Origin of the sequence: Corynebacterium sp. Marseille-Q2823, from assembly GCF_903645345.1 — a bacterium.
Lineage (GTDB): Bacteria > Actinomycetota > Actinomycetes > Mycobacteriales > Mycobacteriaceae > Corynebacterium > Corynebacterium hiratae.
This window is the reverse complement of record NZ_CAHJXS010000002.1, coordinates 230687-287534: the sequence shown is the minus strand read 5'-3', so window position 1 is coordinate 287534 and position 56848 is coordinate 230687. Positions and strand designations below refer to the sequence as shown.

General features: G+C 59.3%; 52 protein-coding genes and 3 pseudogenes (2 of these 55 cut by a window edge). 37 read left to right on the top strand and 18 right to left on the bottom strand.

Features of this window, described 5'->3' with window-relative positions; genetic code table 11:
- The 3 genes from ispG to map all read left to right on the top strand — a co-directional run.
- On the top strand, positions 1-94 hold the final stretch of the coding sequence (ispG, locus tag HWX44_RS03290; protein ID WP_070445607.1) for a flavodoxin-dependent (E)-4-hydroxy-3-methylbut-2-enyl-diphosphate synthase. 1070 nt of this gene lie to the left of the window's left edge; only the last 94 of its 1164 coding nucleotides appear in the window; its start codon lies beyond the left edge, outside the window; it ends in the stop codon at positions 92-94.
- Positions 95-151: 57 nt separating this feature from the next.
- A complete protein-coding gene (locus HWX44_RS03285) occupies positions 152-2002 on the top strand; it encodes a penicillin-binding transpeptidase domain-containing protein (protein WP_175973163.1) in 1851 nt (616 codons plus the stop codon).
- Between the two features lie 69 nt (positions 2003-2071).
- Positions 2072-2944 (top strand): type I methionyl aminopeptidase, encoded by an 873-nt coding sequence (map, locus tag HWX44_RS13545; RefSeq protein ID WP_254868091.1) that lies wholly within the window; start codon positions 2072-2074, stop codon positions 2942-2944.
- Between the two features lie 232 nt (positions 2945-3176).
- Here the strand turns inward: map and HWX44_RS03275 are convergent, their stop codons facing one another.
- The 4 genes from HWX44_RS03275 to HWX44_RS03260 form a co-directional block, all read right to left on the bottom strand.
- Complete coding sequence (locus HWX44_RS03275; protein ID WP_070515645.1) at positions 3177-3578, bottom strand: hypothetical protein; 402 nt, start codon at positions 3576-3578, stop codon at positions 3177-3179.
- Between the two features lie 35 nt (positions 3579-3613).
- Positions 3614-4030, bottom strand: coding sequence for a hypothetical protein (locus HWX44_RS03270; protein ID WP_049155406.1), 417 nt, complete (start codon positions 4028-4030; stop codon positions 3614-3616).
- A 341-nt stretch (positions 4031-4371) separates the two neighbouring features.
- On the bottom strand, positions 4372-5757 hold the full coding sequence (gene mtr, locus HWX44_RS03265) for a mycothione reductase (protein ID WP_049155408.1): 1386 nt from the start codon (positions 5755-5757) through the stop codon (positions 4372-4374).
- Positions 5758-5813: 56 nt separating this feature from the next.
- Positions 5814-6827: an alpha/beta hydrolase gene (locus tag HWX44_RS03260; RefSeq protein WP_175973161.1), complete on the bottom strand. Its 1014-nt coding sequence runs from the start codon at positions 6825-6827 to the stop codon at positions 5814-5816.
- 300 nt (positions 6828-7127) lie between these two features.
- On the opposite strand from HWX44_RS03260, the gene mqo reads away from it, so the two are divergent.
- Complete coding sequence (gene mqo / locus HWX44_RS03255) at positions 7128-8630, top strand: malate dehydrogenase (quinone) (RefSeq protein WP_175973159.1); 1503 nt, start codon at positions 7128-7130, stop codon at positions 8628-8630.
- A gap of 274 nt (positions 8631-8904) precedes the next feature.
- On the opposite strand, the gene HWX44_RS03250 is transcribed toward mqo, so the two are convergent.
- Together HWX44_RS03250 and HWX44_RS03245 are read right to left on the bottom strand one after the other, a co-directional pair.
- Positions 8905-10293, bottom strand: a complete 1389-nt coding sequence (locus tag HWX44_RS03250; protein WP_175973157.1) for a protein adenylyltransferase SelO family protein — start codon at positions 10291-10293, stop codon at positions 8905-8907.
- On the bottom strand, positions 10286-11101 hold the full coding sequence (locus HWX44_RS03245) for a PhzF family phenazine biosynthesis protein (protein WP_175973155.1): 816 nt from the start codon (positions 11099-11101) through the stop codon (positions 10286-10288). The genes HWX44_RS03250 and HWX44_RS03245 overlap by 8 nt, the downstream gene beginning before the upstream one ends.
- Positions 11102-11152: 51 nt before the next feature.
- On the opposite strand from HWX44_RS03245, the gene HWX44_RS03240 reads away from it, so the two are divergent.
- A complete protein-coding gene (locus HWX44_RS03240; RefSeq protein ID WP_175973153.1) occupies positions 11153-12466 on the top strand; it encodes a DUF4921 family protein in 1314 nt (437 codons plus the stop codon).
- 10 nt (positions 12467-12476) lie between these two features.
- On the opposite strand, the gene HWX44_RS13445 is transcribed toward HWX44_RS03240, so the two are convergent.
- The 4 genes and pseudogenes from HWX44_RS13445 to yaaA all read right to left on the bottom strand — a co-directional run bounded on the left by HWX44_RS13445 (position 12477) and on the right by yaaA (position 16743).
- Positions 12477-12599 (bottom strand): hypothetical protein, encoded by a 123-nt coding sequence (locus HWX44_RS13445; RefSeq protein ID WP_303049245.1) that lies wholly within the window; start codon positions 12597-12599, stop codon positions 12477-12479.
- Positions 12600-12688: 89 nt separating this feature from the next.
- Entirely contained in the window at positions 12689-14002 is a 1314-nt protein-coding gene (locus HWX44_RS03235) for an ISL3 family transposase (protein ID WP_175973151.1), read from the bottom strand.
- Positions 14003-14201: 199 nt separating this feature from the next.
- Positions 14202-15414: pseudogene (locus tag HWX44_RS03230) on the bottom strand (IS1249 family transposase).
- Positions 15415-16020: 606 nt separating this feature from the next.
- Positions 16021-16743 carry a peroxide stress protein YaaA gene (yaaA, locus tag HWX44_RS03225; RefSeq protein ID WP_175973149.1) on the bottom strand — a complete coding sequence of 241 codons (723 nt, stop codon included), beginning with the start codon at positions 16741-16743 and terminating at the stop codon, positions 16021-16023.
- A 32-nt stretch (positions 16744-16775) separates the two neighbouring features.
- Between yaaA and HWX44_RS03220 the strand changes: the two genes are divergently transcribed.
- Together HWX44_RS03220 and HWX44_RS03215 are read left to right on the top strand one after the other, a co-directional pair.
- The gene (locus tag HWX44_RS03220; RefSeq protein WP_070754141.1) at positions 16776-18545 is read left to right on the top strand and encodes a proline--tRNA ligase; all 1770 of its coding nucleotides are present in this window, start codon (positions 16776-16778) and stop codon (positions 18543-18545) included.
- 27 nt (positions 18546-18572) lie between these two features.
- Entirely contained in the window at positions 18573-18968 is a 396-nt protein-coding gene (locus tag HWX44_RS03215; protein WP_070754140.1) for a DoxX family protein, read from the top strand.
- 30 nt (positions 18969-18998) lie between these two features.
- Here the strand turns inward: HWX44_RS03215 and HWX44_RS03210 are convergent, their stop codons facing one another.
- The gene (locus HWX44_RS03210; RefSeq protein WP_175973147.1) at positions 18999-19853 is read right to left on the bottom strand and encodes a hypothetical protein; all 855 of its coding nucleotides are present in this window, start codon (positions 19851-19853) and stop codon (positions 18999-19001) included.
- A gap of 37 nt (positions 19854-19890) precedes the next feature.
- Between HWX44_RS03210 and rimP the strand changes: the two genes are divergently transcribed.
- The 9 genes from rimP to HWX44_RS03165 all read left to right on the top strand — a co-directional run bounded on the left by rimP (position 19891) and on the right by HWX44_RS03165 (position 29149).
- Positions 19891-20457, top strand: coding sequence for a ribosome maturation factor RimP (gene rimP / locus HWX44_RS03205; RefSeq protein ID WP_070754139.1), 567 nt, complete (start codon positions 19891-19893; stop codon positions 20455-20457).
- A 3-nt stretch (positions 20458-20460) separates the two neighbouring features.
- On the top strand, positions 20461-21477 hold the full coding sequence (nusA, locus tag HWX44_RS03200; protein ID WP_175973144.1) for a transcription termination factor NusA: 1017 nt from the start codon (positions 20461-20463) through the stop codon (positions 21475-21477).
- A 120-nt stretch (positions 21478-21597) separates the two neighbouring features.
- Positions 21598-21933 carry a YlxR family protein gene (locus HWX44_RS03195; protein ID WP_070821723.1) on the top strand — a complete coding sequence of 112 codons (336 nt, stop codon included), beginning with the start codon at positions 21598-21600 and terminating at the stop codon, positions 21931-21933.
- 109 nt (positions 21934-22042) lie between these two features.
- Positions 22043-24760: a translation initiation factor IF-2 gene (gene infB, locus HWX44_RS03190; protein ID WP_175973142.1), complete on the top strand. Its 2718-nt coding sequence runs from the start codon at positions 22043-22045 to the stop codon at positions 24758-24760.
- Positions 24761-24910: 150 nt separating this feature from the next.
- Positions 24911-25354, top strand: coding sequence for a 30S ribosome-binding factor RbfA (rbfA, locus tag HWX44_RS03185; RefSeq protein WP_175973141.1), 444 nt, complete (start codon positions 24911-24913; stop codon positions 25352-25354).
- The gene (locus tag HWX44_RS03180; RefSeq protein WP_070700531.1) at positions 25355-26317 is read left to right on the top strand and encodes a DHH family phosphoesterase; all 963 of its coding nucleotides are present in this window, start codon (positions 25355-25357) and stop codon (positions 26315-26317) included.
- Positions 26318-27616, top strand: a complete 1299-nt coding sequence (locus tag HWX44_RS03175) for an MATE family efflux transporter (RefSeq protein ID WP_175973139.1) — start codon at positions 26318-26320, stop codon at positions 27614-27616.
- A gap of 44 nt (positions 27617-27660) precedes the next feature.
- A complete protein-coding gene (locus HWX44_RS03170) occupies positions 27661-28482 on the top strand; it encodes a metallophosphoesterase family protein (RefSeq protein WP_071409996.1) in 822 nt (273 codons plus the stop codon).
- Entirely contained in the window at positions 28475-29149 is a 675-nt protein-coding gene (locus HWX44_RS03165) for a 4'-phosphopantetheinyl transferase family protein (RefSeq protein WP_046648085.1), read from the top strand. The genes HWX44_RS03170 and HWX44_RS03165 overlap by 8 nt, the downstream gene beginning before the upstream one ends.
- 9 nt (positions 29150-29158) lie before the next feature.
- Here the strand turns inward: HWX44_RS03165 and truB are convergent, their stop codons facing one another.
- On the bottom strand, positions 29159-30052 hold the full coding sequence (truB, locus tag HWX44_RS03160) for a tRNA pseudouridine(55) synthase TruB (protein WP_175973137.1): 894 nt from the start codon (positions 30050-30052) through the stop codon (positions 29159-29161).
- 37 nt (positions 30053-30089) lie between these two features.
- Between truB and HWX44_RS03155 the strand changes: the two are divergent.
- The 4 genes and pseudogenes from HWX44_RS03155 to HWX44_RS03140 all read left to right on the top strand — a co-directional run bounded on the left by HWX44_RS03155 (position 30090) and on the right by HWX44_RS03140 (position 34746).
- A pseudogene (locus HWX44_RS03155) lies at positions 30090-31069 on the top strand (bifunctional riboflavin kinase/FAD synthetase).
- A complete protein-coding gene (locus tag HWX44_RS03150) occupies positions 31070-31987 on the top strand; it encodes a nucleoside hydrolase (RefSeq protein ID WP_175973135.1) in 918 nt (305 codons plus the stop codon).
- Positions 31988-32065: 78 nt separating this feature from the next.
- The gene (gene rpsO / locus HWX44_RS03145) at positions 32066-32335 is read left to right on the top strand and encodes a 30S ribosomal protein S15 (protein WP_046648089.1); all 270 of its coding nucleotides are present in this window, start codon (positions 32066-32068) and stop codon (positions 32333-32335) included.
- A 140-nt stretch (positions 32336-32475) separates the two neighbouring features.
- Entirely contained in the window at positions 32476-34746 is a 2271-nt protein-coding gene (locus HWX44_RS03140; RefSeq protein ID WP_175973133.1) for a polyribonucleotide nucleotidyltransferase, read from the top strand.
- Positions 34747-34833: 87 nt separating this feature from the next.
- On the opposite strand, the gene HWX44_RS03135 is transcribed toward HWX44_RS03140, so the two are convergent.
- A complete protein-coding gene (locus tag HWX44_RS03135) occupies positions 34834-35502 on the bottom strand; it encodes an AMIN-like domain-containing (lipo)protein (RefSeq protein WP_158396518.1) in 669 nt (222 codons plus the stop codon).
- A 421-nt stretch (positions 35503-35923) separates the two neighbouring features.
- Here HWX44_RS03135 and HWX44_RS03130 point away from each other — a divergent pair, with 421 nt between their 5' ends.
- The 3 genes from HWX44_RS03130 to HWX44_RS03120 are packed head-to-tail and all read left to right on the top strand — an operon-like array spanning position 35924 to position 37109.
- Complete coding sequence (locus HWX44_RS03130; protein ID WP_070672192.1) at positions 35924-36400, top strand: hypothetical protein; 477 nt, start codon at positions 35924-35926, stop codon at positions 36398-36400.
- Positions 36400-36717 (top strand): hypothetical protein, encoded by a 318-nt coding sequence (locus HWX44_RS03125; protein WP_141754606.1) that lies wholly within the window; start codon positions 36400-36402, stop codon positions 36715-36717. Before HWX44_RS03130 ends, HWX44_RS03125 begins: the two co-directional genes overlap by 1 nt.
- A complete protein-coding gene (locus HWX44_RS03120; RefSeq protein ID WP_042531285.1) occupies positions 36714-37109 on the top strand; it encodes a hypothetical protein in 396 nt (131 codons plus the stop codon). Before HWX44_RS03125 ends, HWX44_RS03120 begins: the two co-directional genes overlap by 4 nt.
- An 862-nt stretch (positions 37110-37971) precedes the next feature.
- On the opposite strand, the pseudogene HWX44_RS03115 reads toward HWX44_RS03120, so the two are convergent.
- Positions 37972-39285, bottom strand: a pseudogene (locus HWX44_RS03115) (ISL3 family transposase).
- A gap of 862 nt (positions 39286-40147) precedes the next feature.
- On the opposite strand from HWX44_RS03115, the gene dapB reads away from it, so the two are divergent.
- The 7 genes from dapB to HWX44_RS03080 all read left to right on the top strand — a co-directional run bounded on the left by dapB (position 40148) and on the right by HWX44_RS03080 (position 49985).
- Positions 40148-40894: a 4-hydroxy-tetrahydrodipicolinate reductase gene (gene dapB, locus HWX44_RS03110; RefSeq protein WP_049157587.1), complete on the top strand. Its 747-nt coding sequence runs from the start codon at positions 40148-40150 to the stop codon at positions 40892-40894.
- Positions 40894-41643, top strand: a complete 750-nt coding sequence (gene thyX, locus HWX44_RS03105) for an FAD-dependent thymidylate synthase (RefSeq protein ID WP_070754114.1) — start codon at positions 40894-40896, stop codon at positions 41641-41643. The genes dapB and thyX overlap by 1 nt, the downstream gene beginning before the upstream one ends.
- Positions 41644-41713: 70 nt before the next feature.
- Positions 41714-42622, top strand: a complete 909-nt coding sequence (gene dapA, locus HWX44_RS03100) for a 4-hydroxy-tetrahydrodipicolinate synthase (RefSeq protein ID WP_175973131.1) — start codon at positions 41714-41716, stop codon at positions 42620-42622.
- 2 nt (positions 42623-42624) lie between these two features.
- On the top strand, positions 42625-44697 hold the full coding sequence (locus HWX44_RS03095) for a ribonuclease J (protein WP_175973129.1): 2073 nt from the start codon (positions 42625-42627) through the stop codon (positions 44695-44697).
- Positions 44698-44740: 43 nt separating this feature from the next.
- Positions 44741-45379 carry a TIGR03085 family metal-binding protein gene (locus HWX44_RS03090; RefSeq protein WP_175973127.1) on the top strand — a complete coding sequence of 213 codons (639 nt, stop codon included), beginning with the start codon at positions 44741-44743 and terminating at the stop codon, positions 45377-45379.
- 77 nt (positions 45380-45456) lie between these two features.
- Positions 45457-48687 carry a DNA translocase FtsK 4TM domain-containing protein gene (locus HWX44_RS03085; protein WP_175973125.1) on the top strand — a complete coding sequence of 1077 codons (3231 nt, stop codon included), beginning with the start codon at positions 45457-45459 and terminating at the stop codon, positions 48685-48687.
- A 179-nt stretch (positions 48688-48866) separates the two neighbouring features.
- Entirely contained in the window at positions 48867-49985 is a 1119-nt protein-coding gene (locus HWX44_RS03080) for a TerC family protein (RefSeq protein ID WP_175973124.1), read from the top strand.
- 16 nt (positions 49986-50001) lie between these two features.
- Here HWX44_RS03080 and HWX44_RS03075 read toward each other — a convergent pair whose 3' ends face one another.
- A complete protein-coding gene (locus HWX44_RS03075) occupies positions 50002-50292 on the bottom strand; it encodes a YciI family protein (protein WP_049157577.1) in 291 nt (96 codons plus the stop codon).
- A 47-nt stretch (positions 50293-50339) separates the two neighbouring features.
- Between HWX44_RS03075 and pgsA the strand changes: the two genes are divergently transcribed.
- The 4 genes from pgsA to HWX44_RS03055 all read left to right on the top strand — a co-directional run bounded on the left by pgsA (position 50340) and on the right by HWX44_RS03055 (position 52748).
- Positions 50340-50930 (top strand): CDP-diacylglycerol--glycerol-3-phosphate 3-phosphatidyltransferase, encoded by a 591-nt coding sequence (gene pgsA / locus HWX44_RS03070; RefSeq protein ID WP_175973122.1) that lies wholly within the window; start codon positions 50340-50342, stop codon positions 50928-50930.
- The gene (locus HWX44_RS03065; RefSeq protein WP_175973120.1) at positions 50927-51412 is read left to right on the top strand and encodes a nicotinamide-nucleotide amidohydrolase family protein; all 486 of its coding nucleotides are present in this window, start codon (positions 50927-50929) and stop codon (positions 51410-51412) included. Before pgsA ends, HWX44_RS03065 begins: the two co-directional genes overlap by 4 nt.
- A 45-nt stretch (positions 51413-51457) precedes the next feature.
- Entirely contained in the window at positions 51458-51805 is a 348-nt protein-coding gene (locus HWX44_RS03060; RefSeq protein WP_175973118.1) for a helix-turn-helix domain-containing protein, read from the top strand.
- Positions 51806-51911: 106 nt separating this feature from the next.
- A complete protein-coding gene (locus HWX44_RS03055; protein ID WP_049157571.1) occupies positions 51912-52748 on the top strand; it encodes a PspA/IM30 family protein in 837 nt (278 codons plus the stop codon).
- Positions 52749-52751: 3 nt separating this feature from the next.
- On the opposite strand, the gene HWX44_RS03050 is transcribed toward HWX44_RS03055, so the two are convergent.
- The 3 genes from HWX44_RS03050 to HWX44_RS03040 are packed head-to-tail and all read right to left on the bottom strand — an operon-like array spanning position 52752 to position 54641.
- Positions 52752-53366: an energy-coupling factor transporter transmembrane component T family protein gene (locus tag HWX44_RS03050; RefSeq protein WP_175973116.1), complete on the bottom strand. Its 615-nt coding sequence runs from the start codon at positions 53364-53366 to the stop codon at positions 52752-52754.
- Positions 53367-53370: 4 nt separating this feature from the next.
- Positions 53371-54063, bottom strand: a complete 693-nt coding sequence (locus tag HWX44_RS03045; RefSeq protein ID WP_049157567.1) for an energy-coupling factor ABC transporter ATP-binding protein — start codon at positions 54061-54063, stop codon at positions 53371-53373.
- A 5-nt stretch (positions 54064-54068) separates the two neighbouring features.
- Positions 54069-54641 (bottom strand): biotin transporter BioY, encoded by a 573-nt coding sequence (locus HWX44_RS03040; protein WP_175973114.1) that lies wholly within the window; start codon positions 54639-54641, stop codon positions 54069-54071.
- Positions 54642-54752: 111 nt separating this feature from the next.
- Here HWX44_RS03040 and HWX44_RS03035 point away from each other — a divergent pair, with 111 nt between their 5' ends.
- The 3 genes from HWX44_RS03035 to recX form a co-directional block, all read left to right on the top strand.
- Positions 54753-55262 carry a hypothetical protein gene (locus HWX44_RS03035; RefSeq protein WP_175973112.1) on the top strand — a complete coding sequence of 170 codons (510 nt, stop codon included), beginning with the start codon at positions 54753-54755 and terminating at the stop codon, positions 55260-55262.
- Between the two features lie 277 nt (positions 55263-55539).
- Positions 55540-56673 carry a recombinase RecA gene (gene recA / locus HWX44_RS03030; RefSeq protein ID WP_049157561.1) on the top strand — a complete coding sequence of 378 codons (1134 nt, stop codon included), beginning with the start codon at positions 55540-55542 and terminating at the stop codon, positions 56671-56673.
- A gap of 9 nt (positions 56674-56682) precedes the next feature.
- Positions 56683-56848, top strand: partial view of a recombination regulator RecX gene (gene recX, locus HWX44_RS03025; protein WP_046649358.1) — the 5' portion only. Its footprint extends 428 nt past the window's final position; 166 of the gene's 594 nt are visible here — the first part of the coding sequence; the start codon lies at positions 56683-56685; its stop codon lies off the right edge, out of view.

Here is a 56848-nt window from a genome sequence, read left to right as displayed (position 1 = left end):
GGAAACGCTCATCGAAGAAGCGATGCGCCTGGCGGAGGAGCAAGGCCTCGAGGCCGTGGAAGGCGCTAAGGCTGAGGTTCGCGTTACCAAGTAGCGTTCCTGCGGTGTGGGGTGGCCGCCGCGCCGCCCCAGGCTGCTACGCTGCCCAAGCATGAAGAGGTTCGTGGCGCTGCTGGGTGCGGTAGGTTTCGCGGCGTCGTCTGTAGTGGGATGTACCCCCAAGCCGGTGTCTGCGCGCCCTGTTGCAGAAGAGTTTCTTGAGAGCATGGAAACTCGCAACAATGAAGAGTTGGTACAGCTGATCGATGACGGAACCACCGCCACGAACACCCTCGACGCCACCTTCGCCGGCCTCCAAGCAGAGGGCCTTGACGTCGAGCTGACCGGGGTAGATCAGGAAGAGGCTCAGGCCACCGCGCACTATTCAGTGACGTGGACTCTGCCGCGTAATCGTTCCCTCCGCTATGACACGTCCATGGCCTTGACTCGCAAGGACAAGGACTGGACTGTCCGCTGGCAGCCCAGCATCATTCACCCTGATCTCGGCGCGCACCAGCACCTCGAGCTGCGCTCGGTTGCACCGAAGCGCGCAGGCGTGGTCTCCTCCGATGGCGTGGAGTTGATGTCACCGGGGCTGCAATACCGCCTTGTTGTCGATACGGAGGCTGTTGATGACCCGCGCCCGCTGGCAGCTAAGGTTTCCGGCGCTTTGAGCCAGGCGCATCGGGAGGATGACTCCATTCCGGAGGTTGATTCTGGCGAACTTGCTACAAACCTCGAAGGGATCGATGGTTCCTACTCAGTCACCATGCTCAACGAGGCCCAGGCAGCGAGGCTGCGTCCCGTCTTGGAAAACCAGAAAGGGATTCGCTTCAATGAGGAGCCGGCGCTCATCACTCGCGATACCGGCCTGGCACCCGACATCCTCTCCCGTGTGCGATCCATGGTTTCAGAAGAAGTCGATGGCAAGAATGGTTGGTCCGTCTCTGTCGTGAACGAACACGGGGCTGCGCTATCCGACGTCGAGTATCACGAGCCCGAAGCGGCTCCTTCCATCAAGGTCTCGCTGGATTATGACGTTCAGCGTGCTGCGCAAGAAGCCATTAATCTACACCCCGGGTACGAGGCCATGATTGTGGCCATGCGCCCCTCCACGGGCGAAATCCTGGCCGTGGCGCAAACCCCGGAAGCGGATAAGAAGGGTGACATCGCCCTCCAAGGCCAGTTCCCTCCCGGCTCGGTCTTCAAGATTATTACGGCCTCGGCGGGCGTCGATAAGCAAGGCCTGTCCACAGATTCCATCGTGCCCTGCCCGGGCACCATGGATCTGTACGGGCGCACCGTGACCAACGACAACGGGTTCTCGCTCGGCTCGGTTCCGCTGCGCCAGGCCTTTGCACAATCCTGCAATACCACGTTCGCACAGATCTCGACCGACCTTCCCAAGGGTGAACTGCGCGACGTGGGCAAGCAATACGGGCTGGGCATCGACTACGACGTGCCGGGGCTTTCGACGATTACCGGTTCTATTCCAGAGGGCGAAACCCCGCTCGAACGCACGGAAGCCGGCTATGGCCAGGGCCTTGACCTTGTCTCTCCCTTTGGCATGGCGCTTGTTTCTTCGACGGTAGCGGCTGGCAAGACCCCGACGCCGACTCTCATCGAGACACGAGAGACCAAGGTTTCCGAGGAGGTCTCCGCGCCGAGTGAGGAGACGCTGAATCAGGTACGGGACATGATGCGTCAGGTGGTCGCGAGCGGTACTGCGGCGGGTATGCAAGCACAGGGAACCATTTATGGAAAGACCGGTGAGGCAGAAATCAACGACGGCTCGCACGCGTGGTTTACCGGTTTCCGCGATGATGACATTGCTTTTGCCACACTCGTGGTGTTGGGTGGTGGCTCGACGATTTCGGTCAACATCACTGATAACTTCCTACAGCGTTTGGACGCCCTCCGCGCGGAAGGCCACGGCGAGGTTGCACCCGCACAAGAGCAGTAGCGTGCGCCCATTAGTGCGCCACTGGTGCTCTTTGTCGGGCGCTGGGGAAGAGGGCTACCATGAGTAGTTATGACTAAGCGCGCGATGCTGAAACAGGAAAAAGATACTCCAATCCGCACGGTACCGAAGGATATTGAACGCCCAGAGTACGTGTGGAAGGACACGGTCCAGGAAGCCCAGGGCGAGCCATTTGTGCAGACTCCGGAGGTCATTGAGGCCATGCGTGAGGCCTCACGCATAGCGGCCAACGCTCTGCAGGAAGCCGGAAAGGCTGTGGCTCCCGGTGTGACCACGGATGAGATTGACCGCGTTGCGCACGAGTATATGTGCGATCACGGTGCCTACCCGTCGACGCTGGGGTACTTGGGCTTTCCGAAATCCTGCTGCGTGTCCCTCAATGAGATTGTCTGCCACGGCATCCCGGATACCACGGTGATTGAGGATGGCGACATCGTCAATATCGACGTCACTGCCTTCAAGAATGGTGTGCACGGCGATACCAACGCCACCTTCCTCGCCGGCAATGTCTCGGAGGAGCACAAGCTGTTGGTGGAGCGCACGAAGGAAGCGATGATGCGCGGCATCAAGGCGGCGAAGCCCGGCCGTGAGATTAACGTTATTGGTCGCGTTATTGAGTCTTATGCCAATCGTTTCGGCTACAACGTGGTTACCGATTTCACTGGCCACGGTGTAGGCCCCACCTTCCACAACGGCCTCGTCGTGCTGCACTACGACTCTATGACCTACCGCGACATCCTTGAGCCAGGAATGACGCTGACCATCGAGCCGATGATCAACCTGGGCTCGCTGGACTATGAGATTTGGGACAACGGCTGGACCGTCCAGAACACCGATGGCAAGTTCACCGCCCAGTTCGAGCTTTTTTTTTTCAAGCAGAAGACGGCATACGAGATCCTTACCCTGCCTGGTGAACTCGACTAGCTAAGAGGCGGTAAGGCTCGGTCTTAAGACAGTACCTCTTAAGACGCACAGAGCTGCCCTTGTTGACGAAAGTGCTCCGGATTCTTCAAAGGATCCGGAGCACTTTCGTCAGTTTGGAGGGGGTGCGTGCGCCCGTTGCGCCAGAGGTCGGAGATAGACAAAGCGCCCACCTCCGTAAAAGGAGATGGGCGCTTTCTAAGGCGCTGAGCTAATCAGCGAGTCCGCGTACTAATTAGCGGCGGAAGATCGGGTCCAGCACGTGTGCCGGGATGATGTGGTTGTACACAGCGAAGTTGTACGCAGCGAACAGGGCACCTGCAATGGCGGAGCCGATAGCAGCGTAGGTGCCCTCACGCCAAGCCTTAGCCCAGGTCGGGTTGGTGGTGCCATCAGCGGTGTTCTCGCCGAAGAGGTCGGCGCCGGCGACCTTCTTGTCACCCTCGGTAGCGTCGCCCCACTTGGAGGACAGGGTAGCGTCGCTGTCGTCCTTCTTGACCTTCTCGTTTGCGGAGGACAGCTCGGAGGAGAGGGAGGTTTCCTCGGTGTTCTCAGCAGCGAAAGCAACGGAGGTGCCAGCGAAAGCAACGGAGGCGGCGGTTGCAGCAGCAACAGCGGCGGTGCGGAAGTTACGCATGAAGTTTAAGCCTTTCGGAAAGTGTGTGGGGCGTCTTAGAAGGACGGGCCGTGGACGAAGAAGTTGTAGACCACGCCGATGAGGCCGGCGATGGAAGCGACGGCGCTAGCAACGCCTACGCCGTAGAAGGTCTTGGCCCAGGTCGGCTGGTCGCCGATGGTGGTGCACTCGCCAGCTTCGCCCTCATCGCAGTGCTCAGACTTGGAGGAACCAAAGATGGCACGGCCGTCAGCCTCGGTGCCGATGTTGTCGTCCTCGTCGACGTTGAACCAGCCGCCAACCTTGGAGGACAGGGAGCCCTCAGGCTTGTCGTAAGGCTGACCGCCCTTTGCGTCTTCGACAGCTTCGGTGGTGTTGGAGCCGTCGAAGGTGGCTGCGGTGGCAACGGTGGAGCCGCCGAAGGCAACTGCGAGAGCGGTAGCGCCGGCGAGGGCTGCATTGCGGATACGCATATCAAAATTCCTTAATGTCGTACGTGCAAGGCCTCCTGGCGGAGGAGCCTCGATTCACAGGGATAGGGATGAGTTTGGTATCCCCAAAACACACTGAGCCGACAGAGACCATCGACTCGTTCCGGTGTCTGTATAAAACCTATCCAACGGTCAGCCAAAATGCACGCTAGTTGGAGCGTTCTTTTACGCAAGCGGCAGGGGTACCCCCAAATTGGGTTAAACCCTGAAAGCTGGCTGAGTGATGTTGCGGGCGTTAAGGCGGCCTTGTAATGCCAATAGATAAATAAGGGGAAATTAGTTCAAGGGTAGTGTGAAATAAATCACTGAACGATCTGTAACGATCACTCTAGCCACTCTAGTCCCAAAACGGCATTTTCGACGACCTCCGGCAACGCCGGGTGGATCCAATACTGTGAACGGGCGAACGTGCGCATGTCGAGGCCGCAGCTCATTGCGGTGATTAACTGTTGTATGAGAGTGGAGGCTTGCGGGCCCATGAGGTGAGCGCCGAGGAGCTGACCGGTCGAGCGGTCGGCGATGAGCTTGCAGACGCCCGTTGAATCCTCCATGGCCCAGCCATAGGCGACATCGCCGAAGTTCTGTACCTTCACTGTGACGTCGTAGCCCTGCTCGCGGGCCTGGGCTTCGGTGAGGCCCACGGTCGCAATCTGCGGGTGGGTGAAGACGGCGGCGGGAACGTGCTCGTGGGGCATGGGCTGAAGATCCTCTGGGTGCAACAGATTGTGCTGCACTGCTCGCTGCTCCGCGTTGGCGACGTGCTTGAGCATGTAGGGCGAGGAGACGTCGCCCAGCGCCCACACGCCCTCACAAGTGGTGCGGCCGTACTCGTCGACCTTGATGCGTCCGTCCTCGTGCATCTCGATCCCACTGGCGGAGAGATCCATCAGGTCGCCGTTAGGCTGGCGGCCGGTGGCGACAAGGATTGCCTCTGCTTCCAGGACGTCACCGTTATCCAAGGTGAGGCGCACACCGTCTGCGGTTTCTTCCACCGCCGTGGCGCTACCGATGCGGACATCGAAACGCTCTCGCAGGATGACGTTGAAGCGTGAGCGTAGGTCTTCATCGAGGAAGCGGAGGAATGTCTCCGAGCGGTTGACCACGGTCACCTTGGTGCCCAGGCCGTCAAAGACATGGGCGAACTCCATAGCGATGTAGCCGCCGCCGACAACGATGAGGCTGCGGGGCTGTTTATCCAGGCGCATGATGTCTTCGTTGGTATGGATCGGGGCAGTTGCGCTGGCATAGGGCTCAGGTAGTACCGGGCGCGAACCGGTAGCGATGACGATGTTGTCGCCAGTGATAATGTCATCGCCCACCTGCAGGGTCTTTGGCCCGATGAACCTCGCGTGTTGGTCAAAGACCGTAATATTTGGGGTCTCCTCGCCGCGGCGGTACTCTTCGCCGCCTTGGGCGATCAGATCAATGCGGTTGTCGAAGACGCGCTTGACAATGCCCTCCCAGTCCACAGCGTCCACGTGGGCGCTGACGCCAAGGCGCGTGGCTTCACGCGCAGCAAGCGCAACGTCGGCCGCATAGACGTACATTTTTGTAGGGATGCAGCCCACGTTGAGGCAGGTACCTCCGAAGGTTCCCTTTTCAATGATGGCGATAGATTTATCGTCAAACTCGGGGGAGGGGATGGAGTTTCCCGACCCGGTGCCGATGATGACGAGATCAAAGTGCTGTGCAGAAGTCATGGCGACCATTCTAAAGGTTCTACAGCCACGGCTTCTGGAGGTCGAAGAGCGCGCAGCGCGCACACTTACTGAGCAGGCTGTTCTGCGTTTATCGGTGCAACGACGCGAAGCCACTCGGCCGCGGCATTCAGCGCGTCCTCCAACGGTTCGGGCCGAGAGAGGAAAAGGTCGTGGCGGCCATCTTTGACGACGTGGAGGGTGTAGCGCGAGCTCAGCTCCTTAGCCCAGCGCTGGCTTTGCCGGACATCGACGACGACATCGGCCGTGTTGGAGGACTCGTTATAGGGCTGATCAAGTTGCGAGCGCGCCGAGGTCATCGTCAGCAGTGGAACTCCAATGGTGATACGCCCGGAATGGATGGCGTCGAAGCCGTGGAAAACAGCAGCGACCCAGCCCAAGTATTTCGCGTGCCCGCCCAGCGGTTTCAAGCGGCGATCAAAATCCCACTCGCCCTGTTCGTGGGAATGGATGGATTCCCCGTAGGTGGTGAGATCCCCGGCGGGTAGTTCGACGCGTGGAGCGATAGCAGCGCCGGCATAAACTATGCGCTTGACCACCTCATAAGCGCCGTCCGACATTCCCATCATGGCCAGCCACGGGCTGTTGAAAACGACACCGGCGATACGGCTGAAACGCGCGGGGTCGTGGCGGCGAAGACGATCAAGCCACAGAGCGATGATGGTGCCGGCTGTGGAGTGTCCCATGATGACGACACGTGGGTTGGGGAGGGCGTCGAGGGCCGCGTTGAGGTCGGCATCGTAATACTGCACATCACTGATGTAGTGCCAGGTTTGTCCCTCCCGGCGGGAGCGACCACATTTGCGCAAATCGACTGCATAGAAGGCGTAGCCGAGCTCATAGAAGTAGCGGGCAATGTGCTCGTGGAAGAAGTAGTCTGTCATGCCGTGGACCCACACTAGAGCGGGGCGATCGTCGTGGGCGTTGGCGGCGGGGCAGTAGCGCACGAGAGTCGCGCAGACATCGCCTTCGCCATCGGGATCGGTGCCGAGCTCGAGCGTGGCAGCCTGAAAGTCTGGGCCGAGAAGATCTTCTGACCATTCGAGTTTGTCAAATGTCATGGAGTTCATGATAGGTCGTGCGGTCAGATCCGTTCGGATGGGCGGGGAGCTGAGCTGATATGCCCTGCACCTCAAAAGGGGTGGTGGTTTGGGATTCGGGCATTTATGTTTCGAGGAATGCCTATTTCGCAGGAAGGGGCGTAAGGTGGAATTAATGCTTGACGGATCTTCCTGAGTGGAGGTCTGTATGCCGGCTTGGCCTTAGCATCGTCGAGCGCTTTCTCACCGCGCCCTGCGCACCCACATGCGCAGGGCATTTGACCACATCGAATACATCGACTCTAAGAGGTAATAAGTACAGTGTCCTCCGATAAGAAGACAGCACAAGTAGTAGACGAGGTTGAGGTCGCACTCATTGGTGCAGGTATCATGAGCGCCACCCTCGGCGCCATGCTGCGTGAACTCGAGCCCAGCTGGACTCAGATGGTGTTCGAGCGCTTGGACGGTCCTGCTCTTGAGTCCTCCTCCCCGTGGAATAACGCCGGTACGGGCCACTCTGCACTGTGCGAGTTGAACTACACCCCGGAGAAGAACGGCCGCATTGACGTTTCCAAGGCCCTGAACATCAACGAGAAGTTCCAGGTTTCTCGCCAGTTCTGGTCCCACCAGCTCAACAACGGCATCCTCACTGACCCGAAGGCCTTCATCAACCCGGTTCCGCACGTGTCCTTCGCGCAGGGTTCCATTCAGGTGGATTACCTGAAGCGCCGTTTCGACGCGCTGAAGGACAATCACATGTTCCCCAACATGCAGTTCAGTGATGATGACGCCACCTTCCAGGAGAAGCTGCCCCTGATGTCTGAGGGCCGCGATTTCGGCTCCCAGAAGGTGGCCATTTCGTGGACCGATGCCGGTACTGACGTTAACTTTGGCGCCCTGGCTAAGCAGTTCTTCACCGCAGCTAAGGCTGCAGGCACCGAGATCCGCTACGGCCACGAGGTCGTCGATATTAAGCGTGACGGTTCCAAGTGGCGTGTGGTAGCAAAGAACCTGCACACCGGTGATTACGAAGCTGTCCACGCCAAGTTTGTCTTCGTCGGCGCGGGCGGTTACGCGCTCGATCTGCTGCGCAAGGCAGGTGTCCGTGAGGTCTCTGGTTTCGCGGGCTTCCCGGTCTCTGGCCTGTGGCTGCGTTCCAAGAACCCGGAGCTGGTCAAGCAGCACCACGCCAAGGTCTATGGCAAGGCTGCCGTCGGTGCTCCGCCGATGTCCGTGCCGCACCTGGACACCCGTGTCATCGACGGTGAAGAAGGCCTGCTGTTTGGCCCCTATGGTGGCTGGTCCCCGAAGTTCCTGAAGAAGGGCTCTTACCTGGATCTGTTCAAGTCCATCCGTCCGGACAACATCACCTCCTACCTGGGCGTGGCAGCACAGGAGTTTGGTCTGACCAAGTACCTGGTGACCGAGGTCCTCAAGGACTTCGACAAGCGCGTCGAAACCCTCAAGGAATACGTCCCGAGCGCCGATCCGGCCGATTGGGAGACCGTCATTGCTGGCCAGCGCGTCCAGGTCATTAAGCCGGCGGGTGCACCGCAGTTCGGCTCCTTGGAGTTCGGTACCACCCTCATCAACAACCCCGAGGGCAGCATCGCCGGCCTGCTCGGCGCTTCCCCGGGTGCCTCCATCACCCCGGCAATCATGATTGAGCTGCTGGAGCGCTGCTTCGGCGAGCACATGATTCAGTGGGGCGACAAGATCCAGGAGATGATTCCGTCCTACGGCACCAAGCTCTCCAAGGACAAGAAGCTCTACGAGGAGATGTGGGAGTACACGCAGAAGACCCTGCAGCTTGAGTCCAAGTAGTCTCGTTTCGCTTCGCAGGTAACTCTCAGTAACTGGCAGGAAGCGTCCAGCGCATCAGAACGCTTCGCCAAGGAGGATGCTCCATACTTATGTTGTGCGTTTGAGAGAGCGCATGCGAGAGATAGAGAGAACCCCAGCCGCGCGGGGCGGTCGGCCTGAGAAACCGACCGGGAGCGCGGCAGTGAAAGATAGAGACACACCACCGCCCCGAGACTCCGTTTCCTTTCCTACGGAGAACTCGGGGCGGTGGTGTGTGTCCTTCTATTTTGCGCTCTTAGGTGCCGCAGTAGGTGAGATAGCCCTCCGTGCCACCGGGCTGTTCATAGTCCGGTGCGGGATCGAAGGGGTGGGTCGTAGCTTGGAGAAGGCGGGAGAACTCATCCAGATCGCCCAGCGCGGCTTCGACCAGACGCGGACGGGGAATCACGCGCGGCACGGTTCGCTCGAGTCGCGCAACGTCGGGGCCACTCGCGCAGTAGGCGTCAACGAACTGCGTGCCCGCGAACGCCTCATAAGCGGCTGCCGGTGTACCTGCCGCGGCGCTGACGAGAGCTCGGTGGGCCTGAGTGAGGTCAGGGCTCGCCTCAGTGAGTGCGGTGCTGTAGCTCCGAAAAAGCTCTTCAGGCATCTGCAAGCGCTGCAGGGCTTCGACTCGACGTGCTTTCTCGAAGCGTTCCGCAAAGGAATTGATGGCTTCCTGGGCCCAAGCGAGGGCGGAGTCAGGGGAGTCGTCGAGAAGCGGCAGCAGGGATTCAGCGAGCCGCGCGAGGTTCCATCCCACCATGTCGGGCTGGCGGCCAAAGCGGTAGCGGCCCTGCGTATCGATGGAACTAAACCAGGTATCGGGATCATAGTTTTCCAGGAATGCGCAGGGGCCGTAGTCGATGGTCTCGCCCGATAGCGTGGTGTTATCCGTATTCATCACGCCGTGGATAAAGCCAAGCTGCATCCATCCGGCGACCGTAGCGGCTTGCGCATCCATGACACGGGTGAACAACTCCTGATAGTCGGCACCGGGGTAGTGGCGTTCAATGGTGTAGTCGGCGAGCTGTTCGAGCATTCCGGGCCGCTGAGACTGCGCGGCGAAGTGAAAGGATCCGACGCGAATGTGGCTTGCGGCTACGCGCACCAGCACGCCCGCCTCCTCCACCACTTGGCGTTGAATGGGGCGGCCGGTGGCAAGGACCACGAGGGGCCGAGTAGTGGGTACCCCCAGGGCATGCATCGACTCGGAGAAGAGATACTCGCGCAGCATCGAGCGCAGTGTGCCACGACCATCAGAGCCGAAGCGCGAGTACGGTGTGGGTCCCGTCCCCTTGGCGTGCAGATCCCACAGACCTGCCGGGTTATGGGGAGCGGTGGGGCCTGTGACCTCTCCCAGTAGGAGAGCGCGGCCATCACCCATGGATGGGTTGTACTGCCCGAACTGAAAGCCGGCGTAGGCCATGGCGTGGGGAGCGATGGGGCCGCGGCCGAGGAGAAACTCCACGCCTTCGTCGCTGCGCAGCCAGTCTGGGTCGAGCCCGAGCGCAGAAGCCAGCTGTTCATTGAGCACCACGATCCGCGCCGCGGGCTGTTCCTCCCCTCGGGCCTCGGCGACGAGGTGGGGTAGGCGGTGGGCGAACTCAGTGTGCAGCTCGAAGGAAAGGGAAGGTTTAGGCATCGCAGGACTCCAGAGTGCCACGGACGCGTACGTGGACGTTGCCGCCCACCCAGATGTTCTCGCCGTCGTCATCGATGAAGACTCGACCAGCGCGTCCTACCTGGCCACCTTGGGCCGCGGTGTAGCGAGCAGGAACTGCATTTTTAGCGCGAAGGAATTGGGCAGCCCCGCCGTTGAAGGACCCGGTGACGGGGTCCTCGAAGTGCCCGGTAATGGCTCGTACTTCATACGCGGGGGCATCACCACCGGTGAGGCCGACCACGCCGACCTTCACGCCAGGCGTGGGCGTGGGGTTGAGTCCGCGCACAGCCTCGGCGGAATCCAGCTGGATGAGGCTCCATCCGGGGCCGTTGTCTACCCAGCCGGAGTCAACGATGCGGTCGACGTCAACTCCGAGAACTGCAGCTGCATCGGCTCGTTCGGCATCGCTGAGAGCCCCCTCGCGCACCAAGGGCGGGGTAGCGAAGGCGAATCGTCCGTCCTCCTGGCGCACGGTGACCAGGCCTACACCGCATTCCTGAATTAAGGTGCCGCTTTTTTCAAGCAGCTCTGCTGCCACTCGGGCGGTGCCCAGCGTGGGGTGGCCGGCGAAAGGAAACTCTTCGTAGGGGGTAAAGATCCTCACCCGGTAGTCCGCGCGTGGATCCGTAGGCGAGCACAGGAACGTCGTCTCAGAGAAATTGGTCCAGTGCGCGATGCGCTGCATCTCTTCGGTGCTCAAGTCATCGGCATCCGCGACCACGGCGAGGGGATTTCCGCTGAACGGACCAGTGGCGAAGACGTCTACTTCAAAGAATCGGTGCTGCATGGACCCCAAGCCTAGTCGCACCGGTGGGTGCGGAGGTCTACGCTGGGCTGCATGAGCGAAGCACTCTTTAGCCGTGTCGAGCCCATCCAAACCATGGCTGATGGGACCGTCAAGCAGGTCAACCCCTTCTCCGGAACGGAGGTGTGGACGGTGCCTGGCCGCGGCAACCGCCCGCTCGCGCATCCGGCACAGGACCCGCAACCGCTGGCGACCGATGCTTTCACCCACACCTGCGCCTTTTGCTCAGGCCGCATGCTGGATACCCCGCCGGAAAAGTCCCGTATTCTGGCTTCGGGGGAGATTCAGCGCGGCCTCCTTCCTCACGAGCTGGATGAGTCCGTACCAGCCTTTCGCCGCGTGCCCAACCTTTTTGAGATCGTGTCCTATGACTATTGGCACGAGAACTATGGCTTCACCATGGACCCCGACGTGGCCCGCCACAAGGAGCGCTACGAGTCCGACGAAGCTGGGCGCCTGCATGTGCTCAATGTGGTGCGCACCAAGCTCAAGGCGGCGGGGAAGGATGCCGCGCTGGACGACGAATCCCTGCTCGCCCTCGCCGATGGCTTCTTCGGAGGTGGCCACGACGTCATCATTTCTTCGCGCCACTTTGTGGAGGGTGCGGTCGATGATAGTCAGCTCGCGTCCTCCGGCACGCTGAGCCCCGATGAGCACTTCCTGCTGACAACATTCACTGCGGAATCGACGCGCGAGCTCTACCAGCGCAACCGCTATGCCTCTTATGTCGCCGTGTTCCAGAACTGGCTAGCACCGGCGGGCGCGTCCTTCGATCACCTGCACAAGCAGCTCGTCGCTATTGACGCCTTAGGTATGGCTGCCCACCAAGAAAACGCGATTCTGCGGGCGCACCCGAATATGTACAACGATTGGGCGGTTGGCTACGCGGCAAAGCGCAACCTCGTTATCGCCGAAAACGACTATGCGGTTCTCTTCGCCGGCTTTGGCCACCGCTATCCCACACTGGAGATCTTCTCCAAGTCGCCGCGCTGTGAGCCCTGGGAGCAGACCCCCGGTGAGGTTCGCGGGATGTCGGACCTTATCCACGCAGCGCATGCCGCTGTGGGTCCGGATGTGGCCTGCAATGAAGAGTGGCACCACCGCCCGCCCAGCGTGGATCTGCCGCAGCCGTGGCGTGTGATGATCAAGCTCAGGGTATCGACCCTAGCCGGCTTTGAGGGCGGCACGAAGGTGTACATCAACACCATCGATCCCTGGGGATTGCGCGATCGCATCGTGGATGCCATGTTCCGCCTGCGCGAGCGCGGCAAGATTGCCTCCGGTATCGCGATTGCCACTGAGTGCGAGCTCAAGCGCAACAGCTTGCGCTATAACCCGCTGGTGTAATCGGCCACGGTTAGTCCACGTAGGTTTGTTCGCCGCCGGTGTGAAGATAATCGCGGAGGTACGGTAGAGCTAGAGCAACCGTGCCGTGCCGTGGGGCGTCGATAAGCCCCTGCTCCAGCAAACGCGCGCGCACTTCACTGAGAGATGTTGTCGTTGTCTTGAGTTCGTGAGCAATAGCGCCAGAGGCGGCCGTCCCCGCCGGCTTAAGGGGCCCTTCCGGTTTTAGAGTGCGTTGATTTTGTCCTGTAGTTGTCCGGAGTGGATCAGGCTCCGCAAGATGTAGTGGTTGAGGTTTTTGAATCCTAGGGCGATGCCGCGTAGGTGTTCGAGTCTGCCGTTGATTGCCTCGACGGGGCCGTTGGAGGCACCGATATCGAAGTAGGCGAGCACATCTTTGCGTCGACGCCACAGGGTGCGTCCTAGTTGGGCGAGCTCTTCTAGGCCTTGTGGTAATCCTTTACGTAGGGTGTGGATGATGCGTTTCATGAGCTTTTTGCCTTCCGTTTTCTTCGGATGCGCGTACGCTGCGATCATGTCTTGGTAGAGCAGCCACGTTACTTCTAGGGCTACGTAGTCGTCATCGGTGGCCCACAGCATTTCTAAGCGTTGCTTTTGCCGCTCGGTGAGATAGTTCGTCCTGGTCAACAGGGTGCGCCGGTGCTTGTACAGTGGGTCATCTTTGCGTCCGCGGCGCCCGGTGGTCTCACGTTGGAGTCGCTGTCGGCAACTGGTGAGCTTGTCGGCTGCTAGATGCACTACATGGAAAGGGTCCATGACTTTGTCTGCTTGTGGTAGTTGCTCTTCGACTGCGGTGGCATATCCGGTGAACCCATCCATGGTCACCACCTGTATCTGCTCCCGGAAGCTGGGGTCGCGCTCTTTAAGCCACCCGCTGAGCACGTCGGCGGACCTGCCTGGTCGCATGTCTAACAAACGTGCAGGCCCACGCCCGTCCACCAGCGGGGTGAGGTCAACAAGTATGGTCACCAGGTTTGATGCCTGGCCTGGTTTTCTGGTGTGTTTCCAGACATGTTCATCGACTCCAAGGACGCGAACTCCGTCTAGGTGGTGAGGGTCGCCGTAGACAAGCTGGCGGCAGGCATCCAGTGCGACCTGGTTGACCAGGTCCCAGCCCACGCCGAGTGCTTTGGCGGTAGCTGACACACTCATCCGATCAATAGCAAGGCGCTGCAAGATCCAGCGGGTGACCCGGTGGGTGAGCTTGGCGCCGTCATCAGCGCAAGCCAGAGATTCTTGGAAGATCTTCCTTTTACATGAGGTGGCTGTGCACTGGAATCTAGGGACTTTTATGTGCAGCCTGGTGGGGAATCCGACGACAGGAAGATCAACGAGTCGACGGGTGGTGTGGTCGCGCAGCTTGCCTGGCTGTCCGCAGTCCGGGCACACGCCGATAACGGCTACGGGCGTGGCCTCAATGATGGTCAGCGGTCCGGCATCGGCAGCACCGGTGATGGCAAGTCCGATTTCCGCGGTACGGCAAATGGTGTCGGCAACGAGGTTTCCAGTAGGCTTCACAGTACGGGTCCCTGGTGGGTTTAGATGGTTGTGTAGGAACTTTCATCTTCACACCAGGGACCCCTATATGTTGTGGTGACCCGCTGAACCCATCGTGTTCTACTTCACCCCGCTACGCACTCCAAAACCGGAAGAGCCGCTTAAGGGACATTTCGTGTGGATTTGCGGCGTGTCGCATTAAGGGACATTTCGTGTGGATTTAGGAGCGTCCGGCCCAGCCTTTTCTTATTCCTAAGCTGGGGTTCCATTCGTTGTCGATGCCGGTGTCGAATGTGGCTGGTCGTCCGTCTGGGTGGCCACGTCGTGTGAGTTCTTCTTTTGCCCAGGCTGCGCGTGCTGCTTTTTTTCCCCTTGGCGTCCGAAGTCTTGTTGCTTGGCTAACTCCAGTGGCGCTACCGGGTCTTCGGTGTGGGTGTAGAGCCACCAGTCCATGGTGATGCGCTGATGCTCATCGAACATGCCACGATGGTTTCCTGCTAGGTCTTTGAGCTGTTTGTTGATGCCACCTTCCAGCAGGTTCGTGGTGGCTTTTAAATCCTGTGTGACACCTTCAGGCGGGTCAAGGAAGGTAAATAATTGTCCGGCGTGGAGGAGCTTTTCTAGCCGTTTTAGAGCCCTGCGGGCGTTGCGGTGGGTGTACCACCATTTCTGGTTGGGGCTGACCCATTTCGGTACTTGGCCTGCTGGTATAGCACTGCGGTAGGTTCGCTCTTTAAGCCAATCAGCAAAGGTAATGCGGGTGTGGTGGACTGCAGCTGTAAACCGCGCAGCATCGTCGGGATTGCGTACTTGGACAAGCATGTAGCCCAGTTTCCGGATTGCTTTATGCGCTGGGTGAATCGGGTTGCGGCTGATATCAGCAAAAGTGTTGCGTTGGACGTGGACTAGGCAGCGCTGGATGGCAACGTCGGGCCATTTAATGCGCAGTGCCTTGAGTGCTCCGCCTGCCCCGTCGGTGGTGACGATGAGTGGTTGCGCGATTTTGTCGAGCAGTTTCAGGTACTCGTAGGAGCTTTCACGCAGGCACCAGTGCCAGGCGATGACGTGTGTTTCGGTGCAGGCTACCAGCAGGCATTTTTTGTGGAAGTAGGTGCCGTCGATAAAGACCTGGTCATAAACACGATAGGGGTCAGTAGTCGTGGGCACGGTGATAAACCACAGCAGCTTGAACCACCGGGTTACAGTCCGCCTTGTTACCCCCAGGCGTTTGGCTAAATGGTCTTCGGATTCGCCGGAAGTAATCCAGTCAATAAATATTTTGAAGTGCCGAATCTCGCTGGTGTGTGCGCGGGTATTAATCGATGAAACGTTGCATTTAGGACATAGCCAGCGTTGGGTTCCTGCCGCGGTTTTGCCGTTTTAACCAGTCCGTGGCCGCACATGTCACACGACGGCCGATTCCTATTAGCCATAGGAATTGGCCTTACCGCACCAGCAGCAGTCCCCTTATCACAGACCTAGGACTATCCGGTGTTGATTTCACAGATCGGGCCGTTGGAACCGATTCAAAATCAAGATCACCGTATTATCCCAGGCTGCCCCAGGAATCCGTATCGGTTTATCCACACGAAATGTCCCTTAAGCCTCCCCGCCTCATCTGCTATGTCCGCCAGCGCGTGTAGGTACTCAAGTTGGCGTTGGCTGAGTGCACGTACCGCAGGATCGTGCACTTGGGATCCCATTGTCGTGATTGCCTCACCAAGAACTGCGTCGACGGTTGTTGAGGAAACGATAGTTTCACTGGCTTGGGATGCAGCGTTCCAGGCCAAGTACCCGATGAGCTGGATGAGGAAGGGATAACCGTGGCTCGCTTCAGTAGCGCGGTCGGCGGCTTCGTCGTTGAAAGCAATCGAAGTCAAAGCTGCCGTATCTTTGAAAGCGCTGGCTGTAGCTTGCGGGTTAACAGAACCGTTAAGTTGGGCGAAAAGGGTTTCCAGTCATGCCGGAAGTATATAGCAGGCAGATAAATTGATAAATAGATAAATCGGCGGGCGTAGATAAATTGATAAATAGATAAATCAGACCACGAGCACCAGCTCGGTGCCGCGCAGTTCGGTATTCATGCCCGCCTCTTGGGCTACGCGGGCGGCATCTTCAAGGGTGGAGACGCTCTCGCCCTTGAGAGCGAGTACGCGAGCGAGCTCCCCCTTGTAGTGCTTGTTGAAGTGAGAGACCACCTTGCGGGAGCCATCCTCTTGCACTGTCTCCACGCGCACGGTGGCGACGTCCTTTAACTTTCCCAGCTGCTGGTAGGTGCCCGAGCGCATATCGATGAGGAACTCGCCAGCGTCGACAAGCGCGCGCAGCTCATCCGTGATGGCCGTACCCCACCGAGACTTCAGCGTCCGCCCGCCCAGTTTCGTGTTACCGGAGAGACGGTAGTGCGGGATGAGGTCATCGGCGCGCACCAGACCAAACAATGCATCGCCCACGGCGAGGTAGCTCCGCGCTTCCGGGGGAAGGGTGGGAGCGTCCAGGGCGTCGTAGAGCACGCCGGTGAAACGCTCCAGCGCGGGCATGGTCGGGGAGGATGCCAACTCGCGGTTAGACTCGGCTTCCCCACGCAGCTTCTCAGAGAGTTTGAGCACTTCCAGCGCTTCATCGACGTCGAGGGAGGACAACTCTGCAGCGATTTCTTGGCGGATCGGATTCAACGCGGGAAAAGAAAGCTCGTCCCAATTCAGGGCCGCGCCGTTGCCGCCGTGTGCTTTGGTCTCAGAAGGAGGGAGGATGATCAGCATGGCTACATGCTAGCGATGTAAACTGAGCAACCATGATTACACGTCTTTCTGAGCTTTTCCTCCGCACTCTTCGTGAGGATCCGGCTGATGCCGAAGTCCCCAGCCACAAGCTTCTCGTCCGCGCAGGTTATGTGCGCCGCGTCGCGCCGGGTGTATACACCTGGCTGCCACTGGGGCTGCGCGCCATGCGCAAGATCGAAGACGTAATCCGTCAGGAGATGAACGCTATCGGCGGCCAAGAGATGCTGTTCCCGGCGTTGCTGCCGCGCGAACCCTACGAGCAGTCGAACCGCTGGACGGAGTACGGCGATAACCTCTTCCGTCTCAAGGATCGTAAGGGCGCTGACATGCTCCTAGGCCCGACCCATGAGGAGATGTTCACCACCGCAGTGAAGGATATGTACTCCTCGTACAAGGATTTCCCGGTCACGCTGTATCAGATCCAGACGAAGTACCGCGATGAGGAGCGTCCGCGCGCGGGCGTGCTGCGCGGCCGCGAGTTCACCATGAAGGACTCCTATTCCTTCGACATGACGGATGAGGGGCTCGATGAGTCCTATGCCCGCCACCGCAAGGCTTACCAGAACATCTTCAATCGCCTGGAGATTGATTACGCGATTTGTAAGGCCACCTCTGGTGCGATGGGAGGCTCGGCCTCCGAGGAGTTCCTCGCCGTGTCTGAGGTAGGCGAAGATACCTTCGTGCGGGCCACCGAGGGCGATTACGCCGCCAACGTGGAGGCCGTGGTCACTCAGGCTCCAGAGGAAATCCCCTTCGACGGCCTGCCGGAGGCACAGGAGCATGAGACTCCGAAATCCGAGACCATCGAAACGCTGGTGGAGTGGGCTAAGAGCGCCGGCATTACTGTCGCCGACCGCGAGGTCACCGCAGCGGACACCCTCAAGTGTATGATGATCAAGGTAGCCGCCCCTGCAGCTACGGAGGAAGAGAAGGAATGGGAACTCGCGGCTGTTCTTATTCCGGGCGACCGCGCGTTGGATGAAAAGCGCCTGGAGGCTTCGCTTGAACCGGCCGAGTTCGAGCTCGCCAGCGATGAGGATTTCAAGAAGAGCGACTTCCTGGTCAAGGGCTACGTTGGGCCGCGCGCTCTTAACGCCCACGGCATCAAGGTCTACGCCGACCCGCGCGTGGTTTCCGGCACCTCCTGGATTACCGGTGCCGATGCCCCGCAGCGCCACGTCGTCGGTTTGGTGGCTGGCCGCGACTTCACAGTGGATGAGTTCATCGAGGCGGCCGAGGTCAAGGAAGGGGACCCGGCACCGAACGGCCAGGGCACTCTGACCCTGGAGCGCGGCATCGAGCTGGGCCACATCTTCCAGCTGGGTCGCAAGTACACCGAGGCTTTCGACGTCCAGATCCTGGATGAGAACGGCAAGCGCGCCGTGCCGACCATGGGTTCCTACGGCATCGGTGTTACGCGCATGCTCGCGGTGCTGGCGGAGCAGCGCCACGATGAGAAGGGCCTCAACTGGCCGGTGGCTGTGGCCCCGTACCAGGTGCACGTGGCCGTAGCGAACAAGGATGCCGCTGCCCTCGAGGCAGGCCAGAAGCTGGTGGAGGATCTGGACCGCGCAGGCGTAGAGGTGCTTTTCGACGATCGCCCCAAGGTCTCCCCGGGCGTGAAGTTCAAGGATGCAGAGCTTCTGGGCATGCCGTTCATCGCCATCCTGGGCCGCGCCTTTGCCGACGGCATCATTGAGCTGCGCATCCGCGGCGGCGAGACCCGTGAGGTCCCCGCAGACTCCATCGTGGACACCTTAACGGAGCTCATCCGCGGTTAGGTGCGTTAAGCGCGTAGGCTCGCGGGTATGAGTTCCCACAACCCCGCACTGACATATTCAATGGCTGCAGCACTCTCTGCCATGGGAGTGCTGCATTTTGCTAAGCCGAAGCCCTTCGAGTCCATCATCCCGCCACAGCTTCCAGGGTCGGCTCGCTTCTACAACTTCACCTCTGGCGCCTGGGAAGTGGTGACCGGTGCACTCCTGGCGAACCCATCGACGCGGCCTGCAGGCGGCCTTTCAGCCCTAGCTTTGCTCGCTGCCGTGTGGCCGGCGAACTTCTACCAAGCCTACAGGGACTTAGAAAGCGGCAAGGCATCAACCGGCAAGAAGATCTACCACGCGGTGCGTCTGCCGTTGCAGATTCCGGTCATGCGCTATGCCTGGTCGCTGTACGCCGAAAAGAACGCCAAACGTCGGTAGCTCAGGAAAATCGAGCTCGCGAGGGAGGAATTAAGCTGCACTGATGCGGTGAGATTGGGCGGCTACAGAAATAAGCCAGCTTCGCCATTCAGCATTGGGTGCCGCTTGGTCGGGCACCTCCTGTGAGGCGGCGGAGGCCCATGTCACCGTGTCACTATGCGCGACGTCGTCAAGGAACGCGCGCGCTGAGGCGGCGTCTACGGGCAGCTCACCGGAGGTCGAGGTGTAGGCCGCTGCGGGCTGTGGCACTGGTCCGATTTTGGCTACTGCTTCTTGGAGCGCGAGGACGCGGTTCTCGTGCAGAGCGAGGCGCTCATCAACCAGCTCTTCGACGTCAGGTGTGACATAGGAACGAGCAAAGTCCAAGGCATACACCTGCCGGTATTCCCAGTCCAAGAGTTCGGTGGCGAGGTCAGCGTCATCCTCCGTCAGCTCCGGCACAGCGCCCGGTTCATCGGTGGAGCGGGCCTCCATTGCGATGGCTTGGGCGACGAGCAAGGGCCGAGATTCCGGGGAGACCGCGTCAAGTTGCTCTTCAATCGATGAAGAAGCTGCGGCAAGCACGGCAGCCGCATCAGTGGCCTCGTATGCTTCACCCTCACGATTCACTTCGCAGGAGCGCGGAACGTGTCCTTCCTCGTCGCGGCCGCAGAGGCGCTCAATTTCGGAGTAAAGCTCGTCTGCGTGCTGCGCGCGCAGGGACGCGGCATCGGGATCGAGTTCCTGCAGTGCGTGGGCGTCGGCGCTCGCATCGTGAGCCAGAGAGGTCAACGTAGGGTCCGCGTGGGGGCCAAAATAGTCCACGATCGCGTCGGTGGCTTGGCAGCCGCCCAACCATGGGGCGGCGCAGGCAAGGAGGGCGGGCACAACTACTCGGCGGTTCACGCGATAGACCCTACCCGTGTGACCTAGTCTAGAGCGCATGGCATTCCCAACACCCGCACAACTGACCGAAATCCTCCAGCCTGTTGCCGCCGCACGCGGCCTCGACATCGAAGATGTCAAGACCACACGAGCTGGTAAAAAGTCGCAGGTCATCATCCGCATCGATGGTGATGAACGTCCGAGCTCCGATCTCATCGAGGAACTTTCGCAGGAGATTTCCGAGTTTTTTGATGCACAGGAGGAAGCGGGCACTCTTAACTTTGGGGCAGGCTACACCCTGGAGGTGTCGACCCCCGGCGTGGATTTTCCGCTCAGCGCACCACGCCATTGGCGTCGGAACCAAGGAAGGCTGGTCGGCTATGCGTTGAGCGACGAGCCCAGCACCACCCGTGTTGCCAGAATCGGTGCTCTCTCCGCGGACGAAGAATCAGTGGCGCTCATCACGACCGTGAAGAAGGAGGTGCGCTATCAGGTCGAGCGATTGGAAAATGTAAGCCGTGCAGTGGTAGAAATTGAATTTGCTCAACCTCCAGCACAGGAGCTGGAGGCGGCAATGCAGACGTTCGACTTCGCCGAGCAGAACTCGGCAACCCGAGAGGACTAACAAGTGAATATTGATCTAGAGGCACTCCGCACGATTCAGCGCGAGCGAGGCGTCCCGGTGAAGGACCTGCTCGAGGCAATCGCGGGTGCCCTTTTGTATTCCTATCTGGATCACCGTGCCGAGTCCGCTGAGACGAAGGCGGAGGGGACAAAGTCCCGCGTGGATATCGACGCCGATACCGGCGCCGTTGCCGTCATCGTGACGGAAAGCGATCTGGAGACCGGAGAGGTCGTCAGCGAGTACGACGACACCCCGGATAACTTTGGGCGCATCGGCGCCCAGGCTGTCCGCGATGCCATCCTGCGCAAGCTGCGCGAAAACGAAGCGGAGCGGACCTATGATTCCTATTCAGAATTGATCGGCACGGTGGTGTCGGGCGTCGTCCAGCGCGATATCCATGCCAACAAGCGCGGCGTTATCGTGGTGCAATTGGGTACCGAGCACGATTCGCAGGATGCTTTCCTGTTGCCGGCCGAGCAGCTGCCGGGGGAGAAGCTCGAGCACGGTGACCGCGTTAAGGCTTATGTCGTGGGGGTAAACCGGAACGGGGCCAAGGTGCAGATTACGCTGTCGCGTACCCACCCAGAGCTGGTTCGCGGCCTCTTCGAGCTGGAGGTCCCTGAGGTGGCCGACGACGCAGTAGAGATCATCGCCATCGCCCGTGAGGCAGGGCACCGCTCCAAGATCTCCGTTCGCGGCCACGCCAAGGGCCTCAACGCCAAGGGTGCATGCATCGGCCCGAAGGGTTCCCGCGTCAGCAACGTGATGCGTGAGCTCGGCGGTGAAAAGATCGACATCATCGATTACAACGAAGACCCAGCCGTCTACGTGGGTAATGCTCTCGCACCGTCGAAGGTTGTGCGCGTAGAAATCCTCGACGAGGAAGCACAGGTAGCCAAGGTAACCGTGCCGGATTACCAGCTCTCGCTCGCTATCGGCAAGGAAGGGCAGAACGCTCGCCTCGCAGCTCGCCTGACCGGATGGAAGATTGATATTCACTCCGATGCCGCTCGTGACTAGCTTTCCAACCTACCTGCGGTGGGATTAAAGGTTTGGCCTATTTTCGCGTAGACTAGACAACGGCCCACATGCAGGAATGCTGTGGCGTAGTAGTAGTGGTGATTCGACGTAAGGAGTGGGATGTCTCAGGGACAGCGACTCCGCACCTGTATCGCCACGCGTCAAAAGCATCCCGACACGGAATTGCTCAGGGTTGTCGCCGATAGGGACGATCCCACAGGAAGCCGTGTTGTTCCGGATCCGCGCCGCCGCCTCCCCGGCAGGGGAGCGTGGATAAGGCCAGATCTGGAGGCAGTAGAGCTGGCGGAGCGAACCCGTGCCTTCAGGCGCGCGCTCCGATTGTCCACAGACGTGGACACAGGTCACGTACGTGAGTACCTCGCTGCTCGGCAGCAGGTGCAGTCGGCGGGCAACAGCCCGTGCGACCCAGAGTTAAAAAGGAAGACCGAACACTGATGAGCGCACAACCATGAAGCAGCATCAGCGATGAAAGTCCATAGCCATTAACTAGGGGTCAAGCCGTATTCCGCGGCCTTGGCTCCTAGAAAGATTAAAGAGGAGACAAGTGCCCGGAAAGCTACGTGTACACGAGTTGGCAAAGCAGCTCGGCGTAACCAGCAAGGAACTACTCGCCACGCTGAAGGAACAAGGCGAGTTCGTCAAGACCGCATCCTCGACCATCGAACCGCCGGTGGTCAAGAAGATGCGCGCACATTATGAAGCTAAGGGTGGCAACGACAAGCCGGCGGAGAAAACCGCGCCGGCAGCCTCCCCGGCTTCTGCTGCCAAAAAGGCGGCAGAGAAGAAACCAGCAGAGAAGCAGCCGGCTACCGCCGCTAAGCCTGGTCCGAAGCCGGGGGCAGCGCCGAAGCCGGGTGCCGCTCCCAAGCCGGGCGGCGCCCCGAAGCCGGGAACTGCGCCTAAGCCGGGCGGTGCCCCGAAGCCGGGTGCACAGCGCAAGAATGCGGACAAGCCTGGCGAGCGCGCAGTTACACCGCGCTCCATGCCGAAGCCTGGTGGTACCCGTCGCGTCGCCAATAACCCGTTCTCTACGGGCGGCTCGAGCGATCGCCCCAGCCCCGGACCACGTCCGGGCGGCAGCAAGGGGCAGCGCTCCGCCGGCAAGCCTGGTGATAACCGCGGTGGCAAGGGCGGAGCACGCCCGCAGGGTGATGGCAATCGCAGCGGCGGACGCCGCCCATCGCCGGCCATGATGCCTTCGCACCCGAACCCGGCCAGCATGCCGTCGAAGGCCGCAGGCAGCGGCGGTGGCGGGCGCGGCCGCGGTGGTCGTGGCGGCGGACCGGGCCAGGGTGGCCCAGGCCACGGTGGTTTCCGTGGCGGACGCGGTGGTCGCCGTGGTGGTACCGCTGGTGCATTCGGTCGTCCTGGTGGCGCACCGCGTCGCGGCAAGAAGTCGAAGCGTCAGAAGCGCCACGAGTTTGAAGAGCAGCAGAAGCATGAGGTAGGCGGCGTACGCCTGCCTGACGGCGGCGGCAAGGTAGTTCGCCTGCGCCGCGGTGCTTCCCTGGCTGACTTTGCCGAGAAGATCGGTGCGGATCCCGCAGCATTGGTTCAGGCACTGTTCAACCTCGGCGAGATGGTGACGGCTACGGCCTCCGTATCCGAGGACACCCTGCAGCTTTTGGGCTCGGAGATTAACTACGAGGTCCAGGTCGTCTCGCCGGAGGACGAGGACCGCGAGCTGCTCGAGTCCTTCGACCTGCAGTTCGGTGAGGACGAGGGCGGCGAAGAAGCCCTTGAGAAGCGCCCGCCAGTCGTCACCGTGATGGGTCACGTTGACCACGGTAAGACCCGCCTTCTGGACACCATTCGTAAGACCAACGAAGGCGCGGGTGAGGCCGGTGGCATTACCCAGGGCATCGGTGCCTACCAGACCACGGTGAATCTCGAGGATGGCCCGCGTACCATCACCTTCCTGGATACACCGGGCCACGAGGCGTTTACCGCCATGCGTGCCCGTGGTGCCAAGTCCACTGACTTGGCCATCCTGGTGGTCGCCGCTGATGACGGCGTGATGCCGCAGACGATTGAGGCGATTAACCACGCGAAGGCAGCGGACATCCCAGTCGTTGTCGCGGTCAACAAGATTGATAAGCCGGAAGCTTCCCCGGATAAGATCCGTGGTCAGCTCACTGAGTACGGTCTGGTGCCGGAGGAATACGGCGGCGACACGATGTTCGTGGACATCTCCGCGAAGAACAACATCAACATCGACGAGTTGCTGGAGGCTGTCATCCTGACGGCGGACGCTGCACTCGAGCTCACCGCTAACCCGGATATGGATGCGCAGGGTTCTGCCATCGAGGCTCACCTCGACCGTGGCCGCGGTCCGGTGGCAACCGTCATCATTCAGCGCGGTACGCTGCGCATTGGTGATTCCATCGTGGTTGGCGATGCGCACGGACGTGTACGTCGTATGCTCGATGAGTTTGGCAACGACGTGGAAGAGGCCGGCCCGTCCCGCCCGGTCCAGGTGCAGGGCCTCAACGGCGTGCCTGGTGCCGGCGACAACCTCTTGGTTGTCGAAGATGACCGCGTCGCTCGACAGATTGCCGCGCAGCGTGATGCGCGTAAGCGTTCTGCTCTGCAGGCCAAGGCCCGCAAGCGCGTCTCCCTCGAGGATCTGGATGCAGTGCTCAAGGAAACTTCGACGCTCAACCTCATCCTCAAGGGCGACAATGCCGGTTCCGTCGAAGCTCTGGAAGATGCCCTGCTGGACATCGAGGTTGACGACGAGGTTCAGCTCAACATCATCGACCGTGGTGTCGGTGCTGTGACGCAGACCAACGTCAGCCTGGCTGCGGCTTCCGACGCCGTCATCATCGCCTTCAACGTTCGCGCTGAAGGCAAGGCGACGGAGGAAGCGAATGCCGAGGGCGTTGACATCCGCTACTACACCGTGATTTACCGCGCCATCGAAGAGGTTGAGGCAGCTCTCAAGGGCATGCTCAAGCCCATCTACGAGGAGCGGGATACCGGTGCGGCGGAGATCCGCGCGCTGTTCAAGTCCTCCGCCGTCGGCACCATTGCCGGTTGTATGGTCACCGAGGGCAAGGTCAAGCGCAACGGCAAGGTTCGCCTCGTACGCGACGGAAACGTCGTCGTCTCCGATGCCAAGATCGAGTCCCTGCGCCATGAGAAGGATGACGCTAACGAGATCAACGCCGGCTACGAGTGCGGTATGGTCCTGTCCTACCCGGACATCCAGGTAGGCGATATCATCCAGGCCTACGAGGAAGTCGAGGTCCCGCGCGACTAATCACATCTGAGCTCTCCGCTCACTAAGAGCGCTCAGATAAAAAGCCCAGCCAGGAAACATTCCTGGCTGGGCTTTAATCATTTCGGCCGAAAGGTGCAGAATCGGTATCCTAGACTAGTTGCCAGTACCCGTACGCAAAGGAGCTTCACCATGGTTGATCACGCACGCGCCGCGCGCATGGCAAAGCGCATTCAGACAATCGTTGCCAGCGCTATTGAACGCCAGATTAAGGATCGTCGCCTTGAGCTTGTGACTATCACGGATGCCCGCGTTACGGGTGACCTGCACGATGCCACCGTGTACTACACGGTGCGCGGCGCGGATATCGAATCCGAGCCGGATTACGATCAGGCTGCTGAGGCTCTCACGCGAGCTAAGGGGCAGTTGCGCAAGATCGTGGGCGACGAACTGTCGGTTCGCTTTACGCCGACGCTGTCCTTTGAGCTTGATACTGTCCCCGAGGCGTCCGCTCACCTGGAGGATGTGCTCGCCCGCGCCCGTGCCCGCGATGCGGAGCTGGCCAAGTTAAAGGAAGGCGCGCAGCCGGCTGGTGATGCGAATCCGTACAAGACCTCGGATAAGGAAGAGGACTAAGTGTCACGAACCAACTACGAAGCCGCAGTTGATGCGCTGGTGCAGGCCAGCAGTATTTGCATTATTACGCACTTGCGCCCAGACGCCGATGCTGTCGGTTCCGCGGCGGCCCTCACTTTGGCGCTGCGCCAGCGCGGGAAGCAGACCCGCACCGTGATCGGGCAGCGCCGCGATATTTCCGCCAACCTATTTTCCATTCCCACAGTGGACGAAATTGAGTTGGTGGATGAGCTTCCACAGGGCTATGACCTTTATGTCACTGTGGACTGTGGCTCGATAGAACGGACAGGTTCGGTAGCGCAGGGGCTCGAGAAAATGGCCGCTGTCGGCCGCGTCCTATGTATCGATCACCATGCCTCTAACGACGGCTTCGGCGCCATCAACGTGGTGGATCCAGTGTGTGAGTCCACCACGGTGGTTCTGCTCGATATCCTGGATAGGCTTTCCATCCAGATCGATCGCGTCATCGCGCACTGCTTGTACGCGGGCCTTGTCACCGATACCGGTAACTTCCGGTGGGGCCGCCCAGCCATGCACGACATCGCCGCGCGCCTCATGCTTTATGGGCTCGACACCAAGCAGATTGCGCTGGAGCTCATGGATTCCAGCACGGCCGATGACCTGCAGATGATCGGACGCGTGCTCTCAGGCCTCAGGATTGAGGAAGCAGGGGAGCACCGACTGGCTGTTCTCTACGTGCCGCATGAGGAAGTTGCGTCCCACGCCGATTCCGCGATTGAGTCTTTTGTCGATTATGTCCGCGCATTGAAGGGCACTGACATTGGAGTGGTCTTCAAGGAACAAGCCCCCAATGTGTGGGCTGTATCCTTGCGTTCCTCCGCGGTCAACTGCGCTGAAGTGGCCCTCACCTTCGGCGGCGGTGGGCATGTTCCGGCCGCTGGGTATACCGCGCACGGAACGCCCGAGGAGGTTATCGCGCAGCTGGTAGGTGCGTTGTCCTAAATGGCTTCCGCGCAACCAGTCAAGGTTTCTGCCGCGGAGGTTTTCCGCCTTGCTGTGCCCGCTTTGGGTGTTCTCGCGGCGATGCCGCTTTATTTGCTCCTAGATACCGCGGTGGTGGGCCGGCTTGGAGCTGAGGATTTGGCCTCGCTGGGGGCTGCGGCCACGCTACATTCCGTGGTCACGACCCAGCTGACCTTCTTGTCTTATGGCACGACCGCGCGAGCCTCTCGTTTATTCGGTGCAGGTAAGCGGGAAGAGGCCGTGGCTGAGGGCGTGCAAGCAACGTGGGTTGCCGTGGGCGTGGGGGTGGTGCTCGCTATCACCATGTGGCTCTTCGCCGGCGTCTTCGCGATGTGGTTGACTGGCAATCCAGATACGGCGCGCGGGACGGCGCAGTGGCTGCGTATCGCCGCCGTCGCGATTCCCTTTACCCTCATCAACATGGCTGGCAACGGCTGGATGCGCGGCGTGCAAAATACCCGCAAGCCCCTCTATTTCACCCTTGCAGGTATGGTTCCTGGCGCCATCGCGGTGCCTATTTTCGTGCACTTCTGGGGTCTGCCGGGCTCTGCTCTGGCCACAGTGCTGGGGATGGGGATCATCGCGGCGTTCTTCGTGGGGGAGCTGCGCCGCGAGCATACCGGCTCGTGGGAGGTTCGCTGGAGCGTTGTGCGTCGGCAGCTCGTGCTGGGGCGTGACCTCATCGTTCGTTCGTTGAGTTTCCAAGTGGCATTTTTGTCGGCGGCAGCGGTGGCCTCACGTATCGGAACGGCCCAGTTGGCTGCGCATCAAATCATGATGCAGATGTGGAACTTCCTGTCCCTCGTTCTGGATTCCCTCGCGATCGCTGCCCAAGCATTGACCGGCGCAGCGTTGGGGGCAGGGTCAGCGCGCTATGCCCGCACTGTAGGAACCAAGGTAACGCTCTACTCCACGTCCTTCTCCCTCGCGCTCGCAGCGGTACTCGGCCTCGGCGCCGGTGTCATCCCGCAGATTTTTACTACGAGCCCGGAGGTCCTCGAGGTCATTTCCGGCCCGTGGTGGGTTATGACTTTCCTCGTCATTATTGGCGGCGTCGTTTTCGCTCTAGACGGCGTTCTCCTGGGCGCTGGGGACGCAGCCTTCCTCCGCACACTCACCCTCGCGTCAGTGCTTCTAGGTTTCCTCCCCGGTGTCTGGTTGGCCCTGGTTTTCGGCACCGGCCTGACCGGGGTGTGGGGCGGAATCGCCGCGTTCATCCTCATCCGCATGGTGGGCGTGGTGTGGCGCTTCTACTCCATGCGGTGGGCGCAGGTCTAGCCCTGTGGTAAAAGTAGAGAGAATGTTTGTGTGAAGGAGGCGCTATGACCACTTTGTGGGCTGTCTCCGATCTCCACGCGGCGGTACGAGTCAACGGGGACCGCATCGACGAACTCGTTCCGCCGAACCCGAATGACTGGTTGATTGTGGCGGGCGACGTGGCCGAGCGCATTGACCTTGTCATCAACACCTTGGCCCGGCTGAAAAACCGCTACGCCACCGTGATCTGGGTGCCCGGCAACCACGAGCTCTTCTCCCGCGGCCAGGACGCGTATCAGGGACGTGAAAAATACGATCGGCTCGTGGAAGGCTGTCGGGAGATTGGCGTGGTTACCCCAGAAGACCCTTTCCCAGTTTTTGGAGGGGTTACTGTCGTACCGCTCTTTACGCTGTATGACTACAGTTTTCGTCCGCCGGGAACAACGGTAGAGCAGGCGCTCGCGAGCGCGAAGCAGAAGCAGATTATCATGACCGATGAATTTGCTATCGCCCCGTTCGTCGATGTGCGCGCGTGGTGCTGGGACCGCTTGGCGTATTCCATCAAACGCTTATCACGGGTTGAGGGCGAGACCGTCCTGATCAATCACTGGCCGCTGGTGCAGGAGCCAACCTTGTACCTGCGCTGGCCCGAGGTGGCGTTGTGGTGTGGAACCCGCCACACGCGTTCCTGGCCGCGGCGCTACAACGCCAAAGCGGTCATCTACGGTCACCTCCATATGCCCAACCGAGCCAACATTGATGGGGTAGACCACATTGAGGTGTCTCTGGGCTATCCGCGTGAGTGGCAAGCGCACGGGCATCTCCAGCCGTGGCCATATCCGGTGCTGAGTATCGATGAGAAGACAGGGAGGGCAGAGCATGCTTGAGCCTTCCCTCTTCCCGGAGTCAGCGCGCTATTGCTATGTGCGTACAGACGAGTCGATGACCGACCTGCTCAATTACAACCACCTATCCCCGGAAGAGCGCTCAGTGGTCTCGCAGGCCGTGGACGTGCGCAAGTCCGAATTTGGGGATGCACGCTGGTGTGCCCACCAAGCCTTGAAGGAGCTCAACTACACCGACAATGAGCCGATTCTGCGCGGCGAGCGAGGCATGCCGCTGTGGCCGGAGGGCTATACCGGATCGATGACGCACACCGAAGGCTTGCGTGCAGCGGTAGCAGCGCCGACCACCCATGTGCGCTCGATGGGGTTGGATGCCGAACCCGCGGAGCCTTTGCCGGAGCATGTGCTGACGATGATCGCTCGGCCGGGGGAGATGCCGCAGCTGGCTCAGTTACAAGCGGCGGGTATTTCCTGCCCGGATCGCCTGTTGTTCTGTGCTAAGGAGGCCACGTACAAGACGTGGTTCCCCATGACCCGGCGGTGGCTTGATTTTGACCAAGCGGAAATTGACCTGCGCTTGGACGGAACGCTGGTCTCTTATCTCTTGGCACGGCCAACTCCAGTGCCGTTTATTACTGGGCACTGGATCATCCGGGATGGCTATGTCATCGTTTCTGCTGCCGTTCCGGCGCTCAACTTTGACAGGTAAACTGGGTCATTAAAGCGTCGAGGGCCGCGCGACGAAAACCGTGGCTAAGCGCTTTCCTTTTTCCTTGATCAAGGCGATCGAGCGTCCCTGCGGATCGACGGCCGCGTACGTGCCTTTCAACCCACGCGGCTCTAGCCACTTGCCCATAGCCAGGGCCTGGGCCTCGTCATCGGTGACTTCTAAAACCGGATAGCTGCGAGCGAGAGCCTCATCGAGGCTGAGGGACAGGGTCGGAGAGTCCTCGAGAGTAGAGAAGGGGAGGGCGTCGTCAAGCGTGAAAGGGCCCACCTCAGTGCGGCGCAAGGCGGTGAGATGCCCGCCGACGCCGAGGGCCTCACCCAGATCCCGAGCCAGCGAGCGGATGTAGGTTCCCGAAGAACACGCGACCGACACGTCCAAATCAATGAACTCGCCGCAGCGCCGCGTATCGAGGATATCGAAGCGACTGACCGTCACTGGGCGCGCGGGGATCTCAACTTCTTCGCCTGCCCGCACCCTTTCGTGCGCGCGTTTGCCATCGATCTTGATAGCGGAGACCGCTGCCGGCCGCTGCAGAATATCGCCGGTCAGCGCAGCAATTTCCTGCGAAATGGCAGAATCCTTCACAGCGGTTGCCGGTTTGCCCCACGTAGCTTCACCTTCCGCATCGTCGGTGTGGGTAGCCATGCCCAGTCGAATCGTCGCGTCGTAGGCCTTGGTGGAGGCCACCATGTGCGCGAGGAACTTGGTGCCACGTTCGAGCCCCACAACGAGCACTCCCGTGGCCATCGGATCAAGCGTGCCCGCGTGGCCCACCTTGCGGGTGTGGAAGAAGCGGCGGAGTTTTCCCACGACGTCGTGCGAGGTCATGCCGGCGGGTTTGTCGACGACCACGAGGCCGGAACGTTCGAGCGGATCAGTCATGCCCTGCAGTCTAGGGCACCGGCCGCAGTGGGATAGCATGGTGCCCGTGGATATTTGGTACGGAATCGATAGCATCCCCGCTGACCTCGGTCCGACGTCGGTGACAATTGGCGTCTTCGACGGCCTGCACCGCGGCCATCAGCAGCTCGTGACGAAGGCCGTCGAGCACGCGCGCAATAATGACCAGCGCGCCGTCATGGTGACCTTCGATCCGCACCCTGTTTCCGTCTTCTTGCCGGAGCGCGCGCCGCTCTCCGTGATTACTTTTGAACGCCGCATGCAACTGGCGGAAGACATGGGCATCGAGGCCGTGCTCGTCATCGACTTCACCGAAGAACTACGGGGCGTTGAGCCACGCGAGTACGTGACGGACCTCCTTGTGGGGCGCTTGCACGCAGAACACGTCGTGGTGGGGGAGAACTTCACCTTCGGCGCAGGCGCGTCCGGCACCGCGGAGGCGCTAGCGAAATTCGGTACCGAGTTCGGGTTCGACGTTGGCATTGTGCCTTTGCTTGACGACGACGGCGAGCGCATCTGCTCCACCAACATCCGCGCCGCTCTTGCCAAGGGCGATATCGCGCGCGCCAATTGGCGCTGGGACGCCACTTTACGGTGACCGGTCCCGTTGTGCGTGGCGCAGGGCGGGGTGGAAAGGAGCTTGGTTTCCCGACCGCCAACCAGTATTTCCCGGAATCCGTCGCCATTCCAGCCGATGGCGTCTACGCGGGCTGGTTCGTGGTCGAGCCCACCGGCGCCCCTTTGGAAGGAGACATGGAGCCCGGCGTTCCTTATCCGGCCGCTGTCTCGGTGGGCACGAACCCCACCTTCGGCGACGAGGAGCGCTCTGTGGAGTCCTTCGTGTTGGACCGCGATGCCGACCTTTACGGCCACGAAGCCACCGTGCATTTCGTTGACCACGTGCGTGACATGGAGAAATTCAATTCCGTGGAGGAACTCCTGACAGCTATGGAACGTGATGTTGCTCGAATTCGTGAGATTCTGGCACGCGAGGCCTAAATGAAGATCATCCTCGACCTCGACACTGGAATCGATGACGCCCTTGCTCTTGCCTATGCCGTTGCACACCCCGACCTCGAGTTGATCGGGGTCACGGGTACCTATGGCAACGTCCCGGTGGCCTTGGGGGTGCGCAACTCGCTGGCGTTGCTCGAGCTTCTCGACGCCGAAGATGTCCCCGTCTTCACCGGCCCGACGCGGACGGGCTTTAGCGTTGCCCCCATTTCAGCTTTCATCCATGGCCGCAATGGCCTTGGGGAAGTACTTCTGCCTCCTCCGCGCCGCAAAGCACACGAGGATGCAGTGGGCTTTCTGATCCGTTCGGTCCGTGAGCATGGTGAGGATTTGGTCATCGTGCCGACGGGACCGTCGACAAGCATTGCAGCCGCCATGCGCAAAGACCCGGACTTCGCCCGCAACGCCCGCATCGTCATGATGGGCGGCGCCCTGACCGTGCCCGGGAACGTCACGCCCTATGCCGAGGCCAACGTCTTCCAAGATCCCCAAGCCACGGACTATGTATTCCGCCATGCTCACGACCTCACGATGGTGGGGCTCGATGTCACGCTGCGCACGTTGCTCACCAGGGAGCACACGCAACAGTGGCGAGGAACGCGGACGGGCCAGATCTACGCGGACATCGTGGACTATTACATTCGCGCCTATAAGACGACCTCTCCGCACCTTGGCGGTTGCGGGCTCCACGACCCTTTAGCGGTAGCTGTGGCTGCCGATCCCTCGCTGGTCACCTGCCTCGACCTCAATCTGCGGTGTGAGGATAGTGGCCGCACGATCGGTGACCCGGAACGCTTGGGTAACCCCACCACCCGTGTGGCCGTTGCGGTGGATGACGCGCGCTTTGTTGATGATTTGATGTCGAAGCTCGGCAGCCTCTATACTTCTACTTCGGCTTGCTGACTGCGGTCCACAGTAGTCACGGGCAGCGCCTCACGGCGCATCATTTCATGTGGACTGAAATACAATAGGAGATTTTCCATGGCTTTGAGCACCGAGAAGAAGGCTGAAATCCTCAAGGAGTACGGCCTGCACGAGACCGACACCGGCTCCCCGGAGGCACAGGTTGCCCTGCTGACCACCCGCATCAACAACCTGACCGAGCACCTCAAGGATCACAAGCACGATCACCACTCCCGCCGTGGTCTGCTGCTCATGGTTGGTCGCCGTCGTGGCCTGCTGAAGTACCTGGCCGCTAACGACGTTGACCGTTACCGCGACCTGATTTCTCGCCTGGGTCTGCGCCGCTAAGCGCTTAACTTTTCAACCCCCGCACCTGTGTGCGGGGGTTTTCTTATCTCATCTGCTAAAATCCTTGGACGTTGTCAGAAAACATCGAAGAAGAGGCGGCACCGAAGATCGCCATGACAGCTCCAAGGAGAGTTACATCCATGAGCGCTAAGAACGCTAAAAAGCAACCGAACAATTCCGTCGAGTTTCTTATCGACGACGATTACGGCATCACCGAGGCCATCGCCACCCTGGACAACGGCGATTTCGGCACTCGCACCATCCGTTTTGAGACAGGCCAGCTGGCTCGCCAGGCCGGTGGCTCCGTGACTACTTACCTGGACGAGGACACCATGCTGCTGTCCACGACCACCGCTTCTAACCAGCCGCGCGAAGGCTTCGACTTCTTCCCGCTGACTGTGGACGTCGAGGAGCGCATGTATGCCGCGGGTAAAATCCCGGGTTCCTTCTTCCGCCGCGAGGGGCGCCCCTCTACTGAAGCTATCCTGGCGTGCCGCCTCATTGACCGCCCGCTGCGCCCGACCTTTGTCAAGGGCCTGCGCAACGAGGTTCAGGTTGTCGTCACGGTTCTCTCCATGGACCCGGAAGAGTACTACGACGTGGTTGCCATCAATGGCGCTTCTGCTTCTACCCAGCTCTCCGGCCTGCCGGTCTCCGGTCCTGTGGGAGGTGTGCGCATGGCACTCATTGCTGATGACAAGCACCCGAAGGGCCAGTGGGTAGCCTTCCCGAATAACGAGCAGCATGAGCGCGCCCTGTTTGAGATGGTCGTTGCCGGCCGCATTGTCAAGAAGGGCAACAAGGACGATGTCGCCATCATGATGGTGGAGGCCGGCGCTGGTGTGAACGTAGCCGAACGCATCAAGGAAGGCGCCCCGGCACCCCAGGAATCCACCGTGGCCGAGGGCTTGGAAGCTGCCAAGCCCTTCATTAAGACGCTGTGTGAGGCTCAGGCAGGTTTGGCTGAGCGCGCCGCGAAGGAGACCCAAGAGTTCCCGCTCTTCCCGGCCTACAGCGAGGATGTATACGAGGCAGTGGAGAAGGCAGCCTCCAAGAAGCTGCAGAAGCTGCTCACCATCCCGGGTAAGCAAGACCGTGATGATGCAACGAACGAGTACATGGAGCAGATTGAAGCCGATCTCCTTGACGAGTTCGATGACCTTGAGGAGGCGGATGCCTCCAAGCAGATCCGTAACGCCTTCAACGCTGTGATGAAGGATATCGTCCGTAACAAGATCCTCACTGAAGGCTTCCGCATTGATGGTCGTGGTGTTACTGACCTGCGTGACCTCGGCGTGGAGGTGGATCTCATCCCGCGTGCCCACGGCTCCTCCCTATTTGAGCGTGGCGAGACTCAGATCCTAGGTGTCACCACCCTGGACATGCTCAAGATGGAGCAGCAGATTGACTCCCTGACCCCGGTGGAGTCCAAGCGCTACATGCACCACTACAACTTCCCGCCATACTCCACGGGTGAGACCGGCCGCGTGGGTTCCCCGAAGCGCCGCGAGATTGGTCATGGTGCGCTGGCTGAGCGTGCTTTGCTGCCGGTTATCCCGTCCCGTGAGGACTTCCCGTACGCTATCCGCCAGGTCTCCGAGGCTCTGGGTTCCAACGGTTCAACTTCCATGGGTTCGGTGTGTGCCTCCACCTTGTCCCTGTACAACGCAGGTGTTCCGCTCAAGGCTCCGGTGGCGGGCATCGCCATGGGCCTTGTCTCCGGTGAGGTTAAAGGTAAGGAGAAGTTCGTTGCGCTGACCGATATCCTCGGCGCCGAGGACGCTTTCGGCGACATGGACTTTAAGGTCGCAGGTACCTCCGAATTCATCACCGCTCTGCAGCTGGACACCAAGCTGGATGGCATTCCTTCGCACGTGCTTGCCGACGCCCTCGAGCAGGCCCGCGATGCCCGCTCCGCCATCCTCGAAACCATGGCTGAGGTTATCGAGGGCCCGGACGAGATGTCCGGCCTTGCCCCGCGCATCACCTCTGTGACCATCCCGGTTAACAAGATTGGTGAGCTCATCGGCCCGAAGGGCAAGACCATCAACACCATCACCGAGGAAACCGGCGCTGACGTCTCCATTGAGGAAGACGGCACCGTCTATGTCTCCGCTGCCACCGGCGAGGCTGCTGAGGCTGCCATCGAGCGCGTCAACAGCATTGCCAATCCGCAGCTACCCAAGGTCGGCGAGCGTTTCCTCGGCACCGTGGTGAAGACCGTGGCCTTCGGCGCCTTCGTATCCCTGACCCCGGGCCGCGACGGCTTGGTGCACATCTCGAAGCTGGGCGGCGATGAGCGTATCGAAAAGGTCGAAGACGTGGTCAACGTCGGCGACAAGATCCAGGTCGAAATCGCGGACATCGATAACCGCGGCAAGATTTCCCTGGTCCCGGTTGAGGAAGACTAATTCCCAAACCTCATAAGCCAGAGCCCCGCTCTCCAGCTCGTTCATGGGCTGCGATGGCGGGGCTCTTAGCTTGTTGGGTGCTAGCTGCTAGTCCTGGAAATCAAGTACAAGTCGTTTGGGGTCCTCGAGAAATGTCACCGAGTACGGAGTCCTCTTCTGCAGACCAATGATGAATTGCGATTGTGACTCAAATGAGCTGGTGTAGACGACCTCACTCACGACTCCAGTTCCAGGAGTAGTTCCCTGCTGAATATGCCGTTCCTCGAGCTCAGGCGTAGATGGCCAAGGAGTTCCCTCGATTCCGACGTCGAGAAAAGCATTTCCTTCTGCCTCAACGGGGTAACCGGAGGCCTGCTGAGTTGGGCTGTCTGTGTAGGTGGTAAACCAGCCCGGTTCGCCGTTTCCCTCGAGATCAATAACTACGCGGGTAAAGCCATTGTGAGCCCCCACACGCACCGTAGTTGGCGTGAGATCTCCAAGCCGTTCGGGCATGTGATGCCGATTATCCAGGGCTGCTGTACCCATGCCCGCAAACTGTGCTGCAGTCATCGCCTCCGAGCTGCTTTGCGCGCCCGAGTCCTCTGAGGCCATTTCTTCACTGGCTGGTGCTTCAGCAACTCGCGGGCTGGATTCAACCGAACTAAAAGCAGGTGAATTTGTGGAGTGCGAACCTCCCTCAGAGCATGCGGTGATGGTCAACGCACATCCGGCAATGATGACCCCGAAGACGGTGGTCGGTGCAATAGAGCGAGTCATATTTTCCCTTCAGCTGTGACAGCAGGATCCAGCTTCCTAGACCATCATAACGAGCAGCAACACGTGGGCATCACTGCGTAACCCCGCTGGACCCCGAGGGGCATTCTCAGGCCATCTAGCCTCCCTAACTCTTAAAAGTTCCGCTCAGTTCCAAAAACTGCGCCGACTTTTTACCATTAGGGAGGCTTTTCTTTATCTCCCTCCGGCCCCGGCTCCCGCGACCCTTCGTCGTTTGATTCGACGGCTTGGGGTTGTGCGGGGTGAGTTTTGGGTTCATCGTTTGTTTCGACGGCGCGGGGCTTATCCGTGTGTTCATCCTTCTTAGTTATGCGTACCGAACGGAGGTTCTATGGATTTGAGAGGACTTTCCATCTACTGTCATGAGTGAAGTGCATTCCCAACGCTAAGAAAGGTAAAGAATATGGTTAAAAAGTCTGCAAGAAAAGTTCGTTTGGCATTGGTTTGTGGTGCTGTCTTGGCTCTTGCCGCCCCCAGTAGCGCGTTTGCTCAGGATGCAGAAGCGACCTTGGATGGTGATACGGTTCCTGCTGCAGACAGTGAATCGGGATTTGAGTTGTCTTCCGGAGAAACCAAGACTGTAGACCTGTCGGATGCCAAGGAGAAACAGTCAGCGGAAATCCATGTGGAAGGTGAGCCGACTATAAGCTTCTATGATGCATCAAACACTGCCCCTGCGTGTGTGTCTGCTGAGCATCATCAAGCTGAGATCAAAATTCGGAATAATTGCCCTACACCTGTTCGGGTGAAAGTCATCATGACGGGTTGGGTGGGTTCTCAGGATATTGAGTGCACAGGGGTTGCCCCGGGCGCTGAAGAAACCGTTTCCAAGTTGAAGGTTCCAGGTATTACTCGCATCGATCGAGTGGAGAATTGCTAATGAAGAAATTACGTGCTTTGGCGCTTACACTCGCTCTTCCTTCTGCAGTGTTTGCTCAAACGCAAGTCGCGCAAGCAGCGGGTGTTGTTAAAAATGAACTAGGCATGATCACCATGAAATGCCAGGTAGTGGAGAATGCCCCCGGCAATCCTATTGTGGGCTTTGTCATAGGTAATCATCCAACAGATCCTAATGCTGCCAAATCCGATGCAAATTTGTATGAAAGCAAGTTTAACAATGCCCATAAGAGGCATTGCTATCCTCAGCGGAAGTACCGTCCGTCGGGTGCCTATGACACGAGTTGGAACCCTAAATGATGTCCAGCGAAATTACCCTGACAAAGACCTATTTCCTTGCGAGAGAAGAGGATTTGCCTCGGTTTTATCAGCGCTATCTTGAACGAGTGGAGCGCGTGAAACAGTTCACGACCGTCTATCTGGTCGCTGATGTGGAGATTGATGAGTCGGATTCCGTTGTGAAAAAGAACTTGCTCCATGATCTCCAGGCTCAGAGTGATGAACCGGTTAACGAGGATGAATGGAATATGTATAGCTATTCCACCGCATTAGGGACGATCGACGAGCCTATTGAGCCTGGGGCGGCTGTGTCACGTTTGTGGGAGGACATGCTTTTGACCGACGATGAGGAGTGGCCTCGGTCTTTTATCAGCTCTGTTGATTTCGCGTCGTTTATGTCACGGCCGAAGTAACGGACTGGAAGCCGTTCGGTGCAGGTGGTGAAGTTTTGTCGAGGGAGTCACGCTTAACGTGACTCCCTGAGCTATTGTTCTCTATTTTTGTGAAGCTAACCCGTTAAGAACATTTGTTCCATCTTTCCAGAGAGTGTGTCTCCCTCCTGTTATATAATCAATAGTGCTTCGCGGGTTGAGCTAAGCAGTGATCTAGGACTCGACATCCTAGGTACCTTAGCAATAGCAGTGTTATACCTGATTGCTCTTTGGATTATTGAAAGTGTAGGTCAGCCTTTTTCAAAGAAGTTTCTTGTTCGCATAAATAAAGAAAAGGAGCAGAGAATGGGTCATAACAATCGCAGTCGCATTATCGCGTCAATTGAAAATATAGGTACTGGAGCAATCGGTAGCTCACTGCTCATGCTGAACTCGTGAAGCAAAGGTTAGAAGCCCTAGAACCGTTTATACGAATCTAGGGCTTCTTTGTCGTTTTAGAAATTTCGTGCGAGATCTTCCGGGTTATGATTGCGAAGCCTTCATGACCTGATGTCCAACGAGCCGTAGGCGAGGCGGGAGAAGGATACTCGTCATGCTCCTTCAAAGCGCGTGATAATCTGTCGTTTCGTTGGCGCATTAGGGTTTGCACACTCTAATGCGACCATTACTACATGGTGAAGATTATTCATGTTTCAGACCAGAGGTTACGACCGTTTCGTACGGCCAAGCAATTTGAGTTAACTGAGCGAGATCGGTTCCTCTTGACTGTTTGGTTGCGTTTGAAGCTATGGCGCGCGACCACGTTGCCAGGCTGTGGGGAATTTACGATTCGGGAGCTTGTAAGCGTCTTCGATTGCTCCGGGACAAAGGGGCCCTTCCGGTTTTAGAGTGCGTTGATTTTGTCTTGTAGTTGTCCGGAGTGGATCAGGCTCCGCAAGATGTAGTGGTTGAGGTTTTTGAATCCTAGGGCGATGCCGCGTAGGTGTTCGAGTCTGCCGTTGATTGCCTCGACGGGGCCGTTGGAGGCACCGATATCGAAGTAGGCGAGCACGTCTTTGCGTCGACGCTATAGGGTGCGTCCTAGTTGGGCGAGCTCTTCTAGGCCTTGTGGTAATCCTTTACGTAGGGTGTGGATGATGCGTTTCATGAGCTTTTTGCCTTCCGTTTTCTTCGGATGCGCGTACGCTGCGATCATGTCTTGGTAGAGCAGCCACGTTACTTCTAGGGCTACGTAGTCGTCATCGGTGGCCCACAGCATTTCTAAGCGTTGCTTTTGCCGCTCGGTGAGATAGTTCGTCCTGGTCAACAGGGTGCGCCGGTGCTTGTACAGTGGGTCATCTTTGCGTCCGCGGCGCCCGGTGGTCTCACGTTGGAGTCGCTGTCGGCAACTGGTGAGCTTGTCGGCTGCTAGATGCACTACATGGAAAGGGTCCATGACTTTGTCTGCTTGTGGTAGTTGCTCTTCGACTGCGGTGGCATATCCGGTGAACCCATCCATGGTCACCACCTGTATCTGCTCCCGGAAGCTGGGGTCGCGCTCTTTAAGCCACCCGCTGAGCACGTCGGCGGACCTGCCTGGTCGCATGTCTAACAAACGTGCAGGCCCACGCCCGTCCACCAGCGGGGTGAGGTCAACAAGTATGGTCACCAGGTTTGATGCCTGGCCTGGTTTTCTGGTGTGTTTCCAGACATGTTCATCGACTCCAAGGACGCGAACTCCGTCTAGGTGGTGAGGGTCGCCGTAGACAAGCTGGCGGCAGGCATCCAGTGCGACCTGGTTGACCAGGTCCCAGCCCACGCCGAGTGCTTTGGCGGTAGCTGACACACTCATCCGATCAATAGCAAGGCGCTGCAAGATCCAGCGGGTGACCCGGTGGGTGAGCTTGGCGCCGTCATCAGCGCAAGCCAGAGATTCTTGGAAGATCTTCCTTTTACATGAGGTGGCTGTGCACTGGAATCTAGGGACTTTTATGTGCAGCCTGGTGGGGAATCCGACGACAGGAAGATCAACGAGTCGACGGGTGGTGTGGTCGCGCAGCTTGCCTGGCTGTCCGCAGTCCGGGCACACGCCGATAACGGCTACGGGCGTGGCCTCAATGATGGTCAGCGGTCCGGCATCGGCAGCACCGGTGATGGCAAGTCCGATTTCCGCGGTACGGCAAATGGTGTCGGCAACGAGGTTTCCAGTAGGCTTCACAGTACGGGTCCCTGGTGGGTTTAGATGGTTGTGTAGGAACTTTCATCTTCACACCAGGGACCCCTATATGTTGTGGTGACCCGCTGAACCCATCGTGTTCTACTTCACCCCGCTACGCACTCCAAAACCGGAAGAGCCGACAAAGGGTTCATTGACGATAAAAGCGTTTTCACGGGCTTCCCCAGCATTCTCACCATCACCAGCAAAGGCTGCAGGCACAGTAGATGGACGCACATTACTGATAAAGGAAATGTTGTCGGGGATTTCAAGCCTCCTCGCTTTAGCGCGGGTGGAACCCTGGCACACACGCTTTTGGTTATGGATTCAGCTCTATCCTGGTCAATTTATGCGCACACGGTCGTAAGCGAGCGAGTGATAAAGGCCCAGGACCGGTAAGCATCTCAGTAAAGGAAACCACCACCCGGTAGATGCTATCGATAGGTAAAAGGCGGATGCTAGGTGCTGTTAATATCCGGATTTTTTTATCCCTACCGGACTGAAGCGTCCTGATGCTAAAGAAGGCGTCCGGCAGGATGGTGGTGCTCATTGGCGTATCCCCCGAAAAAATAGTGTTAGAAGAAGTGTTCTACAACTAATCCTAGTGCCGGCACAAACCAAGGTCTATAGCCTGCGGGGATAAACTTCACAAACCAAGAAGCATGGGGGTGTTGAGTAATGCTTTAGGTTGTGTGTTCGACTCTTGCCGAGCTGGGGGTATAGGTTTTACTCATACACAACAACGGGGGTAGGTGAATGGTGCGGGCGAGGGGAGTTAGCGCCGCGTGCCCGTTCTGAGCCCTGGATGTCGACAGGGATAGACTGGTCGTGGCTAACAGAACGAACATAGATGAAGGGATTGTGAATGACTATCAAGGTGGGTGTCCTCGGCGCTAAGGGCCGCGTGGGACAAGCAATCGTGGAGGGCGTCAACGCTGCAGAGGATCTGGAGCTTGTTGCTGAAATCGATCGCGATACTCCGCTTGAGAAGCTAGTCGAAGCTGGCGCGCAGGTAGCCGTTGACTTCACCCAGCCTGCTTCCGTTATGGGCAACCTTGAATTCTGTACTCAGCATGGCATTCACGCCGTCGTGGGGACCACGGGCTTCGACGCCGAGCGTCTGGCGCAAGTGGAGGAATGGACAAAGGGAGACGGTGCGGGCCACGTGTTGATCGCTCCGAACTTTGCTATTTCGGCTGTGCTGACCATGGTCTTCGCGGCACAAGCTGCAAAATTCTTCGACAGCGCTGAGGTGGTTGAGTATCACCACCCGAACAAGCTCGATGCGCCGTCCGGCACCGCGGTTCATACCGCACAGGGCATTGCGAAGGCTCGCAAAGAGGCTGGATTGGATGCAATGCCGGACAAGACCGAGCAGTCCCTCGACGGAGCGCGCGGCGCGGATGTTGACAGCGTCCATGTTCACGCAGTCCGCATGCAAGGAATGGTGGCGCATGAAGAAGTTATCTTCGGTACCCAGGGCCAGTCGCTGACGATCCGTCAAGATTCTTATGACCGTTCCTCTTTCACTCCAGGCGTGCTCATGGGTGTGCGGGAAATTGAGTCTCATCCAGGGCTGACCGTGGGCCTGGAAAAGTACTTGGAGCTGTAATGGCTAAGGTCACTGAGCTTGATGTCCAGCTCATCGCGGCCACTTCTTTCCACGCGCCGCAGGGAGTGGACTGGGAGGTGGACGGGGAGGCGTCGGAAAGCGAGGCTCTTGTCGAGTTCGCTGGGCGAGCTTGTTACGAGTCCTTCGATAAGCCGAACCCACGAACTGCTTCGAACCAGGCTTATCTGCATCACATCCTCGAGGTTGGGCATGATGCGCTGCTCGAGCACGCAACCGCGACGCTGTATATCCGTGGCTTGTCGCGTTCGGCAACACACGAGCTAGTTCGGCACCGACATTTCTCTTTTTCGCAACTCTCGCAGCGCTTTGTTCATTCTGAAGAGGCTGAAGTGGTGCTGCCGAAACTCATTGCGGAGGATGAACAACTTACCCGATTGACTCTGCAGGCAGCCGATGATGCGCGTTTCGTCTACGAAGAGCTTCTCGATGCTCTTGAATCGAAGCTCGAGCAGGAACCGAATGCATTGCTGCGCAAGAAGCAGGCACGCCAGGCCGCCCGTGCAGTGCTACCCAACCTGACGGAGTCTCGCATCGTCGTGACCGGCAACTACCGGGCGTGGCGTCACTTTATCGGCGCGCGGGCGACGGAACAGGCGGATACGGAGATGCGGCAGCTAGCGGTGGCATGTCTGAAGCTGTTGAGGAAGCAATCGCCGGTGCTTTTCGACGATTTCAATATCACCACCCTGAGCGATGGCACCGAAATGGCGTCGAGTCCTTACGCCTAAGGAGAAATTTAAGACTCGCGCAACGCCCCGATTCAGCTAATAAGGTGCAAAGCGGGTAATCTTGACGCCTATGAGCACAGGTATGACAGCACAGACAGGCGTCGACACTTTCGGACGCGTGGGCGTAGCGATGGTCACCCCGTTTGACCAGGACGGTGCGCTGGACGTGTCTGCAGGGCGTCGCCTAGCAGCTCATCTTGTTGATAACGGCGTCGACTCGCTCATCCTCTCGGGTACTACGGGTGAGTCACCTACGACGTCGTTGGATGAAAAGCTGGAGCTGTTTGCGGCTGTGAAGGAAGAGGTAGGGGACCGAGCCGCCCTCTGTGCTGGTGCGGGAACCAACAACACCGCTACCAGCATCGAGGCGGCACGCGCCTTTGCTGATGCAGGTGCGGATAGCCTTTTGGTTGTTACCCCGTATTACTCCAAGCCTTCCCAGGCTGGTGTGTACGCGCACTTTACTGCTGTGGCTGACGCCGTGGACCTCCCAATTTGTCTGTACGACATTCCTGGCCGCTCGGGCATTCCGATTGAGACGGAGACCCTTCTTCGTCTCGCGGACGTGCCGAACATCCAGGCCGTCAAGGACGCTAAGGGCGACCTTGTTGCGGCCGCACCGCTTATCCAGGAGACCGGTTTGGCATGGTACTCCGGAGATGATGGCCTTAACCTGCCCTGGCTTGCCCTTGGTGCTTCAGGTGTCATTTCCGTGATTGGTCACCTCGCTCCGCGCGCCCTGGCTGATCTCTACGTGGCCTTCGATGAAGGCGATATTGCACGTGCACGAGAGATTAACGCGAAAACTTTAACCCCGCTCATCCAGGCGCAAGGCCGTCTGGGCGGAGTAACTCTTGTTAAAGCTGCCCTGCGTCTGCAGGGTATTGAAGTAGGGGACCCTCGCCTTCCGGTATCCGCGGCTGACGCGGAGGAGGTTGAGGCTCTCCGCCACGATTTGGAGAAGGCTGGAGTCCTTTAAGAATGACTGAATCCCGTAACCGCTCCCGCAAGGTAACCCGCAAGGCGGGCCCGCCTGCGGAGACTGAGACCGCCTCGAATGAGGCGGCTTCGCCGGTTTTCCAAGCACCGAATGAATCGGCTGCATCCGGCAATAATTCGAACGAGTCTAATAACTCGAATAACTCGAATTCTGAGGACGGCAACCGTCGTTCCCGTTCTCGTGGTTCCCGTGGCGGCCGTGGTCGCGGTCGCGGCGGCAACAACAACCACAACAACGGTGGCCGCAACAACAATCGCAACCGTAATAACAACCGTGGCCGCCGCAACGTTCCCAAGTCCATGCAGGGCGCGGATCTGACGAAGCGTCTGCCGGAGCCGCCGAAGCAGCAGAAGGATTCGCTGCGTATTTATGCCCTGGGCGGTATTTCTGAGATCGGTCGTAACATGACCGTCTTCGAGTACCAGGACGAGATGCTCATCATCGACTGTGGCGTGCTCTTCCCGTCCTCCGGTGAGCCTGGCGTTGACCTGATCCTGCCGGACTTTGGCCCGATCGAGAAGAAGATTCACAAGGTCAAGGCTCTCGTTGTAACCCACGCTCACGAGGACCACATTGGTGCCATCCCGTGGCTGCTGAAGCTGCGCCCGGATATTCCAATTGTGGCTTCGCGCTTCACTATCGCGCTGATCGCGGCCAAGTGTAAGGAGCACCGTCAGAAACCTAAGTTTGTAGAGGTCAACGAGAAGTCCGATGTGAACTACGGTCCGTTCCGCTGCCGCTTCTGGGCAGTGAATCACTCCGTTCCAGATGCACTCGGCGTCATGCTGGGCACCCCGGCCGGCAACATCATCCACACCGGTGACATCAAGCTGGACCAGACCCCGCTGGACAACCGTCCGACGGATCTGCCGGCCTTGTCGCGCTACGGTGATGAGGGCGTGGACCTCATGCTGTGTGATTCGACCAACGCCAACATTCCAGGTGTCTCTGCCTCTGAGGGCGATATTCCGGCAACCTTCAAGCGCCTCGTGGCTGGTGCCAAGCAGCGCGTAATCATCGCCACCTTTGCATCGAACGTTTACCGCGTGCAGGCGGCTATCGACGCCGCCGTAGCAGCCGGCCGAAAGGTTGCCTTCAACGGCCGCTCCATGATGCGCAACATGGAAATCGCGGAGAAGATGGGCTTCCTCAAGGTCCCGCGCGGTACCATTATCCCGATCGATGAGGCAGCCAAGATGGCTCCGCATAAGGTGCTGCTCATTACCACCGGTACCCAGGGTGAGCCGATGGCGGCGCTGTCCCGCATGGCCCGCCGCGAGCACCGCCAGATCACGGTTCGCGATGGTGACCTCATCATTTTCTCCTCCTCCCTGATTCCAGGCAATGAGGAGGCTGTGTTCGGCGTTATCAACATGCTTTCCCAGATTGGCGCTGAGGTCATCACCAACAAAGAAGCTAAGGTTCACGCCTCCGGCCACGGCTACGGCGGAGAGCTGCTGTTCCTGTACAACGCCGCCCGCCCGAAGAACGCCATGCCCGTGCACGGCGAGTGGCGCCACCTGCGCGCGAACAAGGAATTGGCTATCTCCACTGGTGTGGCACGGGACCGCGTGGTCTTGACCCAGAACGGCGTCGTCGTCGATCTGCGCAATGGTCGCGCCGAGGTTGTCGGCCAGATCCCGGTGGGCAACCTCTACGTCGATGGCGTGTCGATGGGTGATGTCGATGCCGATACTCTTGCAGATCGCACCAACTTGGGCGCGGGTGGTGTCGTTTCCATCACCTGTGTCATCGACAACCGCACCTCCCGTCTGCTCGAGCATCCGACGGTGTCCACGACGGGCTTCTCCGACGATGACCGCGGTATCGTGCCCGAGGTAGCTGAGATGGTGGAAAACACCATGAATGACCTCGCCGCCGAGGGGGAGAACGATACCTACCGCATGGTGCAGAAGCTGCGCCGCAAGGTCTCGAAGCTCATGGATTCCAAGTACAAGCGCGAGCCGGTCATTCTGCCGACCATCGTGCCGACGAACTCGGATGTCCTGATGCCTGACGACGATGAAGTCCACGCTTCCCGTGAATCACTCTAACGTCTAGGTAGACAGCGCCCCAGCGTTCCTACCGACCGTAGGTATGCTGGGGCGCATGTCGTTTTCTTCAGCAGAGCGCACCAAGATGGTGGCGTTATTCCATGAACTTGGCCCTGATGCCCCAACGTTGTGCGAAGGGTGGACGGCCCGCGACCTCGTGTCGCACCTCTGGATCCGCGAAAACCGGCCCGACGTCGTCATCAGTTCTTTTGTTCCAGCGCTGACTTCCCATGCGGACAGCATCATGGAGGAAGTCCGTGCGCGAGATTTTGAGGAACTGGTGGATGACTGGGGTAGGGGATTGGGAAAGCTCAACCCTATGCGCTACGTGGATTCAGTGCTCAACACCGCAGAGCATTTTGTGCACCACGAAGACCTACGCCGGGCCAATGGGCACAGCGAACCGCGTGATTTCTCGCTAGCGGTGCAGAAGGAGTTGCTCGCACCGCTAAAGTTTCTCGGGTTAAGGCTGTTGGCGCACTCTCGCCTTCCGGTAGTGCTGGAGCCGGCTGGGTTTGCGCCACTCGTCGCGGCGGATAAACATCGTGTGGCAGCGAAGGGGGACAACGTGGTGCGGGTCCGTGGGGCAGTTTCCGAGTTGCTCCTATGGGCGTTCGGTCGCGAGGCGGCTCGCGTTGAGATTGACGGGGATTCATCCGCCGTCGTTAGGTCAAGTCTGTAGGCTGAACTGGCTAAAATCTTCAGTGCACGCGTGTGGCGCATGTTGTTAATGGTGCATTTGCTACTAAAGTGGCAGGCATGTCTGTCAAGAACGCTCCGTCTCGCGCCTCCGGCCGAGGTCGCACCGCCAATCGGTCGCGGCCATCGGGCCGCACAAGCTATTCGCTGACCTCCGCAACCCGCGCTGCCGAGACCTCCGAAGAGAGGACCGGCAGCGCCTTTCGCGCCGTTGGCCGCGGACTGGGAACCGTTTTTGGCGCTACCGCCCGAGGCGTGGGAAGCATGGCGCGAGGGGTCGGGCACGGCCTTGCCGGTCTCAAGCCGGTAGATACGGGGAGTCGAGATGACGACCTCTATGACTCCGCCTACGATGCTGCTCATGACGAGGGTGCCTACGATGATTACGACGAGTTAAGGGAGCCAGGGGAAATTTCTGGACGCGCGAAGAACAAGAAAAAGAGCAACAAAGTCGATAGCGCTGTTCCGGCAAAGAGCAAGGTAACGCGAGCGCGCGACGTCGACAGTGAGATGCCGACGACGGTCATGGAGCGTCCAGCTCACACTGAGAAGAGCATCCGCGTCTCCAATCCAGATGCGGTCGCTCTTGTGCTTATCGGCGTGGCCATCGTCCTTGCTTGCGCCACGTGGTTCCAGGTGGCCGGCATTATCGGTGAGTACCTCACCAACGCTGTGCGCTATGTGATTGGCGCGGGCGTCTATGTTCTTCCCGTCGCGCTGGTCGCCGTCGCCATTGCGCTCATGATGGATCTGTCCGGTCCAGCTGGCCATTTCAAGCCACGCGTGGTGGGCGGCACGGCCCTCATCGTGGTGTGCATGCTCAGCCTCATTCACATCTTTGCAGGTCTTCCGAAGCTGACCTGGAATAACAATGCCGCCGGGGAGGCTGGCGGTGCTATCGGCTATGCAATAGGTGAACTGTTGGTAGCGGCTTTCTCTAGCTACGTCGCGGTGCCTTTGCTTTTCTTGCTCATTGTGTATGGGGCACTCAATATCACGGGCATCACCCTGCGTGAAGCATATGATTTTGTGGCCGCGCAATGTGCGGCGCTCGTCGGCGGCCTGCGTGACAGGAAGAATCGTTCAGATCAGGAGCTGCTTGACGACGCCCCCGCGGACGACTACGACTACGTCAGTGATGACATCGACGCCATCGCCGAAGGCCGCGAGCGTCCCGCGCGCCCGGCATATACTCCGCGCCCGCGCCCGAAGCAGACCCCGAAGCAGCCCCCAAGGCAGCTACCGGATGAGAACGCCACGGTGTCCTTTGACTCCGCGGCGCAGCCTGCAAACCAGGAGCCGGTGCAGCACGGCCGCCCGAGCTTTGATAGCCGCGCGGATGATACCGACGAGTTCCCCGTCGTACCGGATCCTGAGCCAGCCCCGCAGCCAACTCCGCAACCGGAGCAGAAAGTCGAACCAAAGCCAGAGCCCAAGCCAACACCGATGAAGCGTCCGCGCGTGGACGTCGGCGGTGCTGCCGGTGCGGCACTGGGCGCGGCGGCTGCGGGGGCGTCGGCAAGCGCAGCGTCGGCTGGCTCAGTGGGAGAAGACGTGGTCTCCGCCGCGCATTCCGAGGCAGTGCGGATGTTCCAGGAACGCTCCGGACGTGATGCACGAACGGGCGCCAAGGTTGAGGACGAGGCTCAGAGCGTAGCCGAAGAAACGCCCGCAGCTCCGAGTGGTGCGGAAGACACTGCCCTGGGCGGCGGCTACGATGTGCCGACGACGGACCTGCTCACCGCCGGCAAACCTGCGAAGGCACGCACGGAGGCTAACGATCGCATCATCGAGGCCATCACCGAGGTCTTCGAGGAGTTCAAGGTCGATGCACAAGTCACCGGCTTTAGTCGCGGACCGACAGTGACGCGATACGAAATCGAGCTGGGCCCAGGCGTTAAGGTTTCAAAGATTACGAACCTGCAGTCCAACCTGGCCTACGCCGTCGCGACGGATAACCTGCGCCTGCTCACCCCGATTCCGGGCAAGTCCGCAGTTGGCATTGAGGTGCCCAATGCGGACCGAGAGATGGTGCGTCTGCGCGACGTCCTGGATTCCCCGGCACTGCGTGCCGACCATGACCCCATGCTTATCGGTTTGGGCAAGGACATCGAGGGGCAGTACACCTCATTCTCCGTGAAGAAGATGCCGCACCTGCTCGTGGCCGGCGCAACCGGTTCGGGTAAATCGGCGTTCGTGAACTCCATGCTGGTCTCGCTGTTGACCCGCGCGACTCCGGAAGACGTCCGCCTCATCCTCGTCGACCCGAAGATGGTGGAGCTCACCCCGTACGAAGGTATCCCGCACCTCATCACCCCCATCATCACGCAGCCGAAGAAGGCCGCGGCAGCCCTGCAATGGCTGGTGGAAGAGATGGAGCAGCGCTACATGGACATGCAGGCTGCCCGCGTGCGCAAGATCGAGGACTTCAACCGGAAGGTCCGCAGTGGCGAATACCAGGCTCCTGCCGGCTCCCAGCGGGAGATGCGCCCGTACCCGTACATCGTGTGCGTCGTGGACGAGCTCGCGGACCTCATGATGACGGCGCCGAAGGAAATTGAGGATTCCATCGTTCGCATTACTCAAAAGGCACGTGCGGCCGGTATCCACTTGGTGCTGGCAACGCAGCGACCGTCCGTGGACGTGGTGACCGGTCTTATTAAGACCAACGTTCCTTCTCGTCTGGCTTTTGCGACGTCCTCGCTTACGGACTCTCGAGTCATCCTGGATCAGGGTGGAGCCGAGAAGCTCATCGGTATGGGCGATGGCCTCTTCATCCCGCAGGGCGGCCGCCCGGTGCGTATGCAGGGTGCGTTCGTCTCCGACGAGGAGGTGCAGGCGGTTGTCGACGCCGCGAAGGCACAGGGCTCGCCGAACTACACGGAAGGCGTGACGGACGATAAGGCCTCGGAGGCGAAGAAGGAGATCGACGAGGAGATCGGCAAGGATATGGACGATCTCTTGGAGGCCGTCGACCTTGTGGTCACCTCCCAGCTGGGCTCGACGTCGATGCTCCAGCGCAAGCTGCGCATCGGCTTTGCCAAGGCCGGTCGACTCATGGACCTCATGGAGTCGCGCGGTGTGGTCGGTCCTTCCGAAGGCTCCAAGGCTCGTGAGGTATTGGTCAAGCCGGAGGAGCTCGACACCATCATCTGGATGATCAAGGGCGCTGACCCAGCAGAGGCCCCGAAGGAAGTCCAAGACGCTGAAGGTGCTGGCGGGAGCGAGGATGGATCTGCCGATTCCCGCACCGTTGAAATTTCCGCTAACCCCTCCACTGGCGCGTTCTAAGTTCCGTGTAGGATAGGACGAGTCTTGGAGGGGAGTACCCCAATCCACGGCGTTGATCGTCAACACGGCAACTGCGGTACAGTTCCCGGTCGCGTCGGCTAGCGAGGCTGTGACATCGGCTTGCTAGCGGGGGAGACCTCCGGTCTTTATTGTCGTGTCGACCGGAGGGATATCTCATTATGCATGTGCCACTGTGGGTCTGGGCCATCACCATCGCGGTGCTCCTAGGCTTCTTCATCTTCGACTTCTACAGTCATGTTCGTTCACCACATGAGCCGACCATTAAGGAATCCGGCGGCTGGACCCTGTTTTACATGGCGATGGCCGTCGTCTTTGGCGGTGTCGTGTGGGTGTTGTGGGATAGCGAGCACGCAGCGCAGTTCTACACCGGTTGGGTAACGGAACAGGCGCTGAGTGTGGACAACCTGTTTGTCTTCTCTCTCATCATGGGATCCTTCAAAATCCCGCGCAGTTATCAGCAGAAGGTGCTGCTCATTGGCATCGTGCTGGCGTTGGTCTTCCGTCTGGCCTTCATTCTGATGGGCGCAGCTATCATCGCTGCATGGTCTGATGTCTTCTACATCTTCGCAATCTTCCTCATCTACACCGCAGTGAAGCTGCTCATTGATGAGATTAATGGCACGCCTGAGACCGATCCCAATGACATGCTGGTGGTCAAGTGGCTGCGCAAGGTGGTCCACGTAACCCCGCGCTACCACGGCGACAAGCTCACTCACCGTGAAGAGTCAGGTGAAAAGAAGGGCAAGTTTGCCCTGACCCCGCTTTTTATTGCGTTGGCGGCCATCGGGCTTATCGACGTCATGTTTGCCTTCGACTCCATCCCAGCTATCTACGGCATTACCTCGGAGCCTTTCCTGGTCTTTACCACCAACGCCTTCGCTCTCATGGGTCTGCGCCAGATGTTCTTCCTCATCGATGGTCTGTTGGATCGCTTGGTTTACCTGCCTTATGGCCTGGGTATCATCTTGCTGTTCATCGGTGTCAAGCTGCTCTTCCACGCTTTGCATGAGAACAACGTGCCCTTCATCAACGGCGGCGAGAATGTCAGTGCGGTACCGGAAATTACGACCATGGTGTCGCTGCTGGTCATCGTTGGCGTCCTCCTCGTGACGGTGTTGTTGTCGGTGTGGAAGGACAAACGCGACCAAGCCCAGGGTGGTGTGGTGATTTCCCACAACCACTACGACTGGGACGATTATGGCAACAAGATCGTTCGCAACAAGGAGGGTGAGCTCGTCGGCAAGGCGGACGAGCTTCCCAAGTCCGAGCTGCCCTAAACTCGGGCAGCGGGGTTTAGAAGGAATTGATAACGGGATTCCACTCGCGGAAGGCGCGCCCAGTGACAGCGCCTTCGGTGTAGAAGGGATCCTGATCCATGAGAGCGATGACATCGGCCACCTTTACGGACTCGTCCTCAAATTGCAGGACGATGAGCGCCCCGCCCTTGGAATCGGTGTAGGGACCAGAGCCACAGATCTGGCCCTTGTCGTGGAGCGCGCCGATGAACTCGCGGTGCTGTGGACGCACCTCAGCAATGACCGGGTTAGATGGATTGTATTCATAGGAGACTGCGAAGTACTTCATAACGACCATGGTAGTGCTCGCTCGAGTGGCAGGGAGGCCACGGTAGGATGAAGAGCGTGAATGATTCTCAGGCTGCGCGCAACCAATCTCAAACCACGGATGTAAACCCCGAGGTCTCCAATTGGAACCTGCCCAACATCCTGACGAGTTTGCGCATCCTCTTTATCCCCTTGTTTGCCTGGCTGGTGCTCGGCGGGCATGAGTGGTGGGCCTTCGGCTGCTTCGCGCTCCTCATGCTCACCGACAAATTGGATGGCGATATCGCGCGCTCGCGAGGGCTGATTACCAACTTTGGCAAGATTGCGGATCCGATCGCGGATAAGGCTCTGATGACCGCGGCTTTCGTGTGTCTCAACATTACTGGTGCTTTGCCCGTGTGGATTACCGTCGTCATTTTGTTCCGCGAGTTCGGCATTACCATCTGGCGCTTCTACTTGCTCCGCCAAGGCAAGGTAGTTCCGGCCTCCCAAGGCGGCAAACTCAAGACAGCTCTGCAGACCTTGGCGGTGGCGTTGTATCTTTGTCCGCTGCCAGGGTGGATGGACCTTCCGAGCCTCCTCGTTATGTTGGCCGCCGCCTTCGTTACCGTCCTGACCGGCATCCAGTACCTCATTGATGGCCATAGGGAGAACCAATGAGCATCGAGGCGCAACTAGTATCCACGCTCAGCGAACGCGGTGAAACTGTGGCGTTCTGTGAGTCCCTTACTGCTGGTCTAGCCGCTGCGACTGTGGCGTGCATCCCGGGAGCCTCGGCGGTGCTGCGGGGTGGGCTGGTGACGTATGCGACAGAGGTCAAGGCTCATTTTCTCAACACCACCGTGGAAGAACTTGAGGAGCAAGGCGTGGTGTCTGCTGCGACTGCTGCGCAGATGGCTGAGGCGGCGGTCGTTGAAACGCGTGCAGATTGGGGGGTAGGGCTGACTGGTGTAGCCGGGCCGGACCTCCAGGAAGGCAAACCTGCGGGCACGGTGTACGTGGGCTTGTGCGGGAGAATCAGCGGGGACGTCGCCAAGCGTGGCGTTCTGTATGAGCTTTCGGATGAAGGGCGTAACGCGATTCGTTTCGCTGCCGTTGAGGCGGCATTGAGTCTTCTCCTATCAACTCTTGAAGAAAAGTAGCTGTTTGTGGGAACAAGTAGGGGCGCTGGGACGTTGTACGGAGTGATGAACACTTCAGTTGCACTACTTGACAAGCCCATTCAGACCACGGCGCGATCGACGCGGACTCCAGAGCCGCTTTTGCGCGAGGCCCTCGGATTGACGCTTCGCGCCTTCCGTGCGGATAAGGGAGTAACACTTCGCGAACTCGCCGCTGCGGCGCGTGTGTCCCCAGGATATCTGTCGGAGTTGGAGCGCGGCCGCAAAGAGGTTTCCTCCGAGCTTCTGGCTTCCGTGTGTCATGCCCTTGACGCCAGTGTTTCCGATGTCCTCATCGAGGCGGCTGGATACATGGCGCTGCCATCGATGGATGAGGAGCTCGCGTCCACCGCACCCGCTGCATCGGAACTATAGAACCGCGACGGAATACTGTCTGCTTCGCTACTATTAGGCAAGCAGGAAATATTCTTGTTACACACCTTATTGACACAACGAACTGCTGAGAAAGGCACCTCCTGTTATGGCGAACCCATTCGTAAAAGCCTGGAAGTACTTGATGGCTCTCTTTGATTCCAAGATCGAGGAGAACGCCGACCCGAAGGTTCAGATTGAGCAGGCAATCGAGGAGGCGCAGCGCCAGCATCAGGAGCTGTCACAGCAGGCCGCTGCGGTCATTGGTAATCAGCGCCAGCTGGAGATGCAGCTGAACCGTCGTTTGAGTGAGATTGAAAAGCTGCAGCAGAATACCCGTAACGCTCTGAGCCTTGCGGACAAGGCCCGTGCCGAAGGCGATGCACAGAAGGCGACCGAGTACGAAAACGCGGCTGAAGCCTTCGCCGCCCAGCTGGTTACCGCTGAGCAGTCTGTTGAGGACACTAAGAAGCTCCACGATCAGGCTCTGCAGCAGGCGGAGCAGGCCAAGAAGGCCGTCGAACGCAACGGCATGGCGCTTCGTGAGAAAGTCAACGAGCGCTCCAAGCTGCTGTCGCAGCTCGAGCAGGCCAAGATGCAGGAGAAGGTCTCCGAGTCCCTCAACTCGATGAACGAGCTCTCCGCAAACGGTAACTCGCCCTCGCTGGATGCTGTGCGTGACAAGATTGAGCGCCGCTACTCTAAGGCCCTGGGCCAGGCCGAGCTCGCCGAGAACTCCGTGTCTAACCGCATGCAGGAGATCGAGCAGGCTGGCGTGCAACTGGCTGGCCACTCCCGTCTCGAGCAGATCCGCGCGGAAATGAATAACCCGAAGGCAGTGGAGGGAAATTCCCAGCAGGCAATCGGTTCGGCAGAGACTAAGGCTCAGCCGAACGTGCAGGACGATGCCGTCCAGGCTCGCCTGCGCGAGTTGCGCGGTGAGTAAGGCTTAGTCTCCGACGCCGCGGGCTTGAAGTGCCTCACCCATCGCGCGTGCTCGGCGGATTGAGCGAATGATAACCGGGGTGCCGAAGGCGGTTAGAGATGCCGTGGCACCCCGGGCTTTTCGTGCGTCCAATACTTCGACGACCGTTCCCAGCATGAGCGGGAGCAGACGAATGGTAAGAGACATGGCCAGCGTGATGTTCTCAACAGGGACGCCGAGCCGCCCCAGGGGCGCGAGGGCGCGATCGAGGGAGTCCATCATCTCCGACACTTTCGTTGTCAGCGTCAGCAGCACCGCCCCGCTGATCGCTGCGTAAATGGTGAGAAACATGATCGCAGCTGACAGAAAATCCTTTTGCCACCACTGAAAGGCCGCGAGCGCAACGAGGAGGTAAAGGGGAGGGGCCAGCTGGCCGAGTGCGACGCGAAACGGGATGCGGGCGACGGGAAAGAGCACGAGCGGGAGGAAGAGGCTGGCCGCCGCCCAAGGAAGCGTGTGCACAGCCAGCGAGGTCACGAGGATGAAGCCGATGAGCACAAGGAACTTCACCGCCGCCGGTATGCGATGAATGATGGTATCGGCGTCGACGTAGAAGCCGAGGGGGATGTTTTTAGGCATGACTCTAGAGCGGGCGGGATTTCATGAGTTCGGTGTAGAAGGAAATGACCTTGTCGGGAGATCCGTCGGCTACGACGTGGTGGTTATCGATGCACAGAACGCGATCGAAATCAGAGACAAAATCAAGGTCATGGGTAACCACGATGAGTTGTTGTTCGAGCTGCGCAAATTCGCGGCGAATGCGGTCACGGTTGCGCAGATCCAGCAAGGTCGTGGGTTCATCAGCAATGATGACGGTGGGTTCCATGACCAGGACCGCGGCCAACGCGAGGAGCTGCTTCTGCCCACCGGACAGAGTGTGCGGGGACTGCTCAGCTAACGGTGTCAGGCCGAAGCGCTCGAGGGCGGCGTCGACGCGCGCGGTGCGCTCCTCACGAGACAGCTTGAGCCGGCGAAGGGAGAACTCCACGTCATCGCGCACATGCGGCATCACGATCTGGTTTTCGGCATCGGAAAACACGAAGCCTACCTGGCGGCGAATCTCTTTGCCGTGCTTGGCGACGTCCACGTTATCCACCAAGACCTCACCACGTGAAGGTTCACCAAGGCCGTTGATGAGCCGGACGAGAGTGGATTTCCCGCCTCCATTGGCGCCGATAATACCGATGCGCTGTTCGCTCAATGAGAGAGAAATATCTTCGAGCACAGGTGCTTCGTCGAAGGTGACGGATACGTTGCGGAAGTCAATCTTTGGCACTGGCGCTACTTCGCTTTAGCTCGTCGCCCCATAAGGTCGGGGAATGCTGCGTGCACACCGACGGCGATGACAACCATCACGGCGACTTTGATGAGATCTGGGATGACAAACGGGCCCTGAGCCACGGTGGCTGCCCCGAAGGACATGTCAGAGCGGAACATCAGGCCAAAGATTCCGCACACGTACTGAACCGCCAGGCCGACGACGCCGGCGACGGCGAGGACAACCGTCATGCCTCCCTTGTTTCGCGGCGCGCGGTAGGCGATAAGACCGGCGATGGCTGGGGCGACGACGTAGCCGACAAGGTAACCCACAGTGGGGCCGGCGATGGCGCTCAGGGCACTGCGGCCGCCGGCGAGGATTGGGAGGCCGACGAGGCCGAGGGTCAGGAAGAGTAGGCCAACGAAGAAGCCCCTGCGGCCTCCGAGGACTAGGCCAGCCAGGATGATAACGGCGTTTTGAAGAACGATGGGCACGCCAGCGGTGGGGGTGGGGATAGAGACGAAGGCAAAGACTATGATGAGCGCGGTGAAGACCGCGACGTACGCGATGTCAGTCGCGACGGAATTCTTTTTCATGGGCCAAAGTTTATCTAGAGGGCTAACTGCGCAGCAAATAGGCACTTTTGAACAGTGTTCAAGCACGGCTTTTAGGGATTGAAACTACCCCGAACGGGGTAAGCTCGAGGCATGGCAAATAGAAAGAAGATGGAGCATGTCATAGGGCTTGCTCGTGTCAGTGCGGTAGCGCTTCTTTCCGGTATCGCGCTGGCGAGCGTGGCTGGATGTTCGTTGATAGGTTCCGCGAATGTCATCGAAAATATCGAAGAAGCGGCCGGAGTGGAGGAAGGGGAGCCTGGCAGCGTCGACATGCGCGTCGGCGACATCTTCGATTCCGAATATCACCGTGTAATCTTCATCTGCCCTGGGGCTGTCGAGGACGATGTCATAAACGCTAGTGCAGGAACCTGGCAGGGCGGTACCGACGAGGACGATGAATGGGTGCCGCCAAGCTCGGGGAGTGTTGAGATTTATCGGGATGCGCAGGGGCGTGGAGTGTCGAAGTATATGAGCAGCAGGGCCTCTCTTGATGAGCTGGATCTCTGTAGCGCGCTGGGCGGGGTAGTTGCCGTACTGCCGGCTGATGAGCAGGTGTCTTTCGTCCGTACCGAGCAGGGCGGCCCCTGGAAACTTCGCTAGGTGGCGAGGCGTTGGATTAGGTCTCAGACACGCGCATTGCTCGAATGGCCAATCGAACACTTGTGTGTGTATTGTGGGTTGTGGTCTGGTGGAAACGTTAGGGTACTTTCGTGGCATGTGATGGAACCGGAGCGATGCCGGAAAACACAATGCGACGCGCCTGGGAACCGAAGTTGCTTCATGGCAGTCTAACTAGGTGCCCCCATTAATGACATACAGCACTGCTTAATGACATACAGCACTGCACACTAACTGACGCACGATAGTGAGGAAATAAATGGCTACGAAGAAGAAGTCCTCGGCGGCTAGCAAGGGCGATGATCGTCAGAAAGCCCTCGATGCCGCAATGGCGATGATTGAGAAGGATTTTGGCAAAGGAGCCGTCATGCGTCTTGGTGACGATGACCGCCCGCCGATCCAGGCCATTTCCTCCGGTAATACGGCCATCGACATTGCGCTGGGCGTCGGTGGCTTCCCGCGCGGTCGCATCGTAGAGATTTATGGACCTGAATCTTCGGGTAAAACCACCGTTGCTCTGCATGCCATCGCATCGGCGCAGAAGACCGGCGGCATCGCAGCCTTTATCGATGCGGAGCACGCGCTCGATCCTGAGTATGCGCGTCTGCTTGGCGTGGACACGGATAACCTCTTGGTTTCCCAGCCGGATACCGGTGAGCAGGCTCTGGAAATCGCAGATATGCTCGTGCGCTCTGGCGCTATCGACATCATCGTGATTGACTCCGTAGCCGCCTTGACGCCCAAGGCGGAAATTGAGGGCGAGATGGGAGATAGCCACGTTGGCCTCCAAGCCCGTCTCATGTCTCAAGCGCTACGCAAGATGACGGGTGCTCTGTACAACTCGGGGACTACCGCCATCTTCATCAACCAGCTGCGTGAAAAGATCGGCGTGATGTTTGGTTCGCCGGAAACCACCACGGGTGGTAAGGCACTGAAGTTCTACGCCTCTGTGCGCTGCGATATCCGCCGAATCCAAACCTTGAAGGACGGCCAAGATGCCATCGGTAACCGCACCAAGCTCAAGGTGGTGAAGAACAAGGTTTCCCCGCCGTTCAAGATCGCTGAGTTCGACATCATGTACGGCGAAGGCATTTCGCGCGAGTCTTCCATCATTGACTTGGGTGTCGAACACGGGTTCATTAAGAAATCTGGCTCGTGGTTTACCTACGAAGGCGATCAGCTGGGACAGGGCAAGGAAAAGGCCCGCAACTTCCTCAAGGACAACCCCGATCTGGCGGATGAGATTGAGAAGAAGATCTTCGTCAAGCTCGGCGTGGGTGCTGCCGCAGCCGAAGCTGGTGAGGACGTCGCCATGGATGTGCCGGGTGCAGACGATCCGCTGACGGATGAGGCTGTGGATCTGGTACCGAACGTCGATTTCGACGACGACTAAACAGGCGCAATGGCACAACCTTCACCAGAGAAGCTAGAGAAGCTACGTCAAGCTCTCGAGTCCTATGAATCGGGGGACGCGGGTGGCCAGCTTGTTGATGCGAATGCTGAAGCAGCGAAGGCGCCCGTGCGCTCCCGAGCATTAGGCTTGCTAGATCAACGTGCACGTTCCCGCA

What these genes read in the sequence shown, in the direction of transcription:
- HWX44_RS03085 (WP_175973125.1), top strand. Translation starts at nt 45,457, where the DNA reads ATGTCTGTCAAGAACGCTCCGTCTCGCGCCTCCGGCCGAGGTCGCACC.
- HWX44_RS03195 (WP_070821723.1), top strand. Translation starts at nt 21,598, where the DNA reads ATGTCTCAGGGACAGCGACTCCGCACCTGTATCGCCACGCGTCAAAAG.
- yaaA (WP_175973149.1), bottom strand. Translation starts at nt 16,743, where the DNA reads ATGCTGATCATCCTCCCTCCTTCTGAGACCAAAGCACACGGCGGCAAC.
- HWX44_RS03125 (WP_141754606.1), top strand. Translation starts at nt 36,400, where the DNA reads ATGAAGAAATTACGTGCTTTGGCGCTTACACTCGCTCTTCCTTCTGCA.
- HWX44_RS03150 (WP_175973135.1), top strand. Translation starts at nt 31,070, where the DNA reads ATGAAGATCATCCTCGACCTCGACACTGGAATCGATGACGCCCTTGCT.
- HWX44_RS03240 (WP_175973153.1), top strand. Translation starts at nt 11,153, where the DNA reads ATGAGCGAAGCACTCTTTAGCCGTGTCGAGCCCATCCAAACCATGGCT.
- dapB (WP_049157587.1), top strand. Translation starts at nt 40,148, where the DNA reads ATGACTATCAAGGTGGGTGTCCTCGGCGCTAAGGGCCGCGTGGGACAA.
- rbfA (WP_175973141.1), top strand. Translation starts at nt 24,911, where the DNA reads ATGGTTGATCACGCACGCGCCGCGCGCATGGCAAAGCGCATTCAGACA.
- HWX44_RS03080 (WP_175973124.1), top strand. Translation starts at nt 48,867, where the DNA reads ATGCATGTGCCACTGTGGGTCTGGGCCATCACCATCGCGGTGCTCCTA.
- HWX44_RS03135 (WP_158396518.1), bottom strand. Translation starts at nt 35,502, where the DNA reads ATGACTCGCTCTATTGCACCGACCACCGTCTTCGGGGTCATCATTGCC.
- HWX44_RS03170 (WP_071409996.1), top strand. Translation starts at nt 27,661, where the DNA reads ATGACCACTTTGTGGGCTGTCTCCGATCTCCACGCGGCGGTACGAGTC.
- HWX44_RS03075 (WP_049157577.1), bottom strand. Translation starts at nt 50,292, where the DNA reads ATGAAGTACTTCGCAGTCTCCTATGAATACAATCCATCTAACCCGGTC.
- HWX44_RS03285 (WP_175973163.1), top strand. Translation starts at nt 152, where the DNA reads ATGAAGAGGTTCGTGGCGCTGCTGGGTGCGGTAGGTTTCGCGGCGTCG.
- HWX44_RS03250 (WP_175973157.1), bottom strand. Translation starts at nt 10,293, where the DNA reads ATGCCTAAACCTTCCCTTTCCTTCGAGCTGCACACTGAGTTCGCCCAC.
- HWX44_RS03060 (WP_175973118.1), top strand. Translation starts at nt 51,458, where the DNA reads ATGAACACTTCAGTTGCACTACTTGACAAGCCCATTCAGACCACGGCG.
- HWX44_RS03175 (WP_175973139.1), top strand. Translation starts at nt 26,318, where the DNA reads ATGGCTTCCGCGCAACCAGTCAAGGTTTCTGCCGCGGAGGTTTTCCGC.
- HWX44_RS03050 (WP_175973116.1), bottom strand. Translation starts at nt 53,366, where the DNA reads ATGCCTAAAAACATCCCCCTCGGCTTCTACGTCGACGCCGATACCATC.
- HWX44_RS03065 (WP_175973120.1), top strand. Translation starts at nt 50,927, where the DNA reads ATGAGCATCGAGGCGCAACTAGTATCCACGCTCAGCGAACGCGGTGAA.
- HWX44_RS03040 (WP_175973114.1), bottom strand. Translation starts at nt 54,641, where the DNA reads ATGAAAAAGAATTCCGTCGCGACTGACATCGCGTACGTCGCGGTCTTC.
- mtr (WP_049155408.1), bottom strand. Translation starts at nt 5,757, where the DNA reads ATGGTCGCCATGACTTCTGCACAGCACTTTGATCTCGTCATCATCGGC.
- HWX44_RS03215 (WP_070754140.1), top strand. Translation starts at nt 18,573, where the DNA reads ATGAGTTCCCACAACCCCGCACTGACATATTCAATGGCTGCAGCACTC.
- HWX44_RS03090 (WP_175973127.1), top strand. Translation starts at nt 44,741, where the DNA reads ATGCTGGGGCGCATGTCGTTTTCTTCAGCAGAGCGCACCAAGATGGTG.
- HWX44_RS03245 (WP_175973155.1), bottom strand. Translation starts at nt 11,101, where the DNA reads ATGCAGCACCGATTCTTTGAAGTAGACGTCTTCGCCACTGGTCCGTTC.
- HWX44_RS03130 (WP_070672192.1), top strand. Translation starts at nt 35,924, where the DNA reads ATGGTTAAAAAGTCTGCAAGAAAAGTTCGTTTGGCATTGGTTTGTGGT.
- dapA (WP_175973131.1), top strand. Translation starts at nt 41,714, where the DNA reads ATGAGCACAGGTATGACAGCACAGACAGGCGTCGACACTTTCGGACGC.
- HWX44_RS03035 (WP_175973112.1), top strand. Translation starts at nt 54,753, where the DNA reads ATGGCAAATAGAAAGAAGATGGAGCATGTCATAGGGCTTGCTCGTGTC.
- map (WP_254868091.1), top strand. Translation starts at nt 2,072, where the DNA reads ATGACTAAGCGCGCGATGCTGAAACAGGAAAAAGATACTCCAATCCGC.
- HWX44_RS03270 (WP_049155406.1), bottom strand. Translation starts at nt 4,030, where the DNA reads ATGCGTATCCGCAATGCAGCCCTCGCCGGCGCTACCGCTCTCGCAGTT.
- HWX44_RS03095 (WP_175973129.1), top strand. Translation starts at nt 42,625, where the DNA reads ATGACTGAATCCCGTAACCGCTCCCGCAAGGTAACCCGCAAGGCGGGC.
- thyX (WP_070754114.1), top strand. Translation starts at nt 40,894, where the DNA reads ATGGCTAAGGTCACTGAGCTTGATGTCCAGCTCATCGCGGCCACTTCT.
- truB (WP_175973137.1), bottom strand. Translation starts at nt 30,052, where the DNA reads ATGACTGATCCGCTCGAACGTTCCGGCCTCGTGGTCGTCGACAAACCC.
- recA (WP_049157561.1), top strand. Translation starts at nt 55,540, where the DNA reads ATGGCTACGAAGAAGAAGTCCTCGGCGGCTAGCAAGGGCGATGATCGT.
- HWX44_RS03055 (WP_049157571.1), top strand. Translation starts at nt 51,912, where the DNA reads ATGGCGAACCCATTCGTAAAAGCCTGGAAGTACTTGATGGCTCTCTTT.
- rpsO (WP_046648089.1), top strand. Translation starts at nt 32,066, where the DNA reads ATGGCTTTGAGCACCGAGAAGAAGGCTGAAATCCTCAAGGAGTACGGC.
- rimP (WP_070754139.1), top strand. Translation starts at nt 19,891, where the DNA reads ATGGCATTCCCAACACCCGCACAACTGACCGAAATCCTCCAGCCTGTT.
- HWX44_RS03120 (WP_042531285.1), top strand. Translation starts at nt 36,714, where the DNA reads ATGATGTCCAGCGAAATTACCCTGACAAAGACCTATTTCCTTGCGAGA.
- HWX44_RS03140 (WP_175973133.1), top strand. Translation starts at nt 32,476, where the DNA reads ATGAGCGCTAAGAACGCTAAAAAGCAACCGAACAATTCCGTCGAGTTT.
- HWX44_RS03275 (WP_070515645.1), bottom strand. Translation starts at nt 3,578, where the DNA reads ATGCGTAACTTCCGCACCGCCGCTGTTGCTGCTGCAACCGCCGCCTCC.
- pgsA (WP_175973122.1), top strand. Translation starts at nt 50,340, where the DNA reads ATGAAGAGCGTGAATGATTCTCAGGCTGCGCGCAACCAATCTCAAACC.
- HWX44_RS03165 (WP_046648085.1), top strand. Translation starts at nt 28,475, where the DNA reads ATGCTTGAGCCTTCCCTCTTCCCGGAGTCAGCGCGCTATTGCTATGTG.
- HWX44_RS03220 (WP_070754141.1), top strand. Translation starts at nt 16,776, where the DNA reads ATGATTACACGTCTTTCTGAGCTTTTCCTCCGCACTCTTCGTGAGGAT.
- HWX44_RS03260 (WP_175973161.1), bottom strand. Translation starts at nt 6,827, where the DNA reads ATGACATTTGACAAACTCGAATGGTCAGAAGATCTTCTCGGCCCAGAC.